Annotated in this window: 48 protein-coding genes and 1 riboswitch (1 of these 49 only partly in view); of the genes, 14 read left to right on the top strand and 34 right to left on the bottom strand. The window is 67.7% G+C overall.

The features are described 5' to 3' along the window. The first annotated feature begins 236 nt into the window (after positions 1-236). The gene (radA, locus tag QH168_RS05855) at positions 237-1,607 is read left to right on the top strand and encodes a DNA repair protein RadA (RefSeq protein WP_280233412.1); all 1,371 of its coding nucleotides are present in this window, start codon (positions 237-239) and stop codon (positions 1,605-1,607) included. A gap of 199 nt (positions 1,608-1,806) precedes the next feature. On the opposite strand, the gene QH168_RS05850 is transcribed toward radA, so the two are convergent. Together QH168_RS05850 and QH168_RS05845 are read right to left on the bottom strand one after the other, a co-directional pair. Then, entirely contained in the window at positions 1,807-2,475 is a 669-nt protein-coding gene (locus QH168_RS05850; RefSeq protein WP_280233410.1) for a hypothetical protein, read from the bottom strand. A 122-nt stretch (positions 2,476-2,597) separates the two neighbouring features. Further along, positions 2,598-3,221, bottom strand: coding sequence for a carbonic anhydrase (locus QH168_RS05845; protein WP_280233409.1), 624 nt, complete (start codon positions 3,219-3,221; stop codon positions 2,598-2,600). Between the two features lie 98 nt (positions 3,222-3,319). Here QH168_RS05845 and QH168_RS05840 point away from each other — a divergent pair, with 98 nt between their 5' ends. Continuing rightward, positions 3,320-4,237, top strand: coding sequence for an A/G-specific adenine glycosylase (locus tag QH168_RS05840; RefSeq protein ID WP_280233408.1), 918 nt, complete (start codon positions 3,320-3,322; stop codon positions 4,235-4,237). Positions 4,238-4,438: 201 nt separating this feature from the next. Here QH168_RS05840 and QH168_RS05835 read toward each other — a convergent pair whose 3' ends face one another. Next, positions 4,439-5,200: an alpha/beta fold hydrolase gene (locus QH168_RS05835; RefSeq protein WP_280233407.1), complete on the bottom strand. Its 762-nt coding sequence runs from the start codon at positions 5,198-5,200 to the stop codon at positions 4,439-4,441. Positions 5,201-5,279: 79 nt separating this feature from the next. Here QH168_RS05835 and QH168_RS05830 point away from each other — a divergent pair, with 79 nt between their 5' ends. The 3 genes from QH168_RS05830 (at position 5,280) to QH168_RS05820 (ending at position 6,817) form a co-directional block, all read left to right on the top strand. Further along, the gene (locus QH168_RS05830; protein ID WP_280233406.1) at positions 5,280-5,600 is read left to right on the top strand and encodes an antibiotic biosynthesis monooxygenase family protein; all 321 of its coding nucleotides are present in this window, start codon (positions 5,280-5,282) and stop codon (positions 5,598-5,600) included. A gap of 38 nt (positions 5,601-5,638) precedes the next feature. After that, a riboswitch (cobalamin riboswitch) is annotated at positions 5,639-5,789 on the top strand. Between the two features lie 30 nt (positions 5,790-5,819). Beyond that, a complete protein-coding gene (locus tag QH168_RS05825; RefSeq protein ID WP_280233405.1) occupies positions 5,820-6,023 on the top strand; it encodes a CbtB domain-containing protein in 204 nt (67 codons plus the stop codon). Beyond that, on the top strand, positions 6,014-6,817 hold the full coding sequence (locus QH168_RS05820; protein WP_280233404.1) for a CbtA family protein: 804 nt from the start codon (positions 6,014-6,016) through the stop codon (positions 6,815-6,817). Before QH168_RS05825 ends, QH168_RS05820 begins: the two co-directional genes overlap by 10 nt. 49 nt (positions 6,818-6,866) lie before the next feature. Here QH168_RS05820 and QH168_RS05815 read toward each other — a convergent pair whose 3' ends face one another. From QH168_RS05815 to QH168_RS05800, 4 genes are read right to left on the bottom strand one after another with little or no spacing between them, the layout of a single operon-like run. Continuing rightward, the gene (locus QH168_RS05815; protein ID WP_280233403.1) at positions 6,867-7,310 is read right to left on the bottom strand and encodes an OsmC family peroxiredoxin; all 444 of its coding nucleotides are present in this window, start codon (positions 7,308-7,310) and stop codon (positions 6,867-6,869) included. A 58-nt stretch (positions 7,311-7,368) separates the two neighbouring features. After that, positions 7,369-7,824 (bottom strand): SRPBCC family protein, encoded by a 456-nt coding sequence (locus tag QH168_RS05810; protein ID WP_280233402.1) that lies wholly within the window; start codon positions 7,822-7,824, stop codon positions 7,369-7,371. A gap of 60 nt (positions 7,825-7,884) precedes the next feature. Next, entirely contained in the window at positions 7,885-8,205 is a 321-nt protein-coding gene (locus QH168_RS05805; RefSeq protein ID WP_280233401.1) for a DMT family transporter, read from the bottom strand. 2 nt (positions 8,206-8,207) lie between these two features. After that, positions 8,208-8,855 (bottom strand): FMN-dependent NADH-azoreductase, encoded by a 648-nt coding sequence (locus tag QH168_RS05800; protein ID WP_280233400.1) that lies wholly within the window; start codon positions 8,853-8,855, stop codon positions 8,208-8,210. A gap of 109 nt (positions 8,856-8,964) precedes the next feature. On the opposite strand from QH168_RS05800, the gene QH168_RS05795 reads away from it, so the two are divergent. Further along, entirely contained in the window at positions 8,965-9,573 is a 609-nt protein-coding gene (locus tag QH168_RS05795; protein WP_280233399.1) for a TetR/AcrR family transcriptional regulator, read from the top strand. A gap of 22 nt (positions 9,574-9,595) precedes the next feature. Here QH168_RS05795 and QH168_RS05790 read toward each other — a convergent pair whose 3' ends face one another. Then, a complete protein-coding gene (locus tag QH168_RS05790) occupies positions 9,596-10,471 on the bottom strand; it encodes an ABC transporter permease (protein WP_280233397.1) in 876 nt (291 codons plus the stop codon). Continuing rightward, positions 10,468-11,367, bottom strand: a complete 900-nt coding sequence (locus QH168_RS05785) for an ABC transporter ATP-binding protein (protein WP_280233396.1) — start codon at positions 11,365-11,367, stop codon at positions 10,468-10,470. Before QH168_RS05785 ends, QH168_RS05790 begins: the two co-directional genes overlap by 4 nt. Before the next feature lie 172 nt (positions 11,368-11,539). Here QH168_RS05785 and QH168_RS05780 point away from each other — a divergent pair, with 172 nt between their 5' ends. Both QH168_RS05780 and QH168_RS05775 read left to right on the top strand, forming a co-directional pair. After that, a complete protein-coding gene (locus tag QH168_RS05780) occupies positions 11,540-13,273 on the top strand; it encodes a histidine kinase (protein WP_280233395.1) in 1,734 nt (577 codons plus the stop codon). Then, positions 13,270-13,932, top strand: a complete 663-nt coding sequence (locus QH168_RS05775) for a response regulator transcription factor (protein ID WP_280233394.1) — start codon at positions 13,270-13,272, stop codon at positions 13,930-13,932. Before QH168_RS05780 ends, QH168_RS05775 begins: the two co-directional genes overlap by 4 nt. A 165-nt stretch (positions 13,933-14,097) precedes the next feature. On the opposite strand, the gene QH168_RS05770 is transcribed toward QH168_RS05775, so the two are convergent. From QH168_RS05770 to ftsH, 19 genes are all read right to left on the bottom strand, one after another. Further along, a complete protein-coding gene (locus QH168_RS05770) occupies positions 14,098-16,656 on the bottom strand; it encodes an ATP-dependent Clp protease ATP-binding subunit (protein ID WP_280233393.1) in 2,559 nt (852 codons plus the stop codon). A gap of 288 nt (positions 16,657-16,944) precedes the next feature. After that, the gene (locus QH168_RS05765; protein WP_280233392.1) at positions 16,945-17,877 is read right to left on the bottom strand and encodes an esterase/lipase family protein; all 933 of its coding nucleotides are present in this window, start codon (positions 17,875-17,877) and stop codon (positions 16,945-16,947) included. Positions 17,878-17,973: 96 nt separating this feature from the next. Then, complete coding sequence (locus tag QH168_RS05760) at positions 17,974-18,534, bottom strand: DUF1772 domain-containing protein (protein WP_280233391.1); 561 nt, start codon at positions 18,532-18,534, stop codon at positions 17,974-17,976. A gap of 103 nt (positions 18,535-18,637) precedes the next feature. After that, on the bottom strand, positions 18,638-19,198 hold the full coding sequence (locus tag QH168_RS05755; protein ID WP_280233427.1) for an FHA domain-containing protein: 561 nt from the start codon (positions 19,196-19,198) through the stop codon (positions 18,638-18,640). A 209-nt stretch (positions 19,199-19,407) separates the two neighbouring features. Continuing rightward, positions 19,408-19,767, bottom strand: coding sequence for a histone-like nucleoid-structuring protein Lsr2 (locus tag QH168_RS05750; RefSeq protein ID WP_280233426.1), 360 nt, complete (start codon positions 19,765-19,767; stop codon positions 19,408-19,410). 115 nt (positions 19,768-19,882) lie between these two features. Next, complete coding sequence (lysS, locus tag QH168_RS05745) at positions 19,883-21,349, bottom strand: lysine--tRNA ligase (protein ID WP_280233425.1); 1,467 nt, start codon at positions 21,347-21,349, stop codon at positions 19,883-19,885. Between the two features lie 188 nt (positions 21,350-21,537). Continuing rightward, complete coding sequence (locus tag QH168_RS05740) at positions 21,538-21,969, bottom strand: rhodanese-like domain-containing protein (protein ID WP_280233390.1); 432 nt, start codon at positions 21,967-21,969, stop codon at positions 21,538-21,540. Beyond that, positions 21,969-22,625, bottom strand: coding sequence for a cysteine dioxygenase (locus QH168_RS05735; protein ID WP_280233389.1), 657 nt, complete (start codon positions 22,623-22,625; stop codon positions 21,969-21,971). Before QH168_RS05735 ends, QH168_RS05740 begins: the two co-directional genes overlap by 1 nt. A 179-nt stretch (positions 22,626-22,804) precedes the next feature. After that, positions 22,805-23,599 carry a type III pantothenate kinase gene (locus QH168_RS05730; protein ID WP_280233388.1) on the bottom strand — a complete coding sequence of 265 codons (795 nt, stop codon included), beginning with the start codon at positions 23,597-23,599 and terminating at the stop codon, positions 22,805-22,807. A 24-nt stretch (positions 23,600-23,623) separates the two neighbouring features. Continuing rightward, the gene (panD, locus tag QH168_RS05725; RefSeq protein ID WP_280233387.1) at positions 23,624-24,043 is read right to left on the bottom strand and encodes an aspartate 1-decarboxylase; all 420 of its coding nucleotides are present in this window, start codon (positions 24,041-24,043) and stop codon (positions 23,624-23,626) included. Positions 24,044-24,056: 13 nt separating this feature from the next. Then, positions 24,057-24,986 (bottom strand): pantoate--beta-alanine ligase, encoded by a 930-nt coding sequence (gene panC / locus QH168_RS05720; RefSeq protein WP_280233386.1) that lies wholly within the window; start codon positions 24,984-24,986, stop codon positions 24,057-24,059. Then, the gene (locus QH168_RS05715) at positions 24,983-25,930 is read right to left on the bottom strand and encodes a Rossmann-like and DUF2520 domain-containing protein (protein ID WP_432421040.1); all 948 of its coding nucleotides are present in this window, start codon (positions 25,928-25,930) and stop codon (positions 24,983-24,985) included. Before QH168_RS05715 ends, panC begins: the two co-directional genes overlap by 4 nt. Positions 25,931-26,046: 116 nt before the next feature. Then, the gene (locus QH168_RS05710) at positions 26,047-27,345 is read right to left on the bottom strand and encodes a DUF6779 domain-containing protein (RefSeq protein ID WP_280233384.1); all 1,299 of its coding nucleotides are present in this window, start codon (positions 27,343-27,345) and stop codon (positions 26,047-26,049) included. Positions 27,346-27,415: 70 nt separating this feature from the next. After that, a complete protein-coding gene (locus QH168_RS05705; protein WP_280233424.1) occupies positions 27,416-27,886 on the bottom strand; it encodes a DUF3180 domain-containing protein in 471 nt (156 codons plus the stop codon). Beyond that, a complete protein-coding gene (folK, locus tag QH168_RS05700) occupies positions 27,883-28,434 on the bottom strand; it encodes a 2-amino-4-hydroxy-6-hydroxymethyldihydropteridine diphosphokinase (RefSeq protein ID WP_280233383.1) in 552 nt (183 codons plus the stop codon). Before folK ends, QH168_RS05705 begins: the two co-directional genes overlap by 4 nt. Further along, on the bottom strand, positions 28,431-28,844 hold the full coding sequence (gene folB, locus QH168_RS05695; protein WP_280233382.1) for a dihydroneopterin aldolase: 414 nt from the start codon (positions 28,842-28,844) through the stop codon (positions 28,431-28,433). The genes folK and folB overlap by 4 nt, the downstream gene beginning before the upstream one ends. Next, positions 28,841-29,662, bottom strand: coding sequence for a dihydropteroate synthase (gene folP, locus QH168_RS05690; protein WP_280233380.1), 822 nt, complete (start codon positions 29,660-29,662; stop codon positions 28,841-28,843). Before folP ends, folB begins: the two co-directional genes overlap by 4 nt. A 53-nt stretch (positions 29,663-29,715) precedes the next feature. Beyond that, on the bottom strand, positions 29,716-30,360 hold the full coding sequence (gene folE, locus QH168_RS05685) for a GTP cyclohydrolase I FolE (protein WP_432421041.1): 645 nt from the start codon (positions 30,358-30,360) through the stop codon (positions 29,716-29,718). A gap of 111 nt (positions 30,361-30,471) precedes the next feature. Further along, a complete protein-coding gene (gene ftsH, locus QH168_RS05680; protein ID WP_280233379.1) occupies positions 30,472-32,850 on the bottom strand; it encodes an ATP-dependent zinc metalloprotease FtsH in 2,379 nt (792 codons plus the stop codon). 358 nt (positions 32,851-33,208) lie between these two features. Between ftsH and QH168_RS05675 the strand changes: the two genes are divergently transcribed. After that, positions 33,209-34,168, top strand: a complete 960-nt coding sequence (locus QH168_RS05675) for a hypothetical protein (protein WP_280233378.1) — start codon at positions 33,209-33,211, stop codon at positions 34,166-34,168. Positions 34,169-34,211: 43 nt separating this feature from the next. On the opposite strand, the gene QH168_RS05670 is transcribed toward QH168_RS05675, so the two are convergent. Beyond that, complete coding sequence (locus QH168_RS05670; RefSeq protein WP_280233377.1) at positions 34,212-35,027, bottom strand: DUF1266 domain-containing protein; 816 nt, start codon at positions 35,025-35,027, stop codon at positions 34,212-34,214. Positions 35,028-35,147: 120 nt separating this feature from the next. On the opposite strand from QH168_RS05670, the gene QH168_RS05665 reads away from it, so the two are divergent. After that, positions 35,148-35,408, top strand: coding sequence for a DUF2277 domain-containing protein (locus QH168_RS05665; protein WP_280233376.1), 261 nt, complete (start codon positions 35,148-35,150; stop codon positions 35,406-35,408). Positions 35,409-35,494: 86 nt separating this feature from the next. Here QH168_RS05665 and QH168_RS05660 read toward each other — a convergent pair whose 3' ends face one another. Then, positions 35,495-36,823, bottom strand: coding sequence for a PucR family transcriptional regulator (locus QH168_RS05660; protein WP_280233374.1), 1,329 nt, complete (start codon positions 36,821-36,823; stop codon positions 35,495-35,497). Between the two features lie 179 nt (positions 36,824-37,002). Here QH168_RS05660 and QH168_RS05655 point away from each other — a divergent pair, with 179 nt between their 5' ends. The 3 genes from QH168_RS05655 (at position 37,003) to QH168_RS05645 (ending at position 40,750) form a co-directional block, all read left to right on the top strand. Then, positions 37,003-38,610, top strand: coding sequence for an aldehyde dehydrogenase family protein (locus QH168_RS05655; protein ID WP_280233373.1), 1,608 nt, complete (start codon positions 37,003-37,005; stop codon positions 38,608-38,610). Further along, positions 38,611-39,444, top strand: a complete 834-nt coding sequence (locus tag QH168_RS05650) for an SDR family oxidoreductase (protein ID WP_280233372.1) — start codon at positions 38,611-38,613, stop codon at positions 39,442-39,444. 421 nt (positions 39,445-39,865) lie between these two features. After that, positions 39,866-40,750, top strand: a complete 885-nt coding sequence (locus tag QH168_RS05645; RefSeq protein ID WP_280233371.1) for a LysR family transcriptional regulator — start codon at positions 39,866-39,868, stop codon at positions 40,748-40,750. A 7-nt stretch (positions 40,751-40,757) separates the two neighbouring features. Here the strand turns inward: QH168_RS05645 and QH168_RS05640 are convergent, their stop codons facing one another. After that, positions 40,758-42,164: an amidase gene (locus QH168_RS05640; RefSeq protein ID WP_280233370.1), complete on the bottom strand. Its 1,407-nt coding sequence runs from the start codon at positions 42,162-42,164 to the stop codon at positions 40,758-40,760. A 227-nt stretch (positions 42,165-42,391) separates the two neighbouring features. Here QH168_RS05640 and QH168_RS05635 point away from each other — a divergent pair, with 227 nt between their 5' ends. Further along, entirely contained in the window at positions 42,392-44,428 is a 2,037-nt protein-coding gene (locus tag QH168_RS05635; protein ID WP_280233369.1) for a serine/threonine-protein kinase, read from the top strand. Positions 44,429-44,441: 13 nt separating this feature from the next. On the opposite strand, the gene hpt is transcribed toward QH168_RS05635, so the two are convergent. The 3 genes from hpt to QH168_RS05620 form a co-directional block, all read right to left on the bottom strand. Beyond that, positions 44,442-45,002, bottom strand: coding sequence for a hypoxanthine phosphoribosyltransferase (hpt, locus tag QH168_RS05630; RefSeq protein WP_280233368.1), 561 nt, complete (start codon positions 45,000-45,002; stop codon positions 44,442-44,444). 85 nt (positions 45,003-45,087) lie between these two features. Continuing rightward, positions 45,088-46,080: a tRNA lysidine(34) synthetase TilS gene (gene tilS, locus QH168_RS05625; protein WP_280233421.1), complete on the bottom strand. Its 993-nt coding sequence runs from the start codon at positions 46,078-46,080 to the stop codon at positions 45,088-45,090. A gap of 128 nt (positions 46,081-46,208) precedes the next feature. Next, on the bottom strand, positions 46,209-47,230 hold the 3' portion of the coding sequence (locus QH168_RS05620) for a zinc-dependent metalloprotease (protein ID WP_280233367.1). It continues 103 nt past the right edge of the window; only the last 1,022 of its 1,125 coding nucleotides appear in the window; its start codon lies off the right edge, out of view — the gene reads right to left on this strand; its stop codon occupies positions 46,209-46,211.

The raw sequence follows: 47,230 nt of genomic DNA, 5'->3' as shown, positions 1-47,230 counted from the left end.
TCGTGCCCACACCCGGAGCACTGGAAGACCGGCTTGTTCTTCGCCACACGCGCACTGTAGCTGTGTCTGATTTGCGCCGCCTGCGGCGTCGCGGTTCGCGGCCCCTGGGGGTCTCGCGTCTCCGCTACCGCTGCGTACGCCGCAGGCAAGCAGCGGTAGCGGAGACGCGAGACCCCCAGGGGCCGCGAACCGCGACGCCGCAGGCGGCGCAAATCAGACACAGCTACAGTGCGCGTGTGGCGAAGAACAAGCCGGTCTTCCAGTGCTCCGGGTGTGGGCACGAGGTGGCCAAATGGGTGGGGAAATGTCCCGATTGCGGTGCGTGGGGCACCGTGGAGGAGATCGCGCCCGCGGTGGCGGCACCGGCGGGGCGGCGGGCCATGCTGCCGAGTACGGCGGCCTCGCCCATCTCCCAGATCGATTCTCAGCTCACCGCGGCCCGCTCCACCGGGGTCGCCGAGCTGGATCGGGTGCTCGGCGGTGGTGTGGTCGCCGGGTCGGTGGTGTTGCTGTCGGGTGAGCCGGGGGTCGGCAAGTCGACGCTGCTGCTCGAGGTCGCCCATCGCTGGGCCGCCGCTCGTGACGAGCGGGCCCTGTATGTGACCGCCGAGGAATCGGCGGGTCAGGTGCGGTTGCGCGCGGACCGGACCGGTGCGGTGCACGAGCGGGTGTATCTGGCGGCGGAATCGGACCTGTCGATCGTGCTCGGGCATGTCGAGCAGGTCCGTCCGACGCTGCTGGTGGTCGATTCCGTACAGACCATGCTGGCCCCGGACACCGATGGCGTCATCGGCGGTGTCACCCAGATACGCGCGGTGACGGCCGCGTTGACGGCGCTGGCGAAGTCGAGCGGTATCGCGGTGCTGCTGGTGGGCCATGTCACCAAGGACGGTGCGGTCGCCGGTCCGCGTACGCTCGAGCATCTGGTGGATGTGGTGTTGCAGTTCGAGGGCGATAAGAACTCGACGCTACGGATGGTGCGCGGGATCAAGAATCGTTTCGGCAGCGCCGACGAGGTCGGCTGTTTCGAGCTGCACGACGACGGCATCACCGGCGTGGCCGACCCCTCGGGGCTGTTTCTGCATCACCGCACCGATTCGGTACCTGGTACGGCGGTCACCGTGGCCCTCGACGGTAAACGGCCGCTGGTCGGTGAGGTACAAGGGCTGACCGTCGACACCCAGGTGCCAGCGCCGCGGCGCGCCGTGAGTGGACTGGACTACAACCGGGTGGCGATGATCCTGGCCGTCTTGCAGAGCCGCTGCGGTTTCTATGTCGGCAAGCAGGACATCTACGCGGCCACCGTCGGTGGTATGCGCCTGATCGAGCCGGCCGCCGATCTGGCGGTCGCGCTGGCCATCGCGAGTTCGGCGCGCGATACCGCGCTGGAGCCGGGCTGGGTGATCCTCGGCGAGGTCGGCCTGGCCGGAGAGGTCCGACGAGTCACCGCCACCGCCCGCCGCCTCGCCGAGGCCGAACGGCTCGGTTTCACCACCGCGATCGTGCCGCCGGGCACCGAAGCGAAATCGTCCCCGATGAAACTGATCGAGGCGACCTCATTGCGCAGCGCAATCCGTCTCGTAGGGCTGAGCAGAGGCAAGGGCTGACCCCCCGATACGCATCACAGCGGCCCGACCATTCGAGCCCAACTGCCCTCACCCTATCGGGACCTGCACAAACACCCGCCCCGACACATTTGTGCAGTTCAGAGCATCGCGCCGGGGGCGACCTCGAGGAGCCCCGTTCGCGGCCCGGCTCGGGGGCCGCGAACACGCGACACCGCAGGCGGCGCAAATTCAACACAACTCACGCCATGTTGAATGGCTCCGCCGCGCTGCGGATGGCGCCCAGCTGGGCGACGACGTTGTATGCGCCCGCCGGAACCTGCAACCGCTCGCCCGCGCAGTTCGGTTGGGAGGTGTTGCCGGTCCAGGTGACGGTGAAGGCGGCCTGTTCGCCGGGTTTCAGGGTGCGCTCATCCGGTTCGCCGTCGGGGTAGCAGTCGGTGCTGGCCCAGAGCCTGCGCTGACCGTCGAGGGTGTGCACGGAGACCTGTTGGAGGCCGGAGCCCATATCGCGGGTGCAGGCATCGGCGGAGATATTGGTGATCACGATGCCGAATACCGGCTGCTCACCGACCCGGTAGGTGGGTTGGGCGACGGTCACCTTCACCGCGAGCGACTGGTCCGAGCACTGTCCGGCGGCGACCGGCGCGTCGCTGCTCGGCGTGCCGGATTCGGACGGTTTCGACTCGGGGGCCGCCGACGATTCCTTCTTGGTCGAGGCCTGACCCGCTGGCTTGTTCGTCTCGGTCGACGAAGTCGCCGCAGCGGTATCGCCGGGTGAGTCTCCACCACGCGATACCGCGACCACCAGCCAGATCACCAGCACGAGTGCGATGACCAGTACGCCGATGGCAAAAACACGACGCCGCCAGTAGATCTCCGGAGGCAGCGGTCCATTCGGTTCCAGCACGACTCAACGGTAAGCGCACCGCTCGGCACAGCAACTCAGGGGCACGGCGTGTCGGGGCGTCAACCGTGTCGACGACGCCCCGGTCACACCCCTGGAGCTGGGCGAATGTGAGCGTCGGCGGCTCAGGCGACCTCGCCGATATCGCCGATCGAACCGTGCAGCTTGGCTTTGCCGTCGGCCAGTTTGTACGTGACACAGGCGATCGCGCATTGGCCGGCTGCGACGCGGTCGGCAATGATCGACGAACGCTGACGCAGCAATTCGGCGGTCTCCACGACATGGCGTGCCTCGAGCTCGTCGACGCTGGACAGACCCTCGCGCCGGCCGAGCAGCATGGACGGTGTGACCCGCTCGACGATGCTGCGGATGAACCCGCCGGGAACCTCACCGCCGTCGAGGGCGTCGAGGGTGGCCTTCACCGCGCCACAGCTGTCGTGGCCGAAGACCACGATCAGCGGCACGTTCAGGATCTCCACGCCGTATTCGATGGAGCCGAGCACCGAGGAATCGATGACGTGGCCCGCGGTGCGCACCACGAACATATCGCCGAGGCCCTGGTCGAAGATGAGTTCGGCGGCGACGCGGGAGTCTCCGCAGCCGAAGAGGATGGCCGTTGGATGCTGGCCTCCGACGAGCTTGGCTCGGTCAGCGGCCCCCTGATTAGGATGCTGCAACGTGCCATTGACGAAACGGTCGTTGCCGTTGCGGAGGGACTTCCAGGCACTGATCGGGTTCGACTGAGGCATGTGTCCATTTTGCACAGATTGTGTGTTACCGACGAGTTGGTTCTCGTTACGGGCCCGCAAACACCGTCTGGCCAGGCCCGAACGAACGCGGTGAGCACATGAGAGCGACACAGAAGGAAGTGCACGACCCGGTGGACGCGGACGCACTGCTGGACTGGTACCGGAGCACCGCCCGTGATCTGCCGTGGCGGCATCCGGATGTGAGTGCCTGGCAGATCCTGATGAGCGAGATCATGTTGCAGCAGACCCCGGTGGCGCGGGTCGAGCCGATCTGGCGGGAATGGGTGGCGCGCTGGCCGGCGCCCTCGGCCATGGCGGCGTCCTCGCAGGCAGAGGTGCTGCGGGCGTGGGGCAAGCTCGGATATCCGCGGCGCGCGCTGCGGTTGCACGAATGCGCGCGGGTGCTGGCCAGCGAGCACGGCGATCGGGTGCCGCAGGATGTCGAGACGCTGCTGAGCCTGCCCGGTATCGGTGACTACACCGCGCGGGCCGTCGCCTGCTTCGCCTACGGACAGCGAGTTCCGGTGGTGGACACCAATGTTCGCCGGGTGGTTGCCCGTGCCGTGCACGGGCGCGCCGATGCCGGTAATCCGTCGGCGCGCGATCTGCGGGAGACCGAGGCGCTGCTGCCGGAGCCGGTTCCGCGCGCCGCGATGTTCTCGGCCGCGCTGATGGAACTCGGCGCGCTCGTATGCACCGCGCGCACCCCCGTATGCGGCGCCTGCCCGCTACCGCATTGCGCCTGGAACGCCGCCGGCCGACCCGCCTCGCAGGTGGTGCGCCGGACCCAGAAGTACGAGGGCACCGACCGGCAGGCCAGGGGGCGACTCATGGACGTGCTACGCGATTCGTCCGGCCCGGTGGAACGGATACGGCTCGATATGGCCTGGACCCGCGACCCTGGCCAACGGGATCGCGCACTGGATTCACTGCTGGTGGACGGGCTGATCGAGCAGACCGCGGACGGATTGTTCGCATTGGCGGGCGAGGCCGGGCACACCGAACCGGGTAGCTGAGGCCGAGTCCGCGGCCGGACTTTCCGATCGGGTCGCGAGATCGACCGCCGGTTCGCGGTGTCCGACCGGCCAGACCGCCAGCCGATTCCTCGGCGCGCGCGGATGGTGGCGGTCGCCCGATAAGGGACAGCATCCCGGCGTGGACCTGGGTGGCGTCGGCGACCGGGTGCACGTGTCCGCGAAAGCGTGCCCTACGCTCGGTTATCGGGCACGCGGGCGCCCACCCAACACGTGGTTCAGAAACCGGCTCACCTCGGTGCGATAACGCTCGGGTTGGTCGTCGTGCACCAGATGCCCGGCGTCGGGAACGAGCGCGTACTCCGCACCCGGATGCACGGCCGCCATCTCGCGCATCTGGCCCGGTGGAGTGATGGTGTGCTCGCCCTCGAGCAGGAGTGTGGGGACGTCGATCGTGCGCCACTGGGCCCAGAAGTCCCGTGTGCCCCATTCCTCGGAGATATCGCGGAAGGTGGCGACCGAGCCGTGTAGCCGGTAGCCGTCGGGGCCGTGGTCGAAGGAGGCGAGGAAGTAGCGTCCGGCGACCGGTCCGAAGAACTCGAGCACCGCGGCCTCGTCCGGGAACGGCTGCGGCCAGGCTTCGATCATGGCGGCCCAGTGCGCGGCGGTGCGACCGGTGAAATCGGGGGCCATATCCTCGACGACCAGCGCTTTCACCCGTTGCGGATACTGCGCGGCGAACATCCAACCGTGCAGCCCACCCATCGAATGCCCGATCAGCACCATCGGCTCGGTGATCGAGGCGGTCGCGGCGGCCAGATCGGCGACGAATGCCTCCGTGCTCAGCTCGGCGGGCGCTGGCCTGCCGTGCCCGGCCGCGTCGAAGGTGTACACGTGCCCGAAACCGCGCAACCAGCCCACATGATCGCGCCAGGTACGGGCACTACCCATCAGACCGTGCAGCAGCACCAGCGGTGTGCCGGTCCCGCCCTCGTCGTACAACACGTCCGCGATTGTGCCGCACGGGCCGGTGATACCGGTCGCACCTACCGGTCGGCGCAGACGCAGGGGGCACAATCGAGGCATGTCTGTTGTGAAGATCAATGCGATCGAGGTTCCCGAGGGCGCGGGCCCCGAACTGGAGAAGCGCTTCGCCCATCGGGCGCACGCGGTGGAGAATTCGCCGGGCTTCCTCGGCTTCCAGCTGCTGCGGCCGACCGCGGGCGAGAACCGGTACTTCGTGGTCACCCAGTGGGATTCGGAAGAGTCCTTCGCGGCTTGGCGCGACGGACCGGCCCGCGAGGCGCATGCCGGTCAGCAGACCAAGCCGGTCGCCACCGGGGCGTCGCTGCTCGAATTCGAGGTCGTCCTCGATGTCGCTGGCAAGGCAGCCTCCGCCGACTGACACGCTTATCCCACCGGCAGCCGTCGCCAGGTGTATTGACGACGGCTGCTGTGGGGTGTCACAGTTCGAAGGACAAACGCGAAGGTGACGCGGTAATCCGGTGTGATTCCGGAGCGGTCGCGCCACTGTGTTCCAGCCACCGGGTCCGGTGCCGGAAAGCCAGACACCGGCACCTCCGCGACCACTCGACGGGACGCGAATATCCCAAGGAGGACTGGAATGGCCATCGCGCACTCCCCCGGCGCATCAGCCCGGGTCACCGATTCCCTGGCAACCGTGCTCGTCGCGGTCGGTGTCGTACTGCTCGCTCTGCTCACGCTCTACCTGGTCGGATTCGATCAGGGCGCCATCTCGCGCAGCGGGATGTACATGCATGAGCTGATGCACGACGGACGCCACCTGCTGGGCCTACCGTGCCACTGACCGGAACTCTGCGCACCCTGCTGCTGCGTGGCCTGCTGGCCGGTCTGATCGCCGGTCTGCTGGCGGGCACCGTCGGCTATTTCGTCGGTGAGCCCAACGTGGAAGCGGCCATCGCCATCGAGGAGGCCGGTGCGGCCGCCGAATCGGCGCATACCGAAGGCGGCGCGCACGCCGATGAGGGCGCCGGTGGCGGACACAGCCACGGCGACGATGGAGAAGCTCTGGTCAGCCGCTCCGGCCAGAAGGCGGGCCAGTTCCTGGCGCTCGGCCTCGCCGGGATGGCCTTCGGAGCGATCTTCGGCGCCGTCGCCCATGTGGCGCGTCGCTACACCGCGCTGTCCGGGCCGAAACTGGCGTTCGGGCTCGGTATCGGCGGCTGGGCGGCGATCGTCGCCGTGCCGTTCTTCAAGTACCCGGCCAATCCGCCCGCGGTCGGCGATCCGGAAACGATCAACGACCGGACACTGCTGTGGGTGGCGGCGGTGCTGCTCGGTCTGGTGGCCGTCGGCGCCGGAGTGTATGTGTGGAAGCTGCTCGCCGGTCGACTCGATACCGTGCGGTTGACCGCAGGTGTCGGCACGTTCGTGCTGCTCGCCACGATCGGCTACCTCGTTCTGCCCGGCGTGAACGAGGTCGGCGCCGATTTCCCGGCGAGCCTGCTGTGGGAGTTCCGGGTGTCCTCGCTGGCGGTGTCGACGACACTGTGGGCCTGCCTCGGCCTCGGCTACGCGATACTCACCGAGTTCGCCGACCGCACGGGTGCCTCGGCACCGGAAGTGGCGGCCGCGGCCTGATCGAAAGGGGCGGTGCCGGTCGCGCTGACCGGCGCCGCCCTTTCCTGTCTCAGGACTCGAGCGCGGCGTCCAGCGTGATGTTGTCGACCCCGGCGAGGGCCTTGCTGACCGGGCAGCCCGCCTTGGCGGCTTCGGCGGCGGCGTTGAAGCCAGCGGCGTCGAGCCCGTCGACGCGGCCGCGGACGGTGATCTTCACCCCGCTGATGCGGAAACCGCCCGCCGGGTCGGGCCCGAGGGTGACATCGGCGGTGACGTCGAGGCTGCGCGGGGTGGCACCGGCATTGCCGATCTCGGCCGACAGCGCCATCGCGTAGCAGGACGAATGGGCCGCGGCGATCAACTCCTCCGGGCTGGTGGTGCCGTCAGCGGCGTCGGCGGCGCGCTTCGGAAACGACACGTCGTACTTGCCTGCACCCGAGCTGGCCAGCTCGACCTGTCCGGTGCCGTCCTGCAAACCGCCGGTCCATGCGGTGCGCGCGGTACGTGTAGGCATCACAGTCCTTTCCACAATCGAATTACTGGGAGTTCTCGCTCGAACCTACCCGTCCGGCTCAGCTCGCGGCAGCCGTTCGCTCGTCGAGCCGTTCCAGTATCGCGGGCCAGGCGCCGCGATGCCGATCGCATACTTCCTGGTTTGGGAAACCACTGTGCCGCAGCTTGATTCGGATGCCTCGCGGTTGGTGCACGAAATCCACGCGCACCACGGTCTCCACGCCTTCGGTGCCGCCCGCTCCGGTGACCCAGGCGAACTCGACCAGCCGGTCGGGCTCGAGCCGTAGGAAACGGCCGTAATGCGGGACGGGCGTGCCCTGATCATCGGCTTCGAAATAGAAGGGTTCACCCACCTGCGGGCGCATGCGGACCGACTCCGGTATCGCGAGCCAGATATCGAAGCCCTGGGTCAAGGCCAGGTACAACAATGTCGGCGAGGCGGCCATGACGCGCTCCACGGTGAGCGCATGAGGCCGTGCCGACAGGTCCGGAAAACGCACTTGCTGATCGACCATCAGACCGACCTTACCCGTGCTCGCGGACCCGCCCGACCGTTTGCCGTACCGGCCGTCCGATCAGCCGGGGTTGGTCACCTTGGCCAGGACGATACCGCCGACGATCAGCGACATGGCCACAAACCTGCCCGCGCTCAACGGATCACGATGCACGATCATGCCGAGCACGATCGCACCGACCGCGCCGATTCCGGTGAAGACCGCATACGCGGTGCCGACCGGCAGCGACTGCATCGCCCGCGACAGCAGATAGACCGCGAACGCCCCGAGCGCGAAGCACAGCAGCGTCGGCAGCGGACGGGTGAAGTTCTCGGTCGGTTTGATGCTCTGCGACCAGGCGATCTCCACCAGACCAGCGAATCCGAGGATCAACCAGCTCATCGTCAGTACTCCCCTGCCAGCTCGCGCACCGCCGCAAGGGCGAGGTCATAGGACTGTTCATGTTCGGCCCGCAGATGCGCCAGGGCCGGATCGAGCCGGGAATTGGCCAGTTCCGCATTGACGAACTTCGCGTCCCGCACCGCGAAATGTCCGGCGAAGAAATCGCGCAGATACCGTTCCTGATAGTCGAAGTCGGCCTTGGGCGAACCGGGCGAGTACGCGCCGCCGCGTGCGGTGACGGTAACGAATCGCCTGTGCCCCAGCGACATTCGCGGGAATGCGACCTGATCGATCCAAGCCTTGAGCGCGGCGGGAACCGAGTAGTTGTACATCGGGGTTCCGATGAGCACGACATCGGCGGCGAGCAGTTCGTCCAACAGCGGACCGGTGATCGCCCAGGCCGCTCGTTGAGCCGGGGTGCGCACCAGGTCCGCGATGCGGCCCAGGTCGGTGCTGCCGTTCGCCAGCACCAGATCGCAGAGTTCGGTCCAGCCCTCGTCGATGAAGGGCACCTGATCCACCGCGAGATCGCGGTAACGGTAGTCGCCGTCCGGGTTGGCGAGCCGCCACGCATCGGCGAATTCGGCGCTCAAGGTGCGGCTGATCGACTGACGCCGAGCGCTGGCGTCGAGGTGCAGCAAGGTGGTCATCGGCTCCCTTTCGCTAACCGGACGTTGTGTCCGCTTATTGCTGGAAGTGACTGTAGAGCACAAGTGGACATCTTGTCCACTTAGCCTCGAATGGGTTACAGTCGCCGTCATGGAACCCCCCGCTGACCTGCTCACCATCGGTATGGGCCCGTCCTCCGGCGCGCCCGTCGAACGCGCCGACGCCGCACGTAACCGGGCCAAGGTGCTCGCCGCGGCGGCCGAACTCTTCGCCGAACGCGACCCGCGCACCGTGACCATGGACGACATCGCCAAGGCCGCGGGCGTCGGCCGCGGCACCCTGTATCGCCGGTACGCGGATACCAATTCGATCGCCGCCGCACTGCTCGACGAACACGAACGGGCGCTACAGGAAGAGCTGCTGGGCGGTGCACCACCGCTCGGGCCGGGCGCGGCCCCCGCCGAACGATTGGCCGCCTTCTACGCGGCCATGGTCGAACTCCTGGAAACCCACTCCGGGCTGGTGCTCGGCGCCGAGACCGGCGGCGCCCGATTCGGCACCGGCGCCTACGGGTTCTGGTTCGCCCATGTGCGCGCGCTGCTGCGCGCGGCCGGACTGGACCACCCGGAGGCCATGGTCGACCCGCTGCTCGCACCGCTGGCCGCCGAGGTCTATCAACAGCAACGCGCGCGCGGCTTGGCCCCGGCGGAGATCACCGGGGCCCTGCGGCAGCTCGCACACGCACTGCTCGAACGCTGACGCCCGATCGGGCGTCGGGCGTTCAGACCAGATCGCGTCTGCGGATCAGCCAGATCGTGGCGGTGACGAAAACCGCCGTGTAGATCGTCAGCGCGAGTACCGATTCGGCGCGGGTCAGGATATCGAGGACGCCGGGCGTCGGCGGACCAGCGCTGGTGCGCATCGCACCGGCCAATGAGCCGGCGGCGGTACCGGGCAGCCGATCGGTGACCACCTCGATCGGCCCGAAAATGCCCGCGACGCCGCGCAACAGATTCTCCACCACCAGCACCCAGATCAGGCCGAGACCGACCGCGAGCGCCGGACCACGAGCGATCGCGCCGATCAACGCGCCCGCCAGCGTCCACATACCGAGAATCAGACTGCCGCTGAGGATTCCGTCCAGCGAATGCCCGAATGAGGGCATGACCAGTTGCTGCGATTCACTGCTCGCGATCAGCGATGCGACACCGAGATCGACCGCGAAAGCGGTGACCACCAAGCCGATCACCACCACCGCGAGGCAGATCAGCGTCCCCGAGATCGCCACGATCCGCGCCGGGCCCTGGGTGAGCACCGTCTTCCACGTCCCCCACCCGTAGCCGGAACCGATGGTCAGCGCACCGAGGATCAGCATCAGCGCACCACCGAACATGGCCATGCCCTGTGTGAACACCTCGGGTACCGATGCGGGAAGCATCTGTTGCAGCAGTTGCTCTTTCGGCAGACCATCCGACATCGCCGTCTGCTCACCGGATCGGTAGGCCAGATAGTTGAACAGGTACGCGAAGGTGAGGTTCAACAGAATCCAGGTGCCGAGAATGATCCAGAACGCGGGCCATTTGGTCAGGCGCAGCCGTTCGGCCCGCACACTGGCGATCAGATCCGGTATCGGCGATCTCGCGCTACGCACACTCATTTCACGGCCTCCAGTCCGGTCATCTCGAAGAACACTTCCTCGAGCGATTTCTCCTCGACTCGCAGTTCCAGCAGGTCCGCGCCGGATTCGACCACCGCGCGGGCGACCTTCGGCGCCGCATCCGCGCCCGCCTCGATCCGAATTCCGGCGCTGGTCAGCATCACCGGCTCACCCAGTACCGCGCGGATCGCGGGAAACGCCAGTTCGGCGGGTTCGGCACGGACCAACAGGGATGAGGCGCCACGCAATTCGGCCACCGTCGACTCGGTCAGCAAGCGGCCATCGGAGATGACGCCCACGCGATCACAGATCTCCTGCACCTCACTGAGCATGTGACTCGACAGCAGCACGGTATGCCCATCGGAGGCCAGATCGGTGATCAACGCACGCATTTCCGCCATACCGGCCGGGTCGAGGCCGTTGGTCGGCTCGTCCAGGATCAGCAGATCGGGGCGGCCGAGCAGCGCGCAGCCGACGCCGAGCCGCTGTTTCATGCCGAGCGAATAGGTGCGATAGCGGTCGTCGGCCCGCCCGGCCAGACCCACCCGCTGTAACGCCTCGTCCACCTCGGCCCGGCCGAGCCCGCGATATCGGGCCATGACCAGCAGGTTGTCCCGGCCGGACAGATACGGATAGAAGCCGGGGCCCTCGATCAGCACCCCGATCCGGCGCACCACCGCCGGATCACCCGGCCGGTGGCCGAGCACGGTGGCCGAACCGGCGGTCGGGGCGATCAAGCCGACGAGCATGCGCAAGGTCGTGGTCTTACCCGCACCGTTGGGGCCGAGGAAGCCGTAGATCTCGCCCGGCTCGACCCGCATATCCACCCGATCCACCGCGAGATGGGCGCCGTATCGCTTGGTCAGTTCATCGGTCACCACAATCGAATCCGTCATGACCGAAACCCTCCTCGCCGCGCGCCGCGGTCACATCCGTCCGGCGACGCGGGTTCGGGTACGTCCGGCGGCGTAGGAGATCGGGTGGCCGCGGGGGTGTGCGCAGCGCGTATGGGGTAAATACGTGTCGGTACGGATGGATTCCGGCTGCTGGACGAATAGGGTGCATAAGGTGCGGGAGTTCGGGATGGCGGGTCGGGGCCTGGTCGGATGGGACTGGGGGGTGGCGCTTGTCGTCGCTCTGGTGCAGGTGTTCGGCGGGCGCGGGGCCAACTTCGGCCAGACCGGAGTGCGCTCCCTCGACGCCCTCGGCTACGCGTTGCTGCTGGTCGGGCCGGTAGCGCTGCTGTTCCGCAGACATGAGCCGCTGCCGGTCCTGTTCGTCACGCTCGCTACCTGCGTGAGCTATCTGTGGCTCGACTATGGCTACGGGCCGATCTTCCTCTCCCTTGTCATCGCCTTCCTCACCGCCGCGACCCGCGGATCACGGTGGTGGACCTATCCGCTGGTCCCGCTCGGCTATCTGGTGATCGTCTGGCCGCTGCCCGCACTACTCGGCCGCCACACCGAGGTCTGGCAGATCTTCGGTCTGCTGGCCTGGCTCGCGGTGCTGGTCGGCCTCGCCGAAGGGATCCGCCAGCGCCAGGCGGTGCTCGAGGCACGCAGGCAGCGCGCCGAAGCCGCCCGGCGCGACGAGCAGGCACAGCGCAGACGTCAGGCCACCGAGGAACGGTTGGCCATCGCGCGGGAGCTGCACGATGTGCTCGCCCACAGCCTGTCGCTGATCAATGTGCAGGCCTCGGTGGCGCTGGAACTGTTCGACAAGAAGCCCGAACAGGCCGCGTCGGCGCTCACCGCGATCAAAGGCGCGAGCAAGGATGCGCTCGCCGAGGTGCATACGCTGCTACACACCATTCGGACCGGGAACACCCTCGGCGGCGAGGCCACGGACGCCGAACCGGAACAGCTGTCGGATCCGGCCGAACGTGCTCGCCGTGGTCGGCGGCGCAGGGCACGCGCCCGGCGGCGCGGCGCCGAGATGCGCCGGGCCGCTCGACGGGCGGAGGCCTCGGATACGTCCAGTCCCACACCCGAGGACGACAACCGGTCGACGAGTGATTCAGCGGTGACCGAGCAGGCCGAATCGCAGCCCGCCGCACCACGCACCCCCGCGCCGACCATCGCCGATCTGGACGAACTGCTGCACCGCATACGCGAAGCCGGACTGACCGTGCACACCCGCGTGCTCGGCACCGTCGCACCGCTGCCGAGCGTCATCGATGTGGCGGCGGCCAGGATCATCCAGGAATCGCTGACCAATGTGGTCCGGCACGCACCGGGCGCCGATGCGACCGTCACCGTGCGCTACACCCCCGATTCGGTCGATTTCACCATCGACAACACCCGCCCCACCAGCGCGCCCGCCCGCACCGGGACCACCGGCGGCAACGGAATCATCGGCATGCGCGAGCGGGCGCACGCCCTCGGCGGCGCACTCACCGCCGGACCGAGGCCGAGCGGCGGGTTCCGGGTGGCGGCGCGCCTACCCGTCCGGGCGGTGGCGACCGATCGACCGGAACCACCTCGTGCCGCAACGGATTCGGCGGGCCGTCCTGATTCCGCCGGAACGCCGTCTGCCGGAGATGCCGGTTCACGTGGGAAAGGAGGGGCCGCAACGACCGGCACCGAAGTCTCGACATCATCCGGCGAGCCCCAGCGCCCCAACGGCAACACCACGCCCGGCGGTTCGGCCTCGCCCCGACCCGAACCCGAGGCCGAATCCGACGCCGCGAAGTCCGGTCGGCCGGCGCGCACCGCGGCCTCGTCCGCCACGGCGCGCGCAGGTGGGGCCGGACAGATACACCAGGTTACGGCCGACAACCATGGTGGAGCGGAGCTGCGATGAGCATTCGGGTGCTGGTCGCCGATGATCAGGCACTGGTTCGTGGCGGATTCGTCGCGCTACTCGACGCGCAGGACGGTATCGAGGTCGTCGGCGAGGCCGATAACGGTGAGCAGGCCGTGCGGATGACGCGCGCGCTCACCCCCGATGTGGTGCTGATGGATATCAGGATGCCGATCCTCGATGGTCTGGCCGCCACCCGCATGATCGCCGACGACCCCAAACTCGCCGAGGTCAAGGTGGTCGTGCTGACGACCTTCGAACTGGACGAATACGTTTTCGAGGCGATGCGTTCGGGGGCGACGGGATTCCTGGTCAAACACACCGAACCGGCCGATCTGGTGCGCGCGGTCCGGGTGGTCGCGGCAGGTGATGCCCTGCTCTCGCCCGGCGTCACTCGCCGTCTGATCGCCGAATTCTCCGAACACGCCAAACAACCACCGCCCGCGACCTTCTCCGAACTCACCGACCGGGAGCGCGAGGTACTGACCCTGGTCGCCGAAGGTCTCACCAATGCCGAGATCGGCGAACGCCTCTTCATGAGCCCCGCCACCGCCCGCACCCACGTCAGCCGCATCCTCACCAAACTCGACGCCCGCGACCGCACCCAACTGGTGGTGCTGGCCTACGAATCGGGGCTGGTGCGGCCGGGCTGGCAGTGAGCGGCGAGATCAGCCGGCCGTGCCGCGCGGCACGATCCACTCTGTCGGCTGACCAGTGATATCGGAATAGCCTGCCATGCATCTCCGCCGCCACTCATGTGTGCCCATTACAGCCGAGAACGGGCCCGCCCCCACCAGGGGACGGGCCCGTTCTCGATTCGCGAATTACTCGCCGGAGGCTGCGGCCTCGGTGGGGCCTTCGGCCGCGCCGGTCAGCACGACCTCGGGCTTCTCCTCGGCACTGGCCTTGGTCAGCTTCGCCTTACCGGCGAAGGTGAACTTGGCGTCCTCGCCGGAGCCTTCGCCGTCCCAACCCTCGACGTCGACCGAGACGGTCTGGCCGGGGCCGATCTCGCCGAAGAGGATCTTCTCCGACAGCTGATCCTCGATCTCGCGCTGGATGGTGCGACGCAGCGGGCGGGCACCGAGCACCGGATCGAAACCACGCTTGGCCAGCAGGGCCTTGGCGTTGTCGGACAGTTCCATCGCCATGTCCTTGTTCTTCAGCTGCTTCTCGACGCGCGCGATCATCAGATCGACCATCTCGACGATCTGTTCGGTCGTGAGCTGGTGGAAGACGATGACGTCGTCGATGCGGTTGAGGAACTCCGGCCGGAAGTGCTTCTTCAGCTCATCGTTGACCTTGAGCTTCATCCGCTCGTAGTTCGAGCCCTCGGCGTTGGACTGGGTGAAGCCGAGGCCGACGGCCTTCGAGATATCGGAGGTGCCCAGGTTCGAGGTGAAGATCAGCACGGTGTTCTTGAAGTCGACCGTACGACCCTGGCCATCGGTGAGACGGCCGTCCTCGAGCACCTGCAACAGGGTGTTGTAGATCTCCTGATGCGCCTTCTCGATCTCGTCGAACAGCACCACCGAGAACGGCTTGCGCCGCACCTTCTCGGTGAGCTGGCCGCCCTCCTCGTAACCCACGTAGCCCGGAGGGGCACCGAACAGGCGCGAGGCGGTGAAGCGGTCGTGGAACTCGCCCATATCGATCTGGATGAGCGCGTCGTCGTCGCCGAACAGGAAGTTCGCCAGCGCCTTGGACAGCTCGGTCTTACCGACACCGGACGGACCGGCGAAGATGAACGAGCCCGAGGGGCGCTTGGGGTCCTTCAGGCCGGCGCGAGTGCGGCGGATCGCCTTGGAGACCGCCTTGACGGCGTCTTCCTGGCCGATGATCCGCTTGTGCAGCTCGTCCTCCATGCGGAGCAGACGGGTGGTCTCCTCCTCGGTGAGCTTGAAGACGGGGATACCGGTCCAGTTGGCCAGCACCTCCGCGATCTGCTCGTCGTCGACCTCGGCCACGACGTCCAGATCACCGGAGCGCCACTGCTTCTCGCGCTCGGCGCGCTTGGCGACGAGCTGCTTTTCCTTATCGCGCAGGCGCGCGGCCTTCTCGAAGTCCTGCGCGTCGATGGCGCTTTCCTTCTCGCGGCGGGCGTCGGCGATCTTGTCGTCGAACTCGCGCAGGTCGGGCGGTGCGGTCATCCGGCGGATGCGCATGCGCGCGCCCGCCTCGTCGATGAGGTCGATCGCCTTGTCCGGCAGGAACCGGTCGTTGATGTAGCGGTCGGCCAGCGTCGCCGCGGCCACCAGCGCACCGTCGGTGATGGACACCCGGTGATGCGCCTCGTAGCGGTCGCGCAGACCCTTGAGGATGTTGATGGTGTGCTCGACGGTGGGCTCGCCGACCTGCACCGGCTGGAACCGGCGCTCCAGGGCGGCGTCCTTCTCGATGTACTTGCGGTACTCGTCGAGAGTGGTGGCGCCGATGGTCTGGAGTTCGCCACGGGCCAGCTTCGGCTTCAGGATCGAGGCCGCGTCGATGGCGCCCTCGGCGGCACCCGCGCCGACGAGCGTGTGCAGCTCGTCGATGAACAGGATGATGTCGCCGCGGGTGTTGATCTCCTTGAGCACCTTCTTCAGGCGCTCTTCGAAATCACCGCGGTAGCGGCTGCCCGCGACCAGGGAACCAAGGTCGAGGGTGTAGAGCTGCTTGTCCTTGAGCGTCTCGGGGACCTCACCGTTGACGATGGCCTGGGCCAGGCCCTCGACGACCGCGGTCTTACCGACACCGGGCTCACCGATCAGCACCGGGTTGTTCTTGGTGCGGCGGCTCAGCACCTGCATGACGCGCTCGATTTCCTTCGAGCGGCCGATGACCGGATCGAGCTTGCCCTCGAGCGCGGCCTGGGTGAGATTGCGGCCGAACTGGTCGAGCACCAGCGAGGTGGACGGGGTGCCGGTCTCACCGCGGGTGCCGGATTCGACCGGCTCCTTGCCCTGGTAACCGGACAGCAGCTGGATGACCTGCTGACGCACCCGGTTGAGATCGGCGCCGAGCTTGACCAGCACCTGCGCGGCCACGCCCTCACCCTCACGGATGAGCCCGAGCAGGATGTGCTCGGTGCCGATGTAGTTGTGGCCGAGTTGCAGGGCCTCCCGCAGGCTCAGCTCCAGCACCTTCTTGGCGCGCGGGGTGAACGGGATATGACCGGACGGGGCCTGCTGGCCCTGGCCGATGATCTCCTCCACCTGGCTGCGCACGCCTTCCAGCGAAATGCCGAGCGACTCCAGCGACTTGGCCGCGACGCCCTCACCCTCGTGGATCAGCCCCAGCAGGATGTGCTCGGTGCCGATGTAGTTGTGGTTGAGCATCCGGGCCTCTTCTTGGGCCAGGACAACGACACGCCTCGCGCGGTCGGTGAACCTCTCGAACATCGCTCCCTCACTCTCCTGCTCCGACATTCTGGCAACAGACGCCGCAGTGTGCTGTCGAACAAACCTGGGCGCCAACCCGACGAACCTGGCCGTCAGCCTGCCATGAAGCCCGGGGGTTGCGGCCCCCGCCTCCACTCTAGTTGGCGGAGGATTCCGCCGCCGCCGGTCCACCCTATTGCCGACCGGTGGCGACATGGTCATTCACTCATAACGTGAGGGGTGCGGGTTTCGTTTCCGAACCGGTTTTGCCCAGAGCGAACAACCTGGTGTGCCTGCCAGCCCGAGCGCTCAGCCGGTGAACGGTGCGACGAAGTGGCACGGAACTTCCCTCGGATGGGCAGGGTCGAGGGCGTTGAGGACGTGGGCCGCGGCCCGCGGGCTGCCCGCGATACCGAGATGTTCGGAGTAGTCCTGGGCGCAGCCCTGCTGGACGACGATATTGGTGGTGTTCGGCCCCGGCGCCACCGCCGAGGTGTAGGGCACCACGATCTCCTCCATGCTGCCCACGATGTTGGTGTATGTCACGTCCGGGTGGTAGATGCCGTCGGCGTTGAGTTCGGTGAGGAACGGACTGCCCGCTGGCACCTGCGCGCAGGCCAGGCAGGGGATCGAGTTCCAGGCCTCGCCGAGCCCGACCGCACGCGCGAAGGCGGCGACATCGGCCAGTCCGAAGGCCGTGGTGCCGAGCCATGGCACCGCGAGGGCGACGATTTTGTCCACCTTGTCCGCACCACCCAGGCGTTTGACGAAGTAGTTGCCGACCAGCCCGCCCTGGGAATGACCGACGATATCGACCCGCTGTGCGCCGGTGGCCGCGAGCACGCGGTCGACGAAGGCGCCGAACTCGGCAGCGTTGTCCTGGATCGGCAGCATCCCGCCGAGCGCCGAGATCGGCCACGGCAGGTCGTATGCGCCGTAGGTCAGCGAGTACACGCAGTAGCCCTCGTTGGCCAGCAATGCGACGTAGGTGCCCCAGTTCGTCTGAGCGCCGCCGCCGGTGCCGTGCGCGAGAACCACCGGATTCGGATGTTCGGCGCTGGGGCGGCAGGACCAGTCGTTGGCACCGGGCAGCGAGCCACCGGGATCGGTCAGTTCGGCGGGGATGCCCGCGAAGAAGTTGTAGACCACCGGATACCGCTCGGCCTGCGCCGCCCCCGCCACGCTGATCCACAGCGCGATGAGGACGGCGGCGATGACGACGGTGATGGGCGCTCGGCGCATGACCCCTCCCAGTTCTAGAACCTGTTCCAGTACGCTACGTCGCGACCAGGGTCGATGTGACCATTACCGACGGGTAGGTACCGGAACGAGTCCAGCTCAGGACAGCGGCTGCGCGACCGCGACCCCGGCATGCGGCTGCGCGGCGGCCGCATCGTCGCGACCCTGCTGCAACCCGGCGACGAACAGCGCGCCCGACAGCACGATGAACGCCAGGGTGTGCAGCACGGCGCGCACGATATTCCAACGCACCCAGGCAGATTCGAACTGTGCCCGCACCGCCCCCGGATCGGCGATGGCGGCCGGATCACCGGCGGCGGCCAACTGATCGTTGAGCGGGACGTTCAGCCCACTGGTCACCGCGAACGCGATCACGTTGAGCGCCAAGGCGACTGCGATCAAGATCAGGGTCGTGCGCCGATCGGCGCCGAGGTGCAGCAGCGCGGCCAATGCCGTGAACCCGACCGTACCGAGGAACCCGATCATGAAGGCCGGGTTGAGGATCACGACATTGATCTTCTGCATCGTCTCGATCACCGCGCGGTCGTCCATCCGCGCCAATGCGGGCATCACCGAGATCGCGTAGGCGTAGAAGACGCCCGCGATCAGCCCGGTCGCAAGCGTTGCCGCCACCAGCGCGACGATTCGTCCTACCGACATGTTCTGCTCCCTGGTACTCGCTTCGATTTCGACTTTCAGTCAACCGGGAGCGGACGCGAGCGACCATCGCTGAGAAGCTCGCCTCCATCAGCGAGCGTCTACCTCACAGGTCGCGGTCGGAGATGAGACCGCTCTGCATGGCGAGAGCGGCCAGGCGGACTCGTTTCTGGTTCTGTGGCAGGTCCTCGACGCCGAATTTGGCGAACAGCGCGCGCAGATGGGTTTTGATCGCGTCGACGCTGAGGAACAGTTCCTCGGCGATCTGCTGATTGGAGGCCGGGGTCGCGAACCCGGCGCCGTGTTTGTACGGGCGGCACAGCGCGACCAGCACCGAGCGCTGGGTATCGGTGAGCGAGCGGGCGGTGGGGATGGTGCCGGTGGAGGCGCGGGTGGCGTCGTCGGCGACAGCACCGAATTCGTGGAAGGAGATCAGTGAGGTGCCCACCCGGATGCGATCGCCCGCCATGAGCCTGCGCCTGCCGGTCAGGCGCTCACCGTTGACGAAGGTGCCGTTGCGGGAAAGCCCGTCGTCGACGATGGTCCACTGGGCGCCCAGATATTCTACGGCCGCGTGCAGCCGGGATACTTCGGCGTCCCAGCGCAGGGACAGATCGGCGTGGGTGGAACGCCCGATGGTGACGCGCGGATGGTCGGGGGTCAGCATGAGTTCCTGCCGATGCCCGCCCGCGTCGGCGAACCGCAGAATGGATCCGACGAAAGTTGTCACGGCGCCATGACCTCGGCTCGACGGGACGACGTGGTTCTACTGGGCGAGGACCTGCGCACAGGTCCATCGTGCCGTGCTCCGGCCGCTACGAACAAGGCTGCCGCCGGGGCGTCGCACGATCCGCCCGGCGGCAGCCACTCGATGAGTCAGCTCTTGGCTGCCTTGTTGTAGGCATCGGTGATGTCCGCGGAGATACGACCGCGGGCGTGCACCTTGTGACCATTCCGGCGAGCCCATTCACGAATTGCCGCGGTTTGTTCGCGGTCCATCGGAACACGGCTCTTGGTGGTGCCACCGGTGGTCGCCGCGGCCTTCACCCGACGCCGACCACTCACGCGGCGAGCGTTGGCAACCCACTGCTCCATCTCTTCCCGCAGCTTGGCCGCATTTGCCGACGACAGGTCGATCTCGTACGACACACCATCGATAGCGAACTCGATGGTCTCGTCCGCGATGGACTCACCGTCGACATCGTCGATCAGGCTTACGGTGACCTTCTTTGCCATGAGATGAACGTCCTCTCGAAATCGTGCGACCCGCATACTAGGCCGATTGCCCGAGGCAAGAATACCTCTAATTCGAAAAATGCCAACACGAGCTGGAGCCGTGCAATCCTACCGCTCAGCGAGCGGCTGGTCGCACAATTGGGAAGAGTATCGTTTCCCGGATTCCCAAACCGGTGAGAGCCATCAACAAGCGATCGATTCCCATACCGGTTCCGGTGGTCGGCGGCATACCGTGTTCCATCGCGGCGAGGAAGTCTTCGTCGAGCACCATCGCCTCGTCGTCACCGGCCGCGGCGAGCCGAGCCTGGTCGACGAAGCGTTCCCGCTGGATCACCGGATCGACCAACTCCGAATAGCCGGTGGCCAACTCGAAGCCGCGCACATACAGGTCCCACTTCTCGGTGACACCGGACTTATCGCGATGCTGTCTGGTGAGCGGAGAAGTCTCGACCGGGAAGTCACGGACGAATGTGGGCGCGTACAACTTGTCGCCGTACTGATGCTCCCATAGTTCCTCGACGAGTTTGCCGTGGCCGTAGCCCTTGCCCTCCGGAATTTCCAAACCGACCCGTTCGGCCAGTGCCAGCAATTCCGGAATCGTCGTTTCCGGGGTGACCTCCACACCCAGTGAGTCCGACAGCGAGGGATACATCTCGACCGTCGCCCACTCACCACGAAGGTCATATTCGGTGCCGTCGGCGAGTGTCACCACCTGCGTACCGAACGCTTCCTCGGCCACTTCTTGGATCAATTCCCGGATCATACGAGCCGAGTCGTCATAGGTGCCGTACGCCTGATACGTCTCCAGCATCGCGAACTCCGGCGAATGCGTGGAGTCGGCGCCTTCGTTGCGGAAGTTGCGATTGACCTCGAACACTCGCTCCAGGCCGCCGACCACACAGCGCTTGAGGAACAACTCCGGCGCAATACGCAAGTACAGGTCCATATCGAGCGCATTGGAATGGGTGACGAACGGTCTGGCCGCCGCGCCGCCGTGCAATGTCTGCAACATCGGCGTCTCGACCTCGAGGAATCCGCGACGCTCCAGCGCATTGCGCAGGGCACGCACCACCGCGACCCTGGTCCGTGCCATCTCCCTGGCCTCCGGGCGCACGATCAGGTCGACATAGCGCTGCCGGACCCGCGACTCCTCGTTCATCTCCTTGTGCGCGACCGGCAGCGGACGCAGCGATTTGGCAGCCATGTTCCAGGCGTCGGCCATAACGCTCAGCTCGCCGGTGCGCGAGGAGATGACCTCACCGTGCACGAAGACGAAATCACCGAGATCGACATCGGCCTTCCAGGCGGCGAGCGCATCGGCGCCGACACCGTTGAGGCTGATCATGGCCTGCAATTTGGTGCCGTCGCCCTCTTGCAGGGTGGCAAAGCACAGCTTGCCGGTATTGCGCATGAAGATGACCCGCCCGGCCACACCGACAATGCTGCCGGTCTTGGTGTCGGGTTCGAGGTCGGGATGTTCGGCGCGGATCTCGGCCAGGGTGTGGGTGCGCGGCACGACCACCGGATACGCCTGCCCGCCTTCGGCGATCAGGCGCTCCCGCTTCTCCCGGCGAATCCGCATCTGCTCCGGAACGTCGTCGACGTCGACGGAGCGGTTGGCACGGCCCGCGGGAGCCGATGCCGCGGAGCTACCGGTGGAGGGGGAATCGGGGGTGCTCACATCGAACTACCCTAGCGTGCACCGGAAACCGCTCCGCGCCCCGCCCGGCCCAGCTGATCCGCTGCTCCCGGCCCGGCGAGGCGCGGTTTCTACAGCGAGGCGAGGGCCGCAACCTCACGGGCGAAATGCGGGGCCCGCGACGCCACCGTGAGCAGCCCGGCCGCCTTCAGCGCCTGGTAGCCGCCGACCAGGTCGGTGGCCCGGTGCAGGCCCAGTTGCTGCAACGATGCGGCGGCGAGACTGGAGGTGTAGCCCTCCGAGCACAGCACGATCCATTCCACATCGTGATCGGTGGCCAACGCGAGCCGGGCCGAACTGGACGGATCGAGCCGCCATTCCAGCACATTGCGCTCGATCACGAGGGCGCCCGGCATCGTGCCCTCACGAATCCGCTGCGCCTGCGGGCGGATGTCGACCAGGATCGCGCCGCGTTCGAGTGCCTGCGGCAATTCGAACGCATACAGCCTGTGCAGCTGCGAGCGCGCGCTCTCCAGCATCTGATCGATGGTCTGCGGGCTCATCACATATCACCTTCGGGCTGGTCGGTGAGGACGGTTCGGGTACGCCGCAGGCTGCCGTGTCCGGTGAGTTCGTAATAGGACATGGCGGTCAGCGGCGGGGAGTAGGCGTGCACGCTCAGGGTCGGATCCAGGGGGCCGATCGAATCCGCGACGGCGACCGGCACCTCGATACCGGAGGAAACCGGCGGTTCTGGTGCGCGCACGACATCGTGCACCCAGCCGATCGGGAAGGAGGCCTGATCACCGGCGACCAGCGTGCGATGACGTAATTCGGTTCCGTTCCAACGATATTCCGACAGCGCTCCACTCAGGACGGTGAGCGCGCCGATGGAACCGGCATGATCGTGCAGTTCGGTGTACTTGTCCGGGGTCCAGCTGATCAGCCAGACATCGACCTCGTCATCGGAGAGCAGCCTGGTGGCCCAGCGCTCCTCGGTCGGCCACGTCCCATCGGCGGGCAGCAGATGGTCGTAGCGACCCGCGAGCACATCATCGGCGCCCTCGTCGGTGAGCCGGAGCAGATCGGCCGGACGCAGCCTGGTTGGCAGCGCCGGGGCGGTCGACCGGGTCGGCAACGGGTTGGCGGCACGCTCGGCACGGGCGGTCAGCGTGCGGGCATCACGTGCGGGAGAAAGGGAAAGGACAGAAGAACGCATGAGCGAATCTCCAGGAGGTATGCAGCGGTCGAGGACATCTGGCGTGCCTCGAACGGTCGAGGCGGGTCAGCCTCGACAACACTCCTGGGTGCTCACGCGGGAATACACGTCGATGAGTGTAGCAGGCACGTCGGAACCGGCCGGATGACCTGCGCCACAGCCCGCGACCGTCGCGATGATCATGCGCGGCGGTTGCGCTGATTGCGTTCGTAGACCAGCCGGAGACCGGTCAGCGTCAGCCGCGGTTCGTGATGTTCGATGGTCTCCGATTCCGGCACGATGAGCGGTGCCCCCGCACCGGTGGCCACGATCGCGACATCGTCACCGGCGAAGGCATCGAGATCGTCGCGGATACGGTCGACCAGACCATCGACCAGGCCCGCGAAACCGAAGACCGCGCCGGACTGGATGCATTCCACGGTGTTCTTGCCGACCACCGACCGTGGGCGCGCCAGCTCCACCCGACGCAGCGCGGCACGTTCGATGAGGGCCTCGGTGGAGATCTCCACTCCAGGCGCGAGTACGCCGCCGAGGAACTCGCCCTTGGCCGAGACCAGGTCCACACAGGTCGATACGCCGAAATCGATGACGATGGCCGCGGTGCCGAATTTGTCGTAGGCGGCGAGGCTGTTCACGATCCGATCCGCGCCGACCTCTTTCGGATTGTCGACCAGTAGCGGGATTCCGGTGCGCACACCGGGTTCCACCACCACATGCGGTACGTGATTCCAGTACCGTTCCAACATCAACCGCAGCTCGCGCAGCACCGGCGGCACCGTCGACAGCGCGGCCACACCGACCACCTCGTCCAGATGGGCGCCGACCAGCCCGCGCACCTGCATGGCGAATTCATCGGCGGTGAGCAGCGGATTGGTATGAATTCGCCAGTGCCGCGCCAGTTTCGCGTGGGCGCCGCTGCCGGAGAACAATCCGAGTTCGATGCTGGTGGTGCGGACGTCGATCGTCAGCAGCATGGCAGGATCCGTCCCCCGCGGCCGTCAGACGAACGACAGGTCGCGTGGGGTGAGCAGCCCCGAACCCTCGGGGGCGTGCGCCGGATCAGAGCCTAGTTCCACCGGGCGATTGCGATCGTCGACGAAGACGACCTTCGGCGCGTACTCCTTCAGCTCCTGCTCGTCCATCATCGCGTAGGCGATCAGGATGACCAGATCACCCGGATGCACGAGATGGGCGGCGGCGCCGTTGATCCCGATGACACCCGAACCGCGCTCACCGGCGATCACATAGGTCTCGAGGCGGGCGCCGTTGTCGATGTCGACGATGCAGACCTGCTCGCCTTCGAGCAGATCGGCGGCATCGAGCAGATCCTGGTCCACCGTCACCGAGCCGACGTAGTGCAGATCGGCGTGGGTCACCGTGGCACGGTGGATCTTCGACTTCATCATGGTGCGCAACATCGTCGTCGCCTTCCTATACCGATACCTGGGCGGGCGGAGTACTTGGATTGGGGTGGCCGTCGATCGTGGCGCCGAGGGTGACCGGCATATTGTCGATCAGCCGGGTGGCGCCGACCTCGGCCGCGATCAGCAACCGGGCGTTGCCGGAGGCCGGGGCGAGGTCGAGGTTCGACGAACGCAGTTCGAGGTAGTCGAGATCGAGTCCGGAGGCGGCGTCGAGGACAGCCCGTGCGGCGTGCAATACGCCCTCGGCGCCGAGTCCACCGGCGCGGGCACCTGCCAACAGCGCGGCCGACAGGGCCGTGGCGGCCTCGCGCTGCTGCGGATCGAGGTAGCGGTTGCGCGAGGACAAGGCAAGACCGTCGGCCTCGCGCACGGTGGGCACGGCGACGATGGGGATGTCGAAATTCAGATCCCGCACCATCTGGCGGATCAGGGTGAGCTGCTGATAGTCCTTCTCCCCGAAGAACGCCTCGCTGGGCCGGGTGATCTGGAGCAGTTTGGCGACCACGGTCAACATGCCCGCGAAATGCGTGGGACGGGTCGCGCCCTCGAGTTCGGCGCCGAGCGGGCCCGGATGCACGGTGGTGCGCGGGCCTTCGGGGTACATATCGGCCGCACTCGGCGCGAAGACCAGATCCACGCCCTCCGCGCGCAGCAATTCCACATCGGCGTCGAGGGTGCGCGGGTACTTGTCGAGGTCCTCGCCCGCACCGAACTGCAACGGGTTGACGAAGATCGAAACGATCACCACGGTATTGGTCCGCTTGGCGCGGCGCACCAACTCCAGATGGCCCTCGTGCAGTGCGCCCATCGTCGGCACCAAGCCGACCGTGCGGCCGACGCCGCGCAGCGCCTTGGCCACCGCGGCGACCACCGACGGGTCATGGTGCACGGTCAGCTCACCCGGTTTGTAGGCGCCGCGCAATTTCGGATCCATCATCGACGCTCCTCCAGCAGATCGATCAGGGTGGCATCGGAATCGACCCGCTCGGCGGTGCGCAGCGACAGTGCCCGGTAGCTCGCGGCCAGGCGGGGGTCGAGTTCGTCGAGGGCGCGCAGATGGGCGGCGACCGCGTCGACGTCACCCCTGGCGACCGGGCCGGTGAGCGCGGACTGGCCGCGGCGCAGCGCATTGTCGAGGGCGGCCGAGGCCAGCGGTGCCAGCAGTCGCTCGGCCAGCCCGCCGGGCTGATCGTCGACGGCCTGCTGACCGAGCAGCCCCGGACCGTCCAACGCGGCGCGCAGGGCGGCGACCGCATCGACGATCACCGTGACCAGATGATTGCTGCCGTGCGCGAGCGCGGCGTGATAGAGCGTGCGGTGCTCCTCGGCCACCCGCACCGGCTCCCCACCCATCTCGATGACCAGCGACTGTGCGATGGCATAGCCGATCTCGTCGGCGGCGGTGATACCGAAACAGGAATTGGCCAGCCGGGCCAGATCCTCGTCGTGCCCGGTGAAGGTCATGGCGGGATGAATGGCCAGCGGGCGGGCGCCGAGTTCGGTGAGCGGGGCGAGTACGGCGACGCCGTTCGCGCCGGAGGTGTGCGCGACGATGGTGCCCGGCCGCACCACACCGGCCGAGGCGAGGCCGCGGACCAGTCCGGCCAATTCGGCGTCGGGCACAGCGAGGATCAGCAGCTCACTGCTGGAGGCGACCTCTTCGACCGGCAGAATCCTGGACTCGGGCAGGCGGGTGCGGGCCCGATGCACCGACGCGTCGGAGATCGCGGCGACGCCGAACACCACATGTCCGGCGCGTTCCAATGCGACCCCGAAGGCCGAACCGACGCGTCCCGCCGAGACGATTCCCACCGTCAGTCGTGCGGGCGCGGGATCGGGTCCCGACGCGGCATTGCCAGAAGTCACGCTTGGCGAGGTCAACAGTGTCCTCTCGGATGTCGTTCCAGTCCCGCTCCGCGGGTACCAGACGTTACGTCACGAGGATATGGGCATCACACGCCATGCGCCATGGCCCCGGCCCGTGATCTACGCCGCAGTCAGTGCGATCCGTTGCGCTGTTCGGATTGCAGGTTCGCCATGATCTCGGCCACCGACAGCCGTTTGGACGATGATTCACCCGACTCCGATTCGGCCCGCCGGCGGCGGCGTGAACTGGCCGAACCGAACGTGGGGCCGGGCTGCGTCGGGCGGGCGGGCGGGGTGGGATCGGGTTTGGAGGCGGTGTTCGCAGACGCCACCTGCTCGGGCACGGACGGCACCGATTCGGGCGCGGACGCCACCGATCCTGATGTGGACGCCGCGGACTCAGGCGCAGGCACCACCGATCCTGACGTGGACACCGCGGACTCAGGCGCGGACCCCACCGACTCGGACGCAGACACCACCGATCCTGGAGTGGACGCCACCGATTCCGGCGCGGACCCCACCGACTCAGGCGCAGACACCACCGACTCGGACGCTCCGGAAGCCGGTGGGCCGACGATTTCCGAGGCGAGTCGATTACCGGACTCGCCCGGCCGGATGGGCGCGAGCGGCCCGACCAGCGGAGACCGGTCCGCTTCCGTCGAATCAGCGCGAGGCCAGGACGAGGCGGCTGGCTCGTCCTCGGGGTCGGCCGGGGTTTCGGCGAACGCGTCGGCCCAGCCGGTGGGCACGGTGGACGACTCCGTGGCGTCGGTCTCATCGCGGTCGAGGGTGATGATCGAGGTCTCCGCCGTGACCGGGTCGTCGTAGGGGCTGGCGAAGATCGGGGGCTGCGGATGATCGGTGTCATAGACCGGGGTCACCGCGTCGCGCGGCTGCTGTGGCCCGACCCAACCGCTGGCATTCGCCGAGTTAATGTTCGCCGAACCGGCCGGTCGGCCGGTGAGTTCCTGGACGCGGGTGGCGTCGGCCCGCAGCGCCGGACGATCCATCGGCAGCTCACCGTCGAAGAGCCGCTGCAAGCTCTCCCGCAGCACCGTCAGCTCCGCCCGCAGCGCGGCCATCTCGGCGGCATCGGCGCCGACTTCATGGCGGACCCTGGCCTCGACGCCGAGTTCGTATTCGCGGCGGGCCGAGATCTCGCGGTCGAGCTGTAGTTCGTAGACCGTTTGCAGATCGCGGACCTTGGCCTTGTCGATCGTCGATTCCTTGCGGTACTTCGTCGCGGCCAGCGCGCCGAGTACGGCCGCCCAGAGCGCGGCCACCAATCCGATCCGAATAAATTGCAGACTATCGCTGAAAATCAGGAAAATACTGGCAACCAAGCCGAGCAGAATAAGCGCGCCGATGAACAGTTTTCCCGCATAGTCCCACCGTCGGGGGGAGCTGCTGGTACGGGAGGGTGAAACCATGCCCGCCAGGGTAGCTTGGATGGCAGCGGCGGCCCAGGTTCCGGGGTGGTGATTCACCCAACCATGTTAGCTATGTGGTAGCTGGATCATCGGAAGGATCGTCGGGTGCGCGGCAGCAATATTCGAGCCACAGTGCCGCCGCGACCAACGCCACCGCGGCCCCGAGCCCGATCGACGCGCCCGGCACATCGGCAGCGGCCGCCCGCAGATCACCACGCTGCGGGAACACCCAGATGAGGAATCCGAGCCAGACCCCGGCCGCCAGCGAACCCACCTGTGCCGAAGCCTTGGCCAAGGCCACGGCCCGCGCCGCGGTGATCGGATGCAGCTGATGCGGTCCGTCACCGATGCGATGCTCATTGACCCTGGCGCGGATGATGAAACCCAGCGCCACCTCGATTGCCGCCACCGGATACAGCGATGCCCCCGCGAAACTGGAGATTGGCGGGAAACTGCCGTAGGCGATGCGGGTGGCGACCCAGGCCACCACCGCCGCGATCACGACATTCGCGGTCAGGTCGAGGACGCGCGTCGGTTTCAGCTGCTGCACCGGCCCGCTCCCCCGACCGCCAAGGTCAACGTGGTCCGGTGCACGCCGTCACGTTCGTCGGCATCCAACTCCGCCACCAGTTCCCGTACGCGGCGCACGTGTCCGTCGACCTCGAGTTCCGCCGCTGGGTCGACATCCAGCCACGGCACCAGCACGAAGGCCCGCCGATGCGCCTGCGGATGCGGCAGGGTCAGCTCCGGATCGACGCTGCGACAGGCCACCGGCCCCGTTGGCCCGTCCTCGGCACACCACACCACGTCGACATCCAATGTCCGCGCGCCCCAGCGCACTTCGCGCACCCGGTCGGCCGCCCGCTCCAGTTCCTGGCCCCTGCGCAACCAGTCGGCGCATTCGAAGTCCGGATCTTCCACCACGACAACGGCATTGAGGTAATCGTCCTGTTCGACCCCACCCCACGGTGCGGTCGAATAGACCGGCGACACCGCGACCACGCGCGACCCGAAACCGTCGATCACACTGCGCAGATAGCCGAGACGATCACCCAGATTGGATCCGATGGACAGGACCGCGCGGCTCATCGGGCCGCCCGTTCGCGCTGGCGGGAGGTGACCACGCGCACGTCGGCGAAAGTATGCGGAATCGGCGCGGACGGCTTGTGCACGACGACCTCCACCGCATCGATCCGCGAGTCGACCGCCATCACCGCATCGGCGATCTCACCGACCACCGTCTCGATCAGATCGCGCGGCGGCCCGGCGACGATGCCGACCGCGAGTTCGGCGAGCGCACCGTAATCGACGGTGGCGGCGAGATCGTCGGAGGCCGCGGCGGCGGTGAAATCGAGCCATACCGTCAGATCGACCAGGAACTCCTGGCCGTCGCGCTTCTCATGATCGAACACACCGTGATACCCGAAGACACGCAGTCCGCGCAGTTCGATCCGATCGGAGGCACGCCGCGACGGCGCGAGCCCTGCCACCTCGTTCAACGCACCACCCCTGCCGAATCCGCCGCGCGCTGCCAGGCATCGGTCACCGCGACGGCGTCCAAGGAGGCGCGGACATCATGCACCCGCACGCCCCAGGCGCCGTGCAACGCGGCCAGCGCCGAAATGGTCGCGGTCGCGGTCTCGCGGCCGTCGGGCGGGCGCGGACCGGCGTCATCGGCCAGCAGTGTGCCGAGGAAACGTTTACGGGAGGCGCCGATCAGTACCGGGAAACCGTCGGCGACGAACTGCGGCAGCGCACCGAGCAGCGCCCAATTGTGTTCGGCGTTCTTGGCGAAGCCGAGGCCGGGATCCAGGATCAGCCGCGCCGGATCGACACCGGCGGCAATGGCGTGGCGCACCTGCGTGTCCAGCTCCGCACGCACCTCGGCGACCACATCGTCGTAATGGTCGGCCGGGCCGGTGTGCCGGTAATCGGCCCCGGCGCGCCAATGCATGAGGATCCACGGGATATCGGCGCCCGCGACGACCTCGGCCATATCGGCGTCGGCGCGGCCGCCGGAGACATCGTTGACCACGCACACCCCGGCCGCGATGGCAGCTTCGGCGACCCGTGCGCGCATGGTGTCGACGCTCACCGGCACACCCGCGGCGACCAGCCCGCGGATCACCGGGACCACCCGTGCCGTCTCGGTCTCGGCGTCCACCCGTACCGCACCTGGCCTGGTCGATTCACCGCCGACGTCGATGATGTCGGCGCCCGCCTCGAACAGCTCGAGCCCGTGCCGGATGGCCAGCTCGGGATCGAGGTAGCGGCCGCCGTCGGAGAACGAATCGGCCGTGACGTTCACGACTCCCATCACCACGCACGATCGACCCGCGCGCGGCGTCACCCCCGGCCGCGGTGTGTGGCTCACTTGCGCAGGATCAGATCGAGCGCCTCGGCGCGCGAGGCGGCGTTGGTCTGGAGCAGGCCGCGCACGGCCGAGGTGGTGGTGCTCGCACCCGGTTTGCGGATACCGCGCATGGCCATGCACAGATGTTCGGCCTCCACCACGACGATCGCGCCGCGCGGATCCAGTTTGCGCATGACCGCGTCGGCGATCTGACTGGTCAGCCGCTCCTGCACCTGCGGGCGCTTGGCGTAGAGGTCGACGAGCCTGGCCAGTTTGGACAGACCCGTCACCCGGCCGTGTGTACCGGGGATGTAGCCGACATGGGCGACACCGTGGAACGACACCAGATGGTGTTCGCAGGTGGAGTACAGCGGAATATCGCGCACCAGCACCAGTTCCTGGTGTTCCTCATCGAAGGTGGTGTTGAGCACCGCATCGGGTTCGAGATAGAGCCCGGCGAACATCTCGCGGTAGGCGCGCGCCACCCTGGCCGGAGTATCACGCAGACCCTGCCGGTCCGGGTCCTCGCCGACGGCGATCAACAGTTCCCGGATCGCGGCCTCGGCCCGCGGCTGATCGAACCGCGCACCGGTGTGCAGTGCGATGAGCTCCGGCTCGTTCGCCTCCGAACCGGAGCCTTCCCGAACAGGTCGACCGGGCACGGTGGGGACTTGGCCGTTGCTGTGATCGTTGGCCGACAATCGAGGACACCTCCAAATCTCAGGGCGCGGGCAGATCGCCCGGCCCCGAGGATCGAGCGTAATCGGCGCTGGTCAACCCCTGCCGTTCGGTCCTTCCCAGTCCCGATTCGCGTTCTCGGGATTGGAGTTGTCGGGGTAGCCGCCACGATCGTCGTAACCACCGCGGTCGTCGTAACCGCGCTCGGGCTGATAGCCGTGCCGCGGCCTGCCCTCGGCCGGATCGGGCCAGCCACCGAAACCGCGCTCGCCCGAGGGCTCCTGCGGTTCCTCACGCGGCGGCCAGCCGGGCGCCGACCAGCCCGCGGGCGCACCGTAATCGGGGCGGGAGCCGTGCGTGGCGCCCGGACGCTGGTATCCCGGCTGCGGTGGCATCGGATATCCACCCGGCTGCTGAGCCGGACGGCCGGGCTGCGCCGGATAGCCACCAGCGGGCGGGTAACCGTTGGCCGGTGCCGGTTCCCTGGCCGCCGTCGCCGCGGCGGGCAGCGACGGTGCGACCGGCTCCGGCGGCCACGGCTCACCGCGCTCGGCGGCCAACTCGCCCGGGGTCTTCACCGGCGGCTTGTCGGAGGGCACCCGATCACCGAAGTCGTTGAACGCGGTGATCCGCGGACGCTTGACCACCGCGGCGAGGATCTGTTCCAGATCCTTGCGGTGCAGGGTCTCGCGTTCGAGCAGCGCGGTGGCCAGATCGTCGAGGACGTCACGGTAGTCGTTGAGGATGGACCACGCCTCGGTGTGCGCGGCCTCGATCAGGTTGCGCACCTCCTCATCGATGGCGCCCGCGACCTCGTGCGAATAGTCCGAGGCCTGCCCCATCGACCGGCCGAGGAACGGATCGCCGGCCTCCTGGCCGTAGCGCACCGCGCCCAGGCGCGCGCTCATGCCGTATTCGGTGACCATCGCGCGGGCGATCTTGGTGGCCTGATCGATATCGGAGGACGCGCCGGTGGTGGGCTCGTGGAACACCAGCTCCTCGGCCGCGCGGCCGCCCATGGCCATCACCAGGCGGGCGATCATCTCCGAGCGGGTCATCAGGCCCTTGTCGTCCTCGGGCACCGTCATCGCGTGGCCGCCGGTGCGGCCGCGGGCGAGGATGGTGACCTTGTAGACGGGCTCGATATCGGGCATCGCCCAGGCCGCGAGCGTATGGCCGCCCTCGTGGTAGGCGGTGATCTTCTTCTCGTGCTCGCTGATGATGCGGCTCTTGCGGCGCGGACCGCCGATGACCCGGTCCACCGACTCCTCGAGCGATTCGCCGGTGATCATCGAGCCGTTCTCGCGTGCGGTCAGCAGCGCGGCCTCATTGATGACATTGGCCAGATCGGCGCCGGACATGCCGACGGTGCGCTTGGCCAGACCGTCCAGATCGGCCTCCGGCGCGATCGGCTTACCCTGCGAATGCACCCGCAGGATGGCGCGACGACCGGCGAGATCGGGATTGCTGACCGGGATCTGCCGGTCGAACCGGCCGGGACGCAGCAGCGCCGGATCGAGGATGTCGGGGCGGTTGGTGGCGGCGATCAGGATGATGCCGGTGCGATCGCCGAAACCGTCCATCTCCACCAGCAGCTGGTTGAGGGTCTGTTCGCGTTCGTCGTGGCCACCGCCGAGGCCCGCGCCACGCTGACGGCCGACCGCGTCGATCTCGTCGACGAAGATGATGCACGGGCTGTTCTGCTTGGCCTGCTCGAACAGATCGCGCACGCGGGAGGCGCCGACGCCGACGAACATTTCGACGAAATCCGAGCCGGAGATGGTGAAGAACGGCACACCGGCCTCGCCAGCGACCGCGCGCGCCAGCAGCGTCTTACCGGTACCGGGCGGACCGTAGAGCAGCACGCCCTTGGGGATCTTGGCGCCGAGCGCCTGATAGCGCACCGGGTTCTGGAGGAAGTCCTTGATCTCGTACAGCTCTTCGACGGCCTCATCGGCGCCGGCCACATCGGCGAAGGTGGTCTTGGGCATGTCCTTGGACAGCTGCTTGGCCTTCGATTTACCGAAGCCCATCATGCCGCCGCGGCCACCGCCCTGCATCCGGGACATCACGAAGATGAACAGGCCGAGCAGGATGATCATCGGCAGCACGAACAGCAGGATCTGGGTGAGCCAGCTGTCCTGTTTGACCACCGTGTTGTACGGGGCGCCGGACTTCTGCACCTCGTCGAAGATCTGCGCGGCGGTCTGGCTGCCGCCCGGATACTTGGCGATGATCTTGGACTCGCCGCCGGTGGCGTCGTTGCCGTTGTTCAGCTCGATCCGCAGCTGCTGCTCGCGGTCATCGATCTGAACGTTCTTGACATTGCCCTGGTCTTGGAGCTGGCTCAACGCCACCGAGGTGTCGACGTTCTTCCAGCCGCGCGTGTCGTTGCCGAAATAGCTGAACAGATAGATCACGAGCAGAATGCCCGAGACTATCGCCAGGGTGCGAAACACAGTCTTGCGGTTCATAGAGCGTCGGCCGGGCGGCCAGTCCTTTCCGGTGTCTCCGGTTCTTGCCTAGCGATGCGTTCGGATGCGGACATGCCACGTTACCGCGTACGGTCTACCCGATACATCGCGCAGTTCGGCCGGTCATGAGAGTTCAACAGGTAAACGGCCGGAGAACGCCCGTGGTTCCCGATCTCTCCGGCCTGGTTTGTGCCGAGTGGTCACAATCATGGCATGTTCGGCCTATCGTGAGCGACGGCACAGTGCAGTGCCCGCGAGCACCGGCCGCCGGCGGCGCGTCAGGAACGACCGCAGGCACCCGGCTTGCGTACCAGGTAGGGCCCGAGAGCAAACCCCAACCACATAGAGCGCAGGGGGTATGGACATAGTCGAGCTACGGACACCCACAGCGATAGTGCGTCACGGCCGAGGGCGGCTGATCGTCCTACGACCCGGCACCGACAGCGAGCACACCGACGGCGAACGAGTGCTCGACGTCCCGGTGACCGACCTGTTGAAGGTCCGCCTGAACCGGCGCGCCGACGACGCGGTCGTGATCGAGATCTACCTCCGATATCCCACCCCCGTCCTCACCGGGGTGCCCGCCGACCGAACCCCGCTCCCGGTGCTGATCGCCGAGCACGATGTGCCCGCCGCGGTCGAGATCGTCGACCGGATCAACGATCAGATCCTGGACTTCCAGCGTGTCGATGTCGCGGCGCCGGATCTGACCCCGCCCGCACCGACCTGGAATTCCGGCGTACCCATCCGCGCCGATGTGGAGCGCGCGGTGCGCCGGATGGCGCCGCGCAAGGAAGCCAAATCCGCGATCAGTGCACTGCACCGGCTCGCCGCACCCGATGAATACGTACTGGAGACGGCGCTGGCCGTCGCCCATCCGCCCGCCGGGCACGGCCAGGGACTGTTGGCCGCCACCACCGGACGGCTGCTATTCATCTCCATCGGCAGCGGCGAACGCTATGCCCACGAACTGGCGATACCGGCCATCATGTGGGCGCGCAGCACCGATGGCCCGGCGAGCGCGCCCGGCGAGATCGGCACCGCGCGCACCGATACCGGCATGGATGTGCACGACGGTAATCAGACGTTGCATTTCACCGGGCTCGATCGCGCCGATATCCAGCGCGTCACCTGTGCGGTGAACTTCGCGATCCGGCTCGAATCCGCCGACGGCGCGGCGGGGCCCGCCGATCCGGGCACCTCGCAGCTGTACGCGGAGTGGGAGTTGCTGGTGGAGCGGCATTCGCTCGGCATGGTCGACGATACGCAGTTCCAGCGCTACGGCCGCGGGATCCTGCGTTCCCTGCCCGGGGTGTAGCCGAGCTCTGGCGGCGGGCTCCCGCGGTGCGGGGGCCCGCCGTTCAGTTCAGGCCGATGCGCCGCCACGGGCTCGTCGGGCGGGTCCACAGGCGCAGCAGTTCCATTCTGCGATCGACGCCGCCGTCCTTCAGTTCGGCGAGATCCTCGGTGGCCTGCCAGTAGGTCCAGCCGGTCAGATAGGCGTCGCCGAATTGGCGCCAATTGCGGTAGCGCCTGCGGGCAAGCGGCAGCGCACGCGCGAGATAACTCCACGCGATATCGGCTTCCAGATATCCGGCGGTGAATGCCATCCGCGCCACCGCGACCACCCGAGCCAGATCCCAGGCGTAGATATCGCCGGGCAGCGGCCGGGACAGATGGTCGGTGAAACCGATCTTGATCGCCTGGGACCAGATGTCGTAGTCGCGGACCAGCGCTTCGGGATTCTCCATCCCGCGGAACGAGCCGACCTGACGCAGGAACGCCCGATGCCGGTCGGCGCGCTCACCGAAACGGTCGCGCTCGCTGGCATTGATCGACGCCGTGACCAGCGGATGCACCAGTGCGTACAGCGGGGCGTGCATACCGTCGAGCAACTGTTCCATCGAGGCGCGCGCCTCGGTGCCATCGGTGATGCCCCACGCGCCGGTGAGGGTATCGATGGCCAATTCACGGCGATCGCCGAGCGGATGCTCACGTTCGGGGCCGAGCAACAATTCGTCGTGGAATGCGTCCCAGCGGGCCGAATAGAACGCACCGAGGGCCAGCGCGCGCAATTGATCGTCGGAGATCTGCGCACCGGACCAGTGGTCGTCCTCGCGCTGATCGAGATCCTTGTACGGGAATGTTGTCAACGTGGGTAGGGCGCGGGCAGGCATAGGGCGAGTGTAGGTGGCCCGGCCCGCGTGGTGGCCTGTTCGCCGACCGCGTTCGAAGGTTTTTCACATCTTCGTTTTCTTGGCCTGCCGACCGGGGTACCGGAGGGCTAATGTGCATTCATGTGTAGAAACATCACCGTCTTGCGTGGCCTCGAGCCTGCCGCTACCGAGCAGGAAATCTATGCCGCCGCATTGCAATACGTGCGCAAGGTCGGTGGCTTGACCGGCCTGAGCTCCACCACCAAACCCGCCGTCGACAAGGCCGTCGCCGCAATCGCCGCCGCGACCACCCAGCTGTTGGCGGAACTGCCCGATCGCCGGGTGCCGCCGAGCACCGAACCGCCACTGCGCCGGATCGCCGCCCGCGAAGCACCGGCCTAGCGCCCGCCGCGCGCAGGATCGGCCGACACCGCCGGAGTGTCCGGCGCGTGGCACGCACCTGGCCGCAGCACACGGGTCGCGCCGGGTCAGCTGGTCTCGGGCAGCACCCCGACGCCGTAGGCGGCGACGCAGGCGAGCGCGGTGTGCAATGGCAGCGCACGCTCGTCGATCGGATGACCGAGCAGTTCCTCGATCCGCTGGATGCGGTAGCGGACCGTGTTCTTGTGCACGCCCAGTAGTTTCGCCGCGGCCTCCGGGCTGCGCTGACAATGCAGATACGCGCGCAGGGTCTCGCGTAGCCGGGCCGCGTTCGGATCGCGGCGGGCCAACCCGCGCAACTCACGCGCGATGAGCGCCCGCATGGCGGTCTCATCGACACCGGCGAGATAGGCGATCTCCACCTCGCGATAGGCCGTCACCCGCGGCGCGTCCACCGGCCCGCGTTCGGCGACCTGACGCGCCGCCATCGCTTCGGCATGGCTGCGCCGGAAGCCCGCCACCCGATCCCCCGGTATGCCGAAGGCGATCCGCACCGGCGCCTCGATCGACCGGCTGGTCCGATCCACGTCCACCGCGCCCTGCTGCGCGTCGAGTCCGATCCACGCCCACATGCTGCTGGCCCCCGACGCGACGGTGAGCACGCGGCTGCTGCCGATCTCGGCGGCCAGCCGGGCGGTCACCCGGTCGAGCAGTCCACTCATCTCGCCGTCGCCGCCCGAGTCCGCCGGTTCGTCGGCCCAGAGCACCACGCCGAGATGCTGCTGGTTCAGCCGGTAGCCGAGCCTGGTCGAGGCCTGTTCGATATCGATGTCGTCACCGGCGAGCACGGCCCGCACGGTTTCGGTGCGGCGGTTGAGCGCGGCGCGCAGCACCCGTTCGCGCTCCTCCATATAGGTCTCGGTGAGGGTTTCCACCGACGCGCCGACCCACTGGGTGGCCCGTTCGAACATGCGCAGCAGCACCGCGCGTTCGATCGGGTAGGGCGTCGGGCGCTGATCGAGGGCGTCGGTGAAGAAGTCGAGTACCGCCGCGAGCCCCACGTTGTAGGTGCGCAGCAGCAGCCTGAGTTCGAAGCCGCGGCGGGCAATGGTCCTGGCGAAGGCGTGCGCCTGCTCGGGCAGCACCGGATCGATCGTGTCGCTGGTGAGGCCGCTGAGTACGACTCGTGCGTGGGCGCGGGTGCTCGCGGCGAGATCGCGGCGCATATCCCGGTCGGCGAGTTCGGGAATGCGCGCGACGATCGCGGAATCGAGACGGTCCACGACCTGGTCGAGGTTTTCGGCCCGCATCATCTCGTAGACGAATTCGGCCAGCCAGTACCGGACCGGCTCGTTCATGGCGGCCGATTCGCCTTCGGCACGTGCAGCGGCGGACTCGAGCAGACCGGGTCGCGTGTCGGGTACTGGATTCGTCATCGATCACCTCGCGGTCGGTCTGATCCACCGAATTTGTATCGAAAGTCCAAACCGGGCCGCACCCGTTGACATATCGAGCCAAGAATGTCGTCGGCGATTGTGCCACGATCATAGTTCAGTGAGCTGCTTCACAGCGAGCCGACGGAATCCGAGGCCACGACGTAGTGGGAGAACAGACAGTGACCGACACCGAACCAGCCCGCACGACGAAACGAACGACAACGCGTAAGAAGACCACCGAGGCACCCGCCGTGATCGAGGTGCGCAATCCGGCCACCGGCGAGATCGTCGGCACGGTGCCGGAGGTCTCGGCCGAGGATGTGGCGGCCAAGGTCCGCGAACTGCGGCTGTACCAGCAGGAGTGGGAGGCCATCGGTCCCGATGGCCGTAAGGAATGGTTGCTGAAGCTCCAGGACTGGCTGATCGACAACACCGAACAGCTGGCCGACGTCTTGCAGTCCGAGACGGGTAAGCCGAGGGTCGACGCGCTGATCGACCCGGCCTTCTCGGTCGATCTGACCGGCTATTACGCCCGTCGCGCGGCGAAGTTCCTCGCCGATGAGAACCCGTCACCGCACAGCCCGCTGGCCCGGGTGAAGAAACTGTCGATCGCCTTCAAGCCGTATCCGGTGGTCGGTGTGATCACGCCGTGGAATTTCCCGCTGGCCATGCCGGTGGTCGATGTGATCCCGGCGCTGGCCGCGGGCGCCGCGGTGCTGCTCAAGCCGTCGGAGGTGACGCCGCTGTCGGCGCTGGAGCTGGCCCGCGGCTGGGCCGAGATCGGCGCGCCGCCGGTATTCGCGGTGGTGACCGGTGCGGGCGCGACCGGCGCCGCGGTCGTGGACAACGCCGATTACATCCAGTTCACCGGCTCGACCCCCACCGGACGCAAGATCGCCGCCGCCTGTGTGGAGCGGATGATCCCCTACAGCCTCGAACTCGGTGGTAAGGATCCGGCGATCGTGCTGGCCGACGCCGATATCGATCGAGCCGCACACGGCATCGCCTTCGGCGGCATGTTCAATGCCGGGCAGGTGTGCATCTCGGTGGAGCGGGTCTATGTGGAGGCGCCGGTCTACGACGAGTTCGTCGCCAAGCTGACCGCCGATGTCGCGGCGCTGCGACAGGGACTCGACGATCGCACCCCGAACCACGATGTGGGCGCGCTGGCCAATGAGAACCAGGTGCGGATCGTGCAGCGCCACGTGGACGAGGCCGTCGCGGCCGGGGCCACGGTGACCACCGGCGGTAAGCGCACCGGCGTCGGCACCTTCTTCGAGCCGACCGTGCTGATCGACGTCGACCACTCCATGTCCTGTATCGCCGAGGAGACCTTCGGCCCGACCCTGCCGGTGATGAAGGTCGCCGATGAGGCCGAGGCGATCCGGTTGGCCAACGATTCCAGTTTCGGCCTGTCGGCGTCGGTCTGGACCGGCGACAAGGATCGCGGCGAGCGGGTCGCCCGGCAACTGTCGGCGGGCGCGGTGAACATCAACGACGTCTTCAGCAATATGTTCAGCTTCGCGCTGCCGATGGGCGGCTGGGGCAACTCCGGGGTCGGCGCCCGGTGGGGCGGCCCGAACGGGGTGCGCAAATACTGCCGGGCACAGGCGATCACGAAACCGATCCTGCCCACGCAGGAAAAAGAACTGATCTGGTTCCCGTACGAGCTGCCCAAGATCCTGTTCGCGCTCGGCGCGATGCGGGCGGCGGGTGCGCGCGGGCTGCGCAGGCTCGATGTGCCCGCGCTGCTGCGGCTCAAGGGCGATACGAAGGGTGCGAAGTAAATGGCAGACGCGACGAAGATTCGCGGCAAGGTCGTCGTCATCACCGGCGGCGCACGCGGGATCGGCTTGGCCACCGCGACGGCGTTGCAGACGCTCGGGGCGAAGATCGCCATCGGCGATATCGACGAGACGACGGTCAAGGAGTCGGGCTCCCACCGCGATTTCGAGGTGTACGGACGCCTCGACGTCACCGATCCGTCCTCGTTCGAGGCCTTTCTCGACGAGGTCGAACGCACCATCGGGCCGATCGATGTGCTGATCAACAACGCGGGCATCATGCCGACCGGCAAGCTGGCCGACGAACCCGATCAGGTGACCCGCCGCATCCTCGATATCAATGTCTACGGCGTCATCCTCGGGTCGAAGCTGGCGCTGGCGCGGATGCTGCCCCGACGCAGCGGGCATGTCATCAATATCGCGTCGCTGGCCGGTGAGACCCATATCCCCGGTCTGGCGACCTATAACGCCAGCAAGCATGCGGTGCTCGGGTTCACCGATACGCTGCGCGAGGAGTACCGGGGTTCGGGTGTCAGCTTCTCGTCGATCCTGCCGACGCTGACCAAGACCGAACTCGGTTCCGGCGTCAGCACCCCGAAGATCCTGCGTCCGGCCGAGCCGGAGGAGATCGCCGACGCCATCGTGGATGTGATCGCCGCGCCGAAGTCCAAGGTCCGGGTGACGGCGGTGGCCGGTGCGATCGCGCAGGTGGTCAATCTGCTGCCGGAATCGTGGGCCGATGGACTGGCACGGGCACTCGGCTCGTCCGATGCCTTCCTCGGCGATGTGGATACCGATCAGCGCAAGGCGTACGAGGAGCGCGCCAGGAACGCCTGATTGTGGCGCGGACTACGCGGCGCCGTGATCGCCCCTCGGGGCGGTCGCGGCGCCGTATCGCGTCCGCAGTTGTGACGGATTACGACGTCCCACAAACCTGATAGTGATGAAAATCACTCATCATCGGGATCCGTCCCGACGCGCACCCGGACACCCGCCCTTCCGTCGTAAATCTGAAACACTCGTGCACGCCAGACCTGCCATTCACCTGACACATCACCACTGGTCACCACACCCGTGGACGCCATCGCCCTCGGCCCGGATCGCACACACCGAAGATTCGCCGAGTCCGATGATGCACATCACCATGGAAACCCATATGCTGTGACTAACAAACCTGATGACCGTTTTGGGCCGAGATTCCAAACTTTCCGGTTTGATTGGGCTAGAAATCCGGCACCAATTCTGATAGCAATAGGCTATGGACCCGCATTTGCGCGACCTGCGGTATTTCGTCGCTGTCGCTGAGGAACTGCACTTCACCAACGCCGCCCAGCGGCTGCACATCGCACAACCCACGCTGTCACGCCAGATCCGGCAGCTGGAGCGCCAGCTCGACGTGGTCCTGTTCGATCGCAACCAACGCAGCGTCGCACTCACCGTCGCGGGCAAGGAACTGCTCGAGGGCGCCCGCAAGATCCTGGAACTGTGGGAGCTCACCAACTCCTCGCTCCAGGAAGCGGGCGAGGTGCTGCGCGTCGGCATCCAGTCCACGCTCGGTCGCGGACTGCTCAACGATCTGGAGAGCGCGAGCGGCCACCGGCTCGCCCTGCACTCCGCGTCATGGACCGACCCGTCCAGCGGTCTGGCGGGCCGCCAGGCCGATCTGGCGCTGGTCTGGCTACCGCTACCCGACCCGAACCGGTACCGGTGGGAGGTGCTACGCACCGAGGACCGCTGGGTGCTACTACCGGAGAACCACCGGCTGGCCACACAGGACACCATCGACTTCGCCGATCTGATCGACGAACCGTTCGTCGCACTGCCGCCCGAAGCGGGCGCAGTGCGCGAGTTCTGGCTCGGCAACGACGGCCGCGGCGGTCGTCAGCCCAAGATCGGTGCCGAAGCCGCCACCCCCGAGGACAAGCTGGAAGCGGTGAGCCTCGGGCTCGGCGTCTGCCTGCTCGCCGAGAACAACGTCCCGATGTACCGCTGGCCCGGCCTCACCGCCCGCCCCGTCACCGGGCTCGCGCCCTGTGAACTCGCGGTGGCCTGGCGCGCCGACGACAATCGGCCGACCATTCTCGAATTCGCCGGTCGCGCCGCCGACGGCGGGTTCGCCAGCAAACCCGCCGTCGCGGTCTGATCCCGGACTAACCCGGCCCGGACGGCCGTTGCGCGGCCGTCCGCGGCCACGGGTGCTGCGCCTCGAGCTGGGCAGCCAACCGCAGTAGCGTCGATTCGCTGCCCGGTGGACCGGCCAGCTGGGCCGCCACCGGTGTACCGGACTCCGGGTGCAGGCCCATGGGCACCGATATGGCGGGCCAGCCCACCAGATTCCACAGCGGCGTGAACGGTGAATAGCGTGGGCTGTTGATGAAGTTCGTCAACCAACCCTTGGCATGCCAGGCCTTCGCCGCCGGCGGCGGCAGGGCGAGCGCGGGCGTGATCACCACATCGTGATCGTCGAAGAACTCGACCAATCTGGCCTCCACCCGCTCGACCTGCGCGGGCCGCACCATATTGAGCTTCACCAGCAGTCTGCCCAGTGCGAGATGGCGGCGGGTGCGCCGCTGTAGCCGCTCGGGGTACGGCAGCTCATCGGCCTCGGGGAGCGCCAGCATCGGCCAGCGCAGCATCACCGCGGTCACCGCGTCGCCGTAGGGCAGTTTCGTCGTCTCGACCGTATGACCCGCGGTCGCGGCGGCCGCACCCGCGGTACGCGCGGCCGCGGTCCAATGCCGGTCGACCTTGATCAGCGGACTCGGCGCGCCGACGGCGAGCGCGACCCGCAGCGGGGCGGGCGGGTCGACCTCGGCCAGCTCCGGCCGACCCGCGAGCACCGAGAGGGTGAGCGCGGCGTCGGCGACAGTCGTTGCCAGCACACCGTTTTCGGTCATCCCGCCCCAGGAGTCCGGTCCGACCTCGGCGGGCACCACCCCGCGACCGGGTTTGACCCCCACGACGCCACAGCAGGCCGCCGGAATGCGGACCGAACCGAGCCCGTCGTTGCCGTGCGCGACCGGAACCAGTCCGGCCGCGACCGCCGCCGCCGCACCGCCGGAGGATCCACCGCAGGTGCGCTCGGGGTTCCACGGATTGCGGGTGGTCCCGTCCGGTCCGTCGGTCATACCCCACAGGCTCAGCTCCGGCACGGTGGTCAACCCGACCACCACCGCACCGGCCTCCCGCAGCCGCCGCACCACCGGATGATCGGTTGTCGCCGGGGTGGGATCGGTGGCGGCCGAACCATCGAGCACGGTTTCGCCCGCCACCGCGACATTGTGTTTGATCGCCACCGGAACACCGGCCAGCGCCAGCCCGTCCAGGTCGACGCGCTGTTCCAGTTCCGCCGCCTCCGCGCGTGCCCGCTCCGCGCGCACCACGTCGAACGCGTAGACCTCGGGATTGCCCTCGGTGATCCGGGCCAGTGCCGCCTCCACCTCGGCGGTCGGCGTCGTCACGCCCTCGCGTACCCGGGCCGCGGTCGTCGCGACCGGTCCCGGTGGAGTGGTCGGGTCATTGCCCGCGTTCGTATCCGCAGGCTCATGTGCCCCCATCGATGCCCTCCTACCGTGCCTGCCCGCCCTCGGGTCCGGCCCGCGTTCAACCAGCTCATGGCCCGACGCCACGTTGGGCCAAACCGGGTGAGACACCCTGTCGGTGGACGTATCATTCCGATTACCGGTCGCCGTCGAAGGCGTCGGGTGTGGCGGAGTTTATCGGCAACCCCGTCGGCCGACCAGTGCATGTTTCGCGGCATCCACCCAGCAACCCCCTTGGGACCATGAGCGCCGAACCGGAGACCACCCCAGAAACCGACCCCGCGGCGAATTCCGTTGCGGGAGCGGACTCGCCGCACCCCGAGGACGCCGAGACCACCCGGGCCGACGACGCCACCCGCACCTCCACCGCGGCCTTCGATCCGACCACCCGGCTCGACCCCGGCGCCGAGAGCGGGCCGGGCACCGACGCGGCGCTCGACCGGATCGAGGTCGGCACGAGCATCGGCGATTTCGACCTGCTCACCGGGCTGGGCAGCGGCGCCTTCGCCCGAGTGTTCCTGGCCAGACAACGTTCACTACAACGCCTGGTGGCGGTGAAGGTGTCCGCCGATCACGGCACCGAACCGCAGACGCTTGCCCAACTCGACCACGACTACATCGTGCGGGTATTCGATCAGCAACTGCTCGAATCCGATCGTGCCCGCGGCTCGCGGCGGCTGCGATTCCTGTACATGCAGTTCCTACCGGGCGGCACCCTGCTCGGCGCGCTGCGCTGGGTCCGCGCGACCCCGCCCGCCGAACGCGACGGCAGACTGCTGCTCGACGCGGTGGACACCGCGATGGAGGAGAAGGGCGAGATCCGGCCGACCGATTCCAGCGTGCGCGCCGAGATCGCCCTGCTGAGCTGGCCGGAGACCGTGGCCTGGCTCGGCCGGCGGCTGGCCGAGGCGCTCGATTACGCCGCCGCGCACGGTGTGCTGCACCGTGACGTCAAACCGGCGAATGTGCTGCTCACCGCGGAGGGGGTGCCCAAGCTCGCCGATTTCAACATCAGCTTCAGCCGCAATGTGGAAGGCACCAGCCCGGTGTCGTACTTCGGTGGCTCGCTGACCTATATGTCACCCGAACAGCTGGAGGCCTGCCATCCCGGGCGGCAGCGCGAGGCGGGCGATCTCGACACCCGCGCCGATATCTACTCCCTCGGCGTTCTGCTGTGGGAGCTGCTGACCGGCGCGAAACCGTTCGACGACACCACAGCGGGTGCGGGCGACCAGGGTGACGACACCACCCTCGAGGCGATGCTGGAACGCCGGAGCACCGGCGTCGACGAGGCGGCGCTGGAACGGCTGCCACCGGACTGCCCGGCCGCACTGCGCCGGGTCCTGCTGACCTGCCTCGACCCCGACCGGGACCGACGCTGGCCCGATGGCGCTGTGCTGGCCAGACAGTTCGACACCTGCCTCGACCCGCGGGCACGCGAACTCGTCGATCCGGCGCCGGACAGCTGGCGGCTGCGGCTGCGGCCGTGGATGGTGCCGGTGCTGTTGTTCGCGCTCGGCGTGCCCAACGCGCTGGCCTCGCTCTACAACATCGAACACAATCATCAGCTCATCGTCAGCAGGCTGTCGGAGGAGGCGCAGCGAAATTTCGTGGTGATCACCGGGATCGTCAATTCGGTACTGTTCCCGGTCGGCATCGCGGTCGTGCTGTACCTGTCGCGGCATGTCCTCCGGGTGACCCGTGGGCTGCGCCACGGCAAACGCTATGACCCCGACACCCTGCGCCGCGCCAGACGGGACACGCTGCGGCTCGGCGACAACGCGGTGATCGTCGCGTTCTCGCTGTGGGTGGTGGCCGCGTTCACCTTCCCGATCGCGCTGCGGCTGACCACCGACGATCTGCCCGCGCGCGGGGTGATGCATTTCCTGGCCTCGCAGGCGGTGTGTGGTGCGATCGCGGTCGCCTACCCGTTCTTCCTGGCGACCTTCTACATGGTGCGCTGCGTATATCCGATATTCCTTCGCCACGGTGATGTCGGCGCGGAGGACGCGGTATGGCTGCGCGAACTGGACCGGCGCTGCAACGGCTACCTCGCGGTGGCGGCATCGGTGCCACTGCTGGCGGTGGCCGGAGTGACGTTCCTGCCACCCACCGATATCGCCGAGGTGATCGTCGCCGTCCGGGTGCTGTGCGTGGGCGGCATCATCGCCTTCGTCGGCACATACGTGCTGTTCCGCGCGCTCGAAGCCGATCTACGCGCATTGGAGCGGGTGGTATCGCCCGGTGATCCGGTCACCCAGCGAGCCGCGACCGCCTAGCCCGGCGGGCAGGTCAGGCTCCGCCGCCGTATACCTTCGGATGCAGGGTGCCGATATAGGGCAGGTCGCGGTAGCGCTCGGCGTAGTCGAGGCCGTAACCGACGACGAATTCGTTCGGGATGTCGAAGCCCACGTGCGAGACCTCCACCTGGGTGCGTAGCGCGTCGGGCTTGCGGAGCAGGGTCACCACCTCGAGCGAGGCCGGATTGCGGGTGGACAGGTTGCGCATCAGCCAGGACAGGGTGAGACCGGAGTCGATGATGTCCTCGACGATCAGCACATTGCGGCCCGCGATGTCCTTGTCCAGGTCCTTCATGATGCGCACGACGCCCGACGACGAGGTGGACGAACCGTAGGAGGACACGGCCATGAATTCCAGCTGGGTGGGAATCGGCAGTGCCTTGGCCAGATCGGTCATGAAGAAGATCGCGCCCTTGAGCACGCCGATCAGCAGCAGATCACCCTCGGGGGCGTCGGGCGGATAGCGCTTGGCGATCAGTTCGGCCAGTTCCCTGGTCTTATCGGCAATTTCTTCTTCGGTGATCAGCACCGAGGCGATGTCGTCCCCGTACACGTGCGCTGGTTCCCTTCCCTGCGTTGATCCGCGGTGCTCCTGCGGGCCCGTCCGTGGTCACGCCGCGCCGTCGCCTCGGGGCCCGTCACTCGCGCTCGCCCGGGCGAACCCGATCGGTATGCGCGAGTGTCAGCCTGCCATGTTCACGCACGGCTTCCAACCTCGTCCCCGGTTCGCCGCCGCCGACCGCGACCCCACCCTGCCCACGCCATGCGGTGACCAGCTGGTCGACCGCCTGTAAATGTTTGCCGGTCAGCGCTTTCGCACCTCCGTCGAGTAGCCAGGCCCGGATGGCGCGCCGGCGTAGCGCGGCGGGGGCAGTGGCGAGCGTCTCGCACGACAGCGTCACGCCATGAGTGCGGGCGGGCCCGGTATCACCGGGAATGCGGGCGGGCACGGTATCACCGGTCGACGGTTGGCTGGCCACACGCATCAGGTCGTGTGCCAGTTCGTCGAGCACCGTGTTGTCCTCACGCAGCTGCTGGGCCGTGCGACCGAGCGCCTCGGCCACTCCCCCACCGAGCACCTCCTCGAGCAGCGGAAGGACCTGCGCACGCAGCCGGACCCTGGTGAACTCGGGTGACTCGTTGTGCGGATCCTCGTGCGGGGTGAGTCCGAGATCGACGCAGAACTGCCTGGTGACGGCGCGTCGCACACCGAGCAGCGGGCGACCCCACGGTGGGGCGAACGCCGCCATGCCCTGGATGGAGCGCGAGCCCGAGCCGCGGGCCAGTCCGAGCAGCACGGTCTCGGCTTGATCGTCGAGGGTGTGCCCGAGCAGTACCGGCAGGCCGCTGCGGGCGGCGTCCAGCGCCGTATAACGCGCCGTTCTGGCCGCGGCCTCCATCCCGCCCGTTCGGCCCACTTCGACCGGCAGTACGTGCGCCGATCGGCAACCCAGCTTCAGTGCCGTCGCCGCCGCCGTAGCGGCCACCGCCGCCGAATCCGGTTGTAGGCCGTGATCCACGATCAGTGCGTCGACCGCCTCGGACTCGGCCACCGCGGCGGCGGTCAAGGCCAGCGAGTCGGCTCCCCCGGACAGCGCCACGGCCACTTCGGAACTGCCGTCCCGGCGCATCAGCCAGCGGCGGACGGCGTGGCGCAGTTCGAGTACGGCCGGTGTCTCCGGTAGACGTTTCGGCTCGGCTGCCGAGCCTGGCGCGGGCCTGGCGCACGTGGCTTCCGGGTGTCCGGGCGGGTGGGGTGTCATCCCAGGACGCGGGTGATCCACCGTTGCGGGTCTTCGATCTCGTCCGGGCGGGGCAGGGTGTCGGCATCGGTCCAGACGGTGTTGAAACGTTGCATGCCCACGGCGCCGACGACATGGTCGACGAAGGCTTTCCCGCGCACATACTGTGCGACCTTCGCGTCGACGCCGAGCAGGGCCCGCAGCAGTCGCTGCACCGGGTTGGTCGGACGTTTGCGGCGCTGGTCGAAGGCGGCGCGGATCTGTTCGACGGTCGGGATGACCGATGGGCCGACCGCGTCCATCACATGGTCGGCGTGCCCCTCGAGCAGGGTGCCGAGCATCAGCAGCCGGTCCAGCGCCTCGCGTTGCGGTGCGGGCTGGGTGGCCCGCAGCAGGCCGACCACACCGCGGGCGGCCGGATCGTCGGGGGTGCCGTTGCGGCGGCGCTCACGCACCTCGGAGACGAGCCGGGCGAGCATATCGGCCATCGGTTCGTCACCGACCTCGCCGAGCACGTCCACGTTCGTGCGCATGTACTCGGCCAGCCACGGCGCGGAGGAGAACTGCACTCGGTGGGTCACCTCGTGCAGGCATACCCAGAAACGGAAATCGCTCGGCTGTACGCCGAGCGCACGCTCGACCGACATGATGTTGGGCGCGACCAGCAGCAGTGTGCCGTCGCGGCCGGTGAACGGATCGTACTGACCGAGAATCGCGGTGGACAGGAACGCCAGCATGGCCCCGGCCTGCACACCGGCCGGTTTACCCGCGAACACCCCGCGGCCCTCGTCGACCCCGGTGCCGGTGAGCTGCGCCATGGAGTCGGCGGCCGCACCGATCCAACCGGGCCGGTCGACGATGCGCGCCTGCGGCACCGGCTGATCGTCGAGCAGTCCGGTGACCTCACGGACCGGGGATTCGGCGCGCACCGAGGCGTGGGCCAGCTCGGTGACCACCTGTTCGGCGGAATACCTGCTGGTCCGCGGCCCGGACGGGACGAGAGCCGCGCCGGTGCGGGCGGCGAGGCGCCAGTCGACGG

It is taken from the genome of Nocardia cyriacigeorgica (assembly GCF_029868385.1).
Classification (GTDB): Bacteria; Actinomycetota; Actinomycetes; order Mycobacteriales; family Mycobacteriaceae; genus Nocardia; species Nocardia cyriacigeorgica_F.
This window is presented reverse-complemented; position numbering and strand designations above follow the sequence as displayed.

What these genes read in the sequence shown, in the direction of transcription:
- QH168_RS05665 (WP_280233376.1), top strand. Translation starts at nt 35,148, where the DNA reads ATGTGTAGAAACATCACCGTCTTGCGTGGCCTCGAGCCTGCCGCTACC.
- QH168_RS05640 (WP_280233370.1), bottom strand. Translation starts at nt 42,164, where the DNA reads ATGGGGGCACATGAGCCTGCGGATACGAACGCGGGCAATGACCCGACC.
- QH168_RS05765 (WP_280233392.1), bottom strand. Translation starts at nt 17,877, where the DNA reads ATGCGCCGAGCGCCCATCACCGTCGTCATCGCCGCCGTCCTCATCGCG.
- QH168_RS05845 (WP_280233409.1), bottom strand. Translation starts at nt 3,221, where the DNA reads ATGCCTCAGTCGAACCCGATCAGTGCCTGGAAGTCCCTCCGCAACGGC.
- QH168_RS05830 (WP_280233406.1), top strand. Translation starts at nt 5,280, where the DNA reads ATGTCTGTTGTGAAGATCAATGCGATCGAGGTTCCCGAGGGCGCGGGC.
- QH168_RS05645 (WP_280233371.1), top strand. Translation starts at nt 39,866, where the DNA reads ATGGACCCGCATTTGCGCGACCTGCGGTATTTCGTCGCTGTCGCTGAG.
- QH168_RS05775 (WP_280233394.1), top strand. Translation starts at nt 13,270, where the DNA reads ATGAGCATTCGGGTGCTGGTCGCCGATGATCAGGCACTGGTTCGTGGC.
- QH168_RS05710 (WP_280233384.1), bottom strand. Translation starts at nt 27,345, where the DNA reads ATGGTTTCACCCTCCCGTACCAGCAGCTCCCCCCGACGGTGGGACTAT.
- lysS (WP_280233425.1), bottom strand. Translation starts at nt 21,349, where the DNA reads ATGCGGATTCGCCGGGAGAAGCGGGAGCGCCTGATCGCCGAAGGCGGG.
- QH168_RS05810 (WP_280233402.1), bottom strand. Translation starts at nt 7,824, where the DNA reads ATGGTCGATCAGCAAGTGCGTTTTCCGGACCTGTCGGCACGGCCTCAT.
- folP (WP_280233380.1), bottom strand. Translation starts at nt 29,662, where the DNA reads ATGGGAGTCGTGAACGTCACGGCCGATTCGTTCTCCGACGGCGGCCGC.
- QH168_RS05795 (WP_280233399.1), top strand. Translation starts at nt 8,965, where the DNA reads ATGGAACCCCCCGCTGACCTGCTCACCATCGGTATGGGCCCGTCCTCC.
- QH168_RS05735 (WP_280233389.1), bottom strand. Translation starts at nt 22,625, where the DNA reads ATGCGTTCTTCTGTCCTTTCCCTTTCTCCCGCACGTGATGCCCGCACG.
- QH168_RS05635 (WP_280233369.1), top strand. Translation starts at nt 42,392, where the DNA reads ATGAGCGCCGAACCGGAGACCACCCCAGAAACCGACCCCGCGGCGAAT.
- ftsH (WP_280233379.1), bottom strand. Translation starts at nt 32,850, where the DNA reads ATGAACCGCAAGACTGTGTTTCGCACCCTGGCGATAGTCTCGGGCATT.
- QH168_RS05815 (WP_280233403.1), bottom strand. Translation starts at nt 7,310, where the DNA reads ATGCCTACACGTACCGCGCGCACCGCATGGACCGGCGGTTTGCAGGAC.
- QH168_RS05740 (WP_280233390.1), bottom strand. Translation starts at nt 21,969, where the DNA reads ATGAGCCCGCAGACCATCGATCAGATGCTGGAGAGCGCGCGCTCGCAG.
- QH168_RS05840 (WP_280233408.1), top strand. Translation starts at nt 3,320, where the DNA reads ATGAGAGCGACACAGAAGGAAGTGCACGACCCGGTGGACGCGGACGCA.
- QH168_RS05760 (WP_280233391.1), bottom strand. Translation starts at nt 18,534, where the DNA reads ATGTCGGTAGGACGAATCGTCGCGCTGGTGGCGGCAACGCTTGCGACC.
- QH168_RS05670 (WP_280233377.1), bottom strand. Translation starts at nt 35,027, where the DNA reads ATGCCTGCCCGCGCCCTACCCACGTTGACAACATTCCCGTACAAGGAT.
- QH168_RS05750 (WP_280233426.1), bottom strand. Translation starts at nt 19,767, where the DNA reads ATGGCAAAGAAGGTCACCGTAAGCCTGATCGACGATGTCGACGGTGAG.
- panC (WP_280233386.1), bottom strand. Translation starts at nt 24,986, where the DNA reads ATGATGGATCCGAAATTGCGCGGCGCCTACAAACCGGGTGAGCTGACC.
- QH168_RS05730 (WP_280233388.1), bottom strand. Translation starts at nt 23,599, where the DNA reads ATGCTGCTGACGATCGACGTCCGCACCACCAGCATCGAACTCGGATTG.
- QH168_RS05650 (WP_280233372.1), top strand. Translation starts at nt 38,611, where the DNA reads ATGGCAGACGCGACGAAGATTCGCGGCAAGGTCGTCGTCATCACCGGC.
- folK (WP_280233383.1), bottom strand. Translation starts at nt 28,434, where the DNA reads ATGAGCCGCGCGGTCCTGTCCATCGGATCCAATCTGGGTGATCGTCTC.
- QH168_RS05755 (WP_280233427.1), bottom strand. Translation starts at nt 19,198, where the DNA reads ATGCTGACCCCCGACCATCCGCGCGTCACCATCGGGCGTTCCACCCAC.
- QH168_RS05660 (WP_280233374.1), bottom strand. Translation starts at nt 36,823, where the DNA reads ATGACGAATCCAGTACCCGACACGCGACCCGGTCTGCTCGAGTCCGCC.
- QH168_RS05790 (WP_280233397.1), bottom strand. Translation starts at nt 10,471, where the DNA reads ATGAGTGTGCGTAGCGCGAGATCGCCGATACCGGATCTGATCGCCAGT.
- QH168_RS05805 (WP_280233401.1), bottom strand. Translation starts at nt 8,205, where the DNA reads ATGAGCTGGTTGATCCTCGGATTCGCTGGTCTGGTGGAGATCGCCTGG.
- QH168_RS05675 (WP_280233378.1), top strand. Translation starts at nt 33,209, where the DNA reads ATGGACATAGTCGAGCTACGGACACCCACAGCGATAGTGCGTCACGGC.
- tilS (WP_280233421.1), bottom strand. Translation starts at nt 46,080, where the DNA reads ATGCGCCGGGACGGCAGTTCCGAAGTGGCCGTGGCGCTGTCCGGGGGA.
- QH168_RS05825 (WP_280233405.1), top strand. Translation starts at nt 5,820, where the DNA reads ATGGCCATCGCGCACTCCCCCGGCGCATCAGCCCGGGTCACCGATTCC.
- QH168_RS05770 (WP_280233393.1), bottom strand. Translation starts at nt 16,656, where the DNA reads ATGTTCGAGAGGTTCACCGACCGCGCGAGGCGTGTCGTTGTCCTGGCC.
- QH168_RS05785 (WP_280233396.1), bottom strand. Translation starts at nt 11,367, where the DNA reads ATGACGGATTCGATTGTGGTGACCGATGAACTGACCAAGCGATACGGC.
- QH168_RS05800 (WP_280233400.1), bottom strand. Translation starts at nt 8,855, where the DNA reads ATGACCACCTTGCTGCACCTCGACGCCAGCGCTCGGCGTCAGTCGATC.
- panD (WP_280233387.1), bottom strand. Translation starts at nt 24,043, where the DNA reads ATGTTGCGCACCATGATGAAGTCGAAGATCCACCGTGCCACGGTGACC.